The sequence below is a fragment of the Endozoicomonas sp. 8E genome (assembly GCF_032883915.1).
Classification (GTDB): Bacteria; Pseudomonadota; Gammaproteobacteria; order Pseudomonadales; family Endozoicomonadaceae; genus Endozoicomonas_A.
Window position 1 is genome coordinate 2,816,104 of record NZ_CP120717.1, and the last position, 57,671, is coordinate 2,873,774.

The window sequence follows — 57,671 nt, forward strand, 5'->3', positions numbered from 1 at the left end:
GGATCGCCTGAGGCCTGGATAACCGCTGTCGCTAAAAATCTGGCTGACTTCAGGCTGGCCAGCAGCCTCTCCCCTTCAGGGCTGTCACTGTCAGCAAGCAGTGCGGCGAACACCGGCATATCCAGATTCTCAAAGGGAAACCTCAGGATGATTCCGGTGTCTGCCCCGCCGGTGGTTTTTGTCCAGTCAATGGACTGCCCTTCAGGGTTCCCATAAAAGTCGGCTTCCAGAGCAAGCCTGTGGGTGTCCAGGTCATCCAGAGACAGCGGGGCCGATAGCCATTGCAATCCCGGGTGACCTTCGGCACCAAGCCATTTCAGAGTCGTCAAAGGTGAACCCTTGATCTTTGTCGGGCTCTGGCGCACCGTGCTGTCCGATCCGGCAGGTCTGGAAACAGTGTCGGTTATTTTTTCAAGGATTATCCGGCCAGATGCGCTGTCTTTTATCACCGTCCCGGTGTCGGTAAGCTGCACCAGGGGAGCTGGCCCCGTTTGCGGGCGAACCTTGCTGTTACTGTCTTGCTGGTCTGGCAAAGCGGCCAGTGTCAGTCCTTTGGCCAGGCCATAACTGCGGCCAGTGATGATTGCCGATAACCCCCAGGTCGCCCGCAATTCTTTTTGGGCCTGCTTGAGCGCTGCGACATCGGGATGGTTTAACAGGGCTACTGCAAAAAGCTTTCCTATGGAAACAGCGTTACGGTGTTCTGGCACCGTGTCTTTTGTACCCACTGTCAGGGTCAGCGGATTGTTACTCAGGCGACTCTGACAGGAGTGCCATTGGGAGTTAAAGACAATCGTTATTTCCTGAAACACACGACTCAGAGAGATTCCGTACCCGGACAGTATCTCTGCCGATTTAAGCACCGGTATGATAAAACCTTTACCTTCATCAGCAGAAAACAAGTCCAGGATTGTATAAAACTCAATGGGCAGATAAAGCTCTGCCACCTGTTTCAAGCGGGCAAGACTGTTAGTGGTTGCTAAAGGAAGCCGTTGATTCCCGCTTGCCCGCTGAACATCCTCGGACAGTATTTTTTGCAACTGCGCCAGAGTGTCCCAGGCTGATCCTGACGGCCCGCCGGTTATTGCCCTTAGATTGGCAGTCAGCAGCAACCGGGCCAATCTGTCCTGTTGGATTGTGTCCTGTTGGATTGTGTCCTGTTGGATTGTGTCCTGTTGGATTGTGTCCTGTTGGATTGTGTCCTGGCTTTCCTGCAGACGGTTGACGAAGGAACGGATTACGTGCTTGAGCCTGACGTGGCTGAGTTGACCCAGACGGTCGAGGATGGACTGCTTCATCCAGCGCTGGTAATGCGAAATTTCGGTTTCAGGGCTGACCAGGGATTGGGCTTTTTTTAAAAAAATCCTGTCAACGTCCGGGTCTGCTCCCAGTGACCCCGGGTTTTGAACGGACTTTATAATCGAAATCGTGTAAGGCTCGGGAGGGGAAAAAGCCATATTTTCGAGATTGGGCCAGAGTTTTCGAACCTCTATTGTACCGAGGAAATGGTTTTGACCCTCGTCATCGACATAATAAGTGACATCATGTCTTGAGAGTGGACTTATGACATCTATGTAACCTTGCTTCGGTGCTTTGTTCTCGCCCTGGGGTAATTCGAAAAAATTTGAGAGATCACCAGAGGGGATAACCATCTTCCCATGTTCGACACGATGATCCAACAGGTCGGTGAACAGCAATTTTAACCTGACTTGCAATCGCTGTTTGGGAACCTTCCACGCCCTGCCAAGCCCTTCAGCCTCAGATCCCACCCTGGCCAGTTCATTGACCGTTTCCTGCAGCAACGAAGTAAAGGCCTGCCAGCTGTAATCCTGGATGGCTGACTTAAGTTGGGCGGCCTCCGAATCAGAGATGACAGTCATTAAAAAATCAGCGGTACCTAGTCTCAATAATCCTCTGATTTTATTGATAGGGGTACCTGGAAGATTCATTTTCCCCCTCATAAAATTATCGGTTGAACTGTCTAATGCCTGCTTGTACAAATGCAGGGTAAACATGGATTTCAGCAAGTCAGAATTCAGATTCAGTGTTTCTGAAATGACAGAGGCCTTATACTGGCACCAATGAAAAACTTTCCTTAATATGTCTTTTGTATTCGAGACAAAAAGATCGGGAATATAGGAGGTTATATCCCCAATCAAACTAAGATCGACCCCAATATTGACATGAATACGATAAGGGGGTATCTGTGCTTCTGCCGCTATTGCTGCCTCCATCTGGTCAGGCAACAATGAAACTTGACTGTTTCTATATTCATCAAGGTTAAACAACTTGAAGTCTTCTAAATGACCTTTGGGGTTATTGCCAAGTAGCTCGTCATTATAAGCCTTAACTAAATCGGCTACGGTATAACCACCGTCAGGTATTTTTGCTAAAACAGAGACCATCGCCCTGGTCGCATGAAATAAAGCTGAGGATTCACTGAGATAAGCCGAGAGCGGTTTGGGTCCGGTAATGATTTCAATGATAGAGCGACCCTCATGGATATCAGTAGACAGGAGCATACCAGGATAATCAGGGTTAATAAGCTCATTAGCATTTGATTGACTGCGTGCAAGCAATACCCTCTGGTCAGCATCCACTATTGTGATGAGATTCTCTATTTCAAGACCGATCTGTCCTCCATAATCGTCCCGACGGATCTTTGAAGTTTTGCTATTTTTTTGTAATCCCTTAATGTCAGGTTCAGGCAGAATTCTTTTTCGAATTCTTTTTCGAATAGTTTCAAAATCGCTGCTGACACCTTCCAGCCGATTCGATGCAACAATATAAGCGGCTATCAGGCTTGATCTTGAGAAAGTGTGATATTCTCCAACCCGCATTGTGTCTTCGGTGAAATACTGGCTCGGATCCACTTTCAGGACACAACCGGTATTATCAACCAGAACCGGTTGTGGCGTTTCTGTAGCGGATGAATCGGGAGGGGTAATGACCAGTAATAGCCGGACAGAGTCGGGTATTTTGACCTGGTCGAAGCCTGTCCCGACAGAACCATCAATAACGCCCTGATTCACCAGAGCCCCCAGATCACCAAAGACCTGGCTCCGATCCTCTGCCAGGGTGTCGGAAAAATCCTTGAAATCAGAGGTGGTTCTGAGCAATCGAAGGGTTTTAATAATATCATTGCGTAATGAAAACAGCTGTTTGGAAGGACTATTGTTTTCAAGAACATTGTTTTCAAGAACATTGTTTTCGAGAACATGTTTGATAAACCGGGCAGAGAACAAGATCGCGATCTTCGACGCCGAACCCGTATCGCCATAGGAGTGCGGTGTCACTTCGCTAATAATTCCGGGGCTGTTCTCCTTTATTTCACTGCTATAGAGGTCCGTGTCATGGGAATACGTTTTGCCTGACGACTTTTCAAACTTAGCCAGATCTGCAAATAACCTTTTCTTGTTTCTGGCGGCTAAATCGGATCTGGCTATTCGTTGTTTTATCACCTGGTAGTCCGGCTCCTGCAACTGCAGTGCAGACCTCAGTTGTGAATCCCGCATCTGTTTCCAGAACTCTGCGTGTACTTTAAACAGACCTTCTAAAAAAGTAGAAACAGAGACCACCGGGGCTTTTGCAAGGTGACGAATAACGTTTCTGACCGAACGGGAGAGATTTCCTTCATCAAACAATACCTCCAGTGCCTGCCGGAAATCATCTACAGTACCCTCGGCAAACTTGAGCTCATGGTCATCGCTATCAAGGACCAGTGCACGATAAAGCGGATCGCAGGGATCCGGTAACTGCCGCATTGTCATACTGTTGTCAAAGCCGTACTCACCAAGAGGATCACTATAGAATGGTGTTTGCCATATCTCCGCAGCACTGTTGAGAATGTATGGGTTTGCACCATTTGCCCGCAGTTGCAGGAATAGAGCCATCCCGTAGAATTGGGTCAACACCCGGGCCTGGTTGGCTTCAGACGAATGTTGCTCTACATCCCTCACTCCAATCTGGAGGAAAGGCCCAGCTAATTCCCAATCCTGAACACTTACCCGACTGTCCGCGAGCAACCGGTCTCGTTCCGGGCGAACACTAATGGGCACCCATCTTGTTACAAAACCAGTCTCTATCTCCCATTTGCGCCAGGCCAAAAGGGCATCGACGAATTCATTAGGTTTGCTGAAAGTACGAAGCAAAGGCTTCAGCCTATTCGGGGTTCCATCCAGTTTCGACAGCTCACGCAGCTGAGAGCGATAGGCTCTGTGCTGGATGGTCGAGAAAAAAAAGGGTGAACGAGCCCCCATAGTGGTTTGCGCGGTAAAACGCTGGTGCTCGTCGACAGACATCAAATCGTCGAGAAAAACCTTGCGATGACGGCTTCCTGAAGGTGGGAGCTTGACGATGAAGACCCTTTCGTCGGGGGCCAGGGCGAGTAATTCTGCGATCAGTAACCTCTCCTGTTGATCGGGTTTCTGATCAGTGTCCAGGGCTTTTTCTGCGCTGGTCACCAGGCGCAGCAACAGTCTTCGTATCAGGCTTCGGAGAGCATCAGGCTCCGAGTCCATGTTAATGACTTCGTTGGCCAGTGTGACTACATCAACCAACGACAGTTGGTCTATTTTTTCATCAAGCTGCTGTCCTGTCAGGGAGTCTGAGTGTTGGGTATAGGCTGACTCAATGGTATTGATCAGTGTCTGGGCATCACGCGACCCAAGCGGACCAGAGGACTGAAGCATAGACAGGATATTGCGCAGATTATCTGGAAAAGCCACGCTCTTACTCTCTGGCACGTCCACCAGAACATAAGTTTCACCCGAAAGGTCGGTGACAACAGGCAGGTACTTGTTGTGTTTGTCTCTATCAAAAGCCTCGCCACTAGCCAGAGACACAGGATCAGTAAAACTGAAAGCGCCATCAGGATCGTGCTTCAGCCTTTTGTTAATCCCAAGGGAAAGGCTTGCTTGCAGCGACTTTCTCTGTTCGCTCCTTTGTCTGGCGTTCAGTCTCGGTACTTTTTTGTCTGCTTTGTCCGTCAGATAGTGACCCAGCAAATTTTTCAGAGACTGGATATACCAATCGCTCAAGTCGGAAAAGTTAGTTTGTGACCGTTGCACCGAGAGGGCAAGCAGGTCATCTTTTTCGAATACAGAAGCTATCAGGTCAGGGCTGGAGATCCGGAACGGGTCTATGTCATTGCCACCAGGTGCGACAATGTCCTGCAAAGACCCAAGCAACAGGCGAGTAAACAACGCTGTCATCGCACTGGATGGCGGGTTTGCGACTTTCCAGGCCAGCTGATACCCCGCCTGCTGGGTCCGGAAAAAATTCTCCCGGGCAAAGGGATCGCCGTAGGCCACCAGACCCACCCCGGAAAACGGGTCACCGATTGATTCTGCGCGGACAAAGGCGCTCATCTGACGTTTTTCTTCCGGCTGAAGCTCTTCTTCTGGCTGAAGCTCTTTTGAAGCCCCGGCCCGGGCAACAGGGAGTTCGACATCGGCAGTCGGCAAAGGCATCAACCGGTAAGGAGAAAGGTTATCACCGGTGTTTTGATAGAGTCGACGGTTGTAATCCTCAATCAGATCGGAGAGTTTCTGCCTGCCATTGTTTTCGATAATCGTTTCAATCAGTAAACGTTTGGCCTGTTGGAAATCAGGGTCACTCTCTTTACCCAGACGAACATAATCCCTGCCGGGGGGCAAAGCGGGCAAATCCCGGAGTTTTTTCACCAACCCTTCTTCAACCGGGAGCTGGCGAGTTGTTAACTGCCCCCGCCCGTCTTTCCCAAGCACCAGTTTGACGCGATGGTCTGACTGTGACCACAGCAGATCGCCGTTGGCGGGCAGCATACCCGTCCATTTGCGCCCCAACTCATCCACTGCTATCAGGGCATTACGAACCGTGATTCGTTCTGTCCGGATTTCATCAAACAGTGCTCTGGCGAAAGCCTCCACAGGGTAATGCTCCCCGCTGGCATCAGCGCCACAACCCACCAGACTGACAGCCCTGACAAAGCGCCCGCCGGTTATGCGCTCAAGCACTTTGGCCAGTTGCGCAGCCGTCTTCCCGCCCAGAAGAAACTTTTCGGAACCGGCCTTATACCCCTGAAACTGTCTGCCGTGGCCAACTACAATAATGCGGGTGTCGTCTTTAAGAAAATCAGTTTGCAATGCCTCAAGCTTAATGTCCTGGCCTGTATTTGGGTCGTACAGTGAACCATAAGAATCCAGAACTATATGGCGGCTGAAATCGGGCTGGTATTTGTTTGCCAGATATAAGCTGGCTCTGGTTTCATTGTCACTGTCGTTTAGCTGAAGAATGACCTGATTTTTATAACGACTGTCTTGCTCAGCAGTCAGGGCATAACGTTCGGTTTTATCCGTTCTGGGTCTCCAGCTACTGGGGCTTTCATCAGTATCGTAACTGACTAAATCAATCTGTGCTAATGGGTTGATCTGCGTGAAAGATAATTTTACTTCTTGACCAACAAGGTCTTTTCTTGAAAAAAAATCAGACAAATAATCCCGGGAGACTTCTATAAATGCTTGGGACCCTGATATGAAAACCGCCGATCTGGCTTGGTGCAATATTCCATCTTTGCGATAATCAAAAAAACTGTAGGCGGTTTTCTGATCAACATTCAATTCCCTGGCGATTAATTTTGCAGTTTTGTCTATATCTGTATTAGAAGCTTTTAATGGCTTATCGATATTTAAACGTTCAATCAATTGATAACGTCTTATAATTCGTTTCTTAACTGCCTCAAGAACCTCACTGTCAGCTGGCGCGATAATTAAGTTATTGTTGAAATTTAACGTTTTTTCATAGGTTAATTTTATTTCCACTGAACCAGGAATAACCCTGAGCGAATCTTGAAAGACAAACAGGGGTTTTTCGCCGTGGTTGGCTATGGCTTCTTCAATGGCCTTAATAAGATCAGGGTATTCTCTCTTTATGCTGTCATAGTATTTCTCTTGTTCTGGATCCGGTGTCCGGTCAAAAAACAGCTGTTCCGGCCCTTTCTGGCCAAAATACTTAATGATTGCATGGTTAACGGGGTAATCCGGATCGATCCGACCGCCTTCATAGGAATAAAAATCCGGAAATTTAATATGTTTAAACAATTCCTTGTTAAAAGCAGGTAGTATATCAACATCCAGATAGACACCCCCTCCTTCCTTATCTCTGGCATCTCTGGCAAGTACTGCCATTCTTACCAAATCTGCTGCAGCGGCGAAAATCCACCTTAGTCCAAGTTCTTTGATGTACCCTTCTTTCAGGCTGGCTTCATTGCCTGTCGGCCAGAGTTTATTGATGTCTGCCAGCCTGAACTCACCGGATTCAGGATTGCTCCTGATCTTGGCCAGCTCGTCGCTGAACGCCTTCATTTGCTTCAGACTTTCTGTTCGTTGTTTTTCTAGTTCGCTTTGATCCATACCCAAATGCTTGACTAAAAACGTCTTTGCCATGTCGTCAAAGGATTTACCTTGGGCGATGCCTTTTTTTATAGTGCTATAAGCCAGGTCTTGCAGTTGATTTAAACGTTTCACAAATTCATCCCTGGCATTTTCTTTTTTCAGGAATGATTCGGGTATTTTCTCAGCGGCAACAGACTCACGGATTTCCCGGGCCAATATAGGCGCTAAAAACGCTTGTGGATCGTACCAGAGCGTCATCGACCAGGCGGGAACCTGTGAAACCCAGATCTTGAGACAGTCTTCAACACCTTTTTTGAGAGGACCAATCCAGATAGTGTGAAGCTCTTTCGGTACCTCGACCAAAGCGTCCAGCAGGTACTGCTTTATTGTGGCAACCAGCAGGGAGATGACTGCTTCACCCATAAACGGTTTGGGCAGGTTTTCCTGCATCCGATAGACAAGGGCGTATTTTTGAAGGGCCGTTCCCTTCAGGCGAAGTTGGTCAAATTGGGCAATTTTTTTCTCCAGCGAGGCTAAATTATCCGAACCAAGAGCAGCCAGATGGGGCTTCAGGCTGCGCTTGAACATCGCCAGAGTCGGCATGGCATCATCGGGATTGACGGGCCCCAGCAACCCGCTGTTGGGCGACAACACAGAAGACAACTGCCGCATTCCAGCGGCACTTTCAGCCAACAGGTTTTTTTCAGACAAGCGTTCGACTTTGGTGTCCCCGTCACCCATGCGAAGTGCTTTCAGCTTGTCAGACCTGTCGGCCAGTGACCAGGTCACCAGACCTGTGTCTGCAAACAGGCCAACCCACAAACGCCCCCAGATATCCACTCTCAAAAGACCGTCACGGGCAGTCATTGTCTGGGTTTTTGTTGCTTGCAGGGTCTTTTTCAGGTATTTGCTGACAAGCCCGTCGTGATCAATGCCTGAGCCAACCAGGTTAACGGTTTTAACCGGGGTATCAGCAATCAATTCATTGATTTTTTTTGACAGGTCTGACGCGGTTTGCCCGCTCAGGGTAAATTCCCCGTCGCTGGATTGACCCAGGCCGACCACATGAATCCGGCTATCAGCGTCCAGAAATTTGCGGATATCGGCATTATTAATCCTTGCGCCTGTCTCTCCATCTGACCAATAATCGCCCTCATTGACCAGCCAACGGATTGAGTTATAACTCACTCTCGTTTCTTCGCGGTTTTTATATTTGTCAAACAGGTAATGGCTGGCCTTACTGATCGGGTTAGCATCGCCAGACTCCATCTGGATAACCAGTTGTTGGCTGTATTGGCTGCGCTTTTGCGGATCCGTGACCAGATAGCGCCTGATATCGTTTTCCTGATCCCGGACAGCTGCCGCTGCGCTGGAAATGGTAAACTGTTCTTTGGCTGAAAATTGAAGAACCTCCAGTAAAGCTTCATAGCCTGCCGTCCAACTCATGGCAAACTTGCTTTCCCTCAATGCCTCATCGCCATTCAGGATTTGATGGCCTTTCCCAAACTGCTGTATCCCTCTGAATCGGTAATAAGCCAATGGCGCAGCAGCATCCTTTGTATTGGTTAAAATCGCTTCTTTTTGTTTGGCATCATTCCAATTTGTCAAACTGGACAATTCCAGTCGACTAATCTCTTCGTGTTGTGATATGAGCGTGTTTTGAGCAAACTCAATGGTTGGGTTGCCTGGTGTCGCCGCGAAAAATAAACCCGGATTTTTTTCTGATGGCACATAGGCCTGATAGGGCATGACTTTAATTTTTTCCAAAGGCTTAAACAGTTGCGAGGGATCAGCACTCTCCACACGCTGTACAATGTTGCTCTTCAACCAGGGGTATTTTTCACCGAACCAGGCAATATCGTCTGCAACCTTCTGTTCAATGGCAGGAGCCTGATCGTCAGGAAGGAATTCTTTGCCAAGCCGCTGGATGACCAGCTGTGTCTGTACCGCCCTTACCCTGTCCCAATCTGTTTTGCTGACGCCTGAATAATCAACCCCCTTGAAAAGATCCTCATTCAATTCAGGCGAAAGCGAGGTATCAGAATAAACACCACCGCGGGTGGCCATCACCCTCATTTTCACCAGTGCCTTAGCCGCAGGCTGATGACCACGCAACCCCAGTTCCCTGTAATAGTCCTTTTCAGTCACCTTACCATCTTTCCCGTAGGCACCGGTCCAGACCTCATTAAGGTCGATGAGGGAAAACTTCGCCTCTGGATAAGAAGACTTTATCTGCCGTGCAAATTCCCGCAAGGATTCCTGCATTCGGGATTTTTTTTTGTCAAGGTCCGCCTTGTATTTGAGGTGGCCTGTCAGAAAATCCTTCACCGCCTCATCAAACTGCTGGCCCCGTTCTATTTTTGGTTTTATGGCTTTCCAGGCCTCATCCTGTAACTTCATCAGATCTTTCAGTAAACCTGATTCAAAATCAGAGGGATTACCGGGATTGGTTTGACCGGCCAATTTACGGGTCATTGATTCTTTAAGGGCTTCGGCAAGCACACCGGCAAGCATTGCATTCGGGTCATACCAAAGATTTATTCTTAAGCCGGACTCTGAATTGGCCAAAATCCATGACCGGATACGCTTCAGTTCGTCATCGGTTGGGTTAACGCTCACAAAATGCAGCCGTGGAGGGACTGACTTCAGACGACTTTCCAACCAGCGCTGGATGTTGGTAGCCAGTTCCGCAAATTTTACGCCGGTTTCCTGCGGGTGATTCCCGGTCAGGTCGGTGAGTTTTTTGTAGACTTTTAACGCCGAAGCAAAGGTTGATGGTGCATTCACATGGCGATAGCGATCAAACTCCATAAAAGATGAGAGCAGGTCTTCAAAACGTGCGTTCAAGTCTGCGTTCAAGATCCGCTGATTCTGTAATAACGGCTCAAATTCCACATGGAATGCCTTGGCGTCAGGAATCAGTTGGTCAATTAATTTTAAGTCTGAACCTGCCACAGGATCACGATCGGAACGGCGAACCCTGTGCACTGTTGCCGGTTTGGTAACTGCGGGATAGCGGTGCCTCAGGGAAGGTAGCAGAAGATCGTCATCTGCGGTCATAGTGCCAATGGAAGCCAGTTGCAGACGATAGCTGCCATTCCCGTCAGGCTCTGCTGTCAGTTCCAGATGACGCCCCAGGGAGCCGCGCCCGGTCACCGCCAGGCGCACAGATGTGCGGCTTTCTGTCACTGTCGTTTGATTAAACCTTACCTCTACGGGCAGGGTTTCTTTAACCATCATCTGACGGGGGTTCACTACCGGTAACGGCAGTCTGTCCTGTTCGAGATAGTACCGTGGCAAACCAAGCTCAGTACGAATCCGGTTTTTGATGGCATTGGTATCTTCTTCTGGCGCCAGCCCGAGCGCCAGCCGCAATGCCTCCCCCAGCTGGTAAAAGAACGAAAGATGGCCTGACAGCCACCCGGAACCGTAAGGCAAATCGCCCACATCCGGATCAAAAGCGATGAGAGTAAAGGTGCCGTTATTGACTGTCTGGTTAACCGGCACAAGATCATGGACAGTGTCATTTTTCGAACCAGGCTCGGTGGGCAGATAGGTTAGCAGGCTGGACTTACCGCCGGGGAACGCAACATTGCGACCGGGAACAATCAAACTGACATACTCTCCGGGAATCATCCTGTTGCGCTCATCGGGGGAAACTTTCAGTAATCCATGGTCGTGTATGTCGCCAAGAGTGTCAGGTCTTATCGGGGTTGTTACATTGCCCGACAGCATTCGCAACGCTTCGGTATTGTTCAACCGGTGTCTGAACATATCGCTGGCATCCACCAGTTGCCGCAGGTCACTGGCGAGGGTCTGGTTACTGGAACTGGCCAGGTAGTCCGGCGTCAGGTAAATCCCTATCCAGTCACCCAGGGCCTTGAGGGTCAGAAATCTGCCCCGAACGCTGCTGGTGGTGTTTAACAGCGGCGCCTGCTCTGGCTCGGCCAGACCGTCGTATTCATCCTGTTGTGCCTCATCATTTTTCTTCAGTCGCTGAAGGTTTGTCAGGGCCGGATTGCCGGGATCTCTGGCGCTCAGCCAGTTCAGGCTGTCATCAAGCGCCCTGCGGAAAAACCATTGTTCACTGCGCAGTGGTTGTTCGTCGTAAACTGTGACAATGGCCCTGAGCAAATCCGCTATTTCCGCGGCTGAGCGGTTGCTCTCCGTTAACGGTTGCCAGTCCTCCATAACACCGGCAAGTGCTGGCGCCAGCCCGTCACCCTGATAAAGTTCCCGGACCGCATCAACAAAGTCTTCCGCAGTGCCACCCCGTTTCCTGAGGTTGTGGCGCTGGCCTGACACCAGTCGCTGGTAAAGATCACCCGACTGTGGTGGCCATTGCCGGGCCTGATAACGTTCATCAAGCCCATAGTGCGGTTGCAGTGCTTCCAGCCTGTTGCCAGTGATCCCCCAGAGCTGTTCAATACCGGCTACAGCCGCGGTATTGTCGGTCAGGGTTTTTCGCCATGCAGGCACCAGCAGCGATGACAGTCCGTGCCCGAGAGCCTCGCCAGAATGCCGGGAAAGATCGGCGGCTCCCAGACGAACCAGTGGCCGACTGTCGTTTGTGAAAGTTGCGTCACTGTCAATAAATAATCGGTCGGACTCTGCCCTGATAAGAGGGACCTTGTGATCCGGTTCTGTCGGCCCCACCGGATTATTGGCAATCTGAAGTCCGTAAAGAAAGGTCAGCAACTGCTGGTTAAAACCACCGTACAGAAACAGTCCTGCCAGTTTCTCAAGGTCAAAAACCAGCCGCTGGAGCGCTTGTGTTGAATCTTTGTAACCAATGGAACGATAGCCTTCCACGTCAAAGGTAATGTCGACCAGCCGCAGTGGCGGAGCGGCATCGCCCTGGGGGTATACCCTGATGCCTATTTCCGTTCCGTTAATCTGGGTGCGGTAACCCTTGCCAAAGGCGGGACAGGTTATTGTCTCGTCGATACGCAAAAGGGGCGCAACGGGCGTGAAGGAATCAGGCACGGGTCTGGTAACATTGCCTGTTGAAGGGCTCTCCTCGTTCCTGAGCCTGGCAAGTGTTTGACCAAGGTCGTTTTTAGAATGCCAGTGCCTGGCTTGCAATTCGGTACTTAGAGGGGTTGGCGGCTTCTCAAGGTTTTTTGGGGCATGGAACAGATCGGGAAGCAAAGACTCCAGCCAATGGAGTGAGGCCGGTGATACTTTCTGGTTCAACCATTTGGCAGCCAGCGTTTCAGAGATAAAGTCGAGCTGTGTTTGAGTGGCTATAGCGGAAACCGCATCATCCGTCTGGCTGACGGGAGACGGGATTAAAACGCCACCATTTTCTGCGGAACCATGCTGGCGCGCCTGAAATTCTGACCAGAAGTTATTGGGATCACAGGCTTCATAAACGACCATTGCCATGTTGTTCAGCAAGCTGGCAACGAGCCGGTCAGTTCCGATCGATTGCCCGATTAAAAATGTAACACCATCGTCGTCATAATAGATATTCTGACCCGGCAAGTCAGAGTCAGACAGGATAATGCTGATATTCCGATGTATGTGGTGCGGGAAAAAACCGGACTGCTCGATTAACCAGAAGGCTCTGTCAATGGCTGTCCTGACAGTACTGATGTACGCTGGTGTGGCAAAAACCGACCCCGGGCTGGCCTGATCTGTTGACAGTCTGATGGTAAAAGTATCTGTGTTAACAATGGCTGAGTAAAACCAGTCATTGCTGGTCTTGAGCCACTGGCGCCGGGGGGTAGGATTGAGAGGGTTTGTATCAGTGACATTGGTAGGCATTTGGGAAGTTCTCTGGAACTGTAATGGCTTTTTACCAAAATACGAGAGTGGTCAAGACCCGTTGTAGAAATACAACAGGTGTTGCTTATCAGTAATATCGCTGTATTAATGATTTCTGAGTTGCTCAGGCCTGAACCATCTTAGTCGAAGGTTGTTGTGTCGTCAGGTTTTGTGTCATTCCCTGGTTTGCCGATGGCTCAAACGACGGGCTCTCGCCACTGCGATTGTCGGGCAGGGCGTTGATCTCCTGAACCAGACGCTGGTAGTGTTGGCTCAGTTCTGTGTCATTCAGGCTTGCCATCACAGATCGTTCACTCCGGGCTACACCGTCAACGTCGTCTTTATCAACTTCAGCCAGACTGCTCAGGTAATTCACCAGCCGTTTCCCTCCGCGAATGACCCCGTTCAGAAAGGTCAGGGCTCCATTGTCTTCACTGTCACCCACGGCCAGTGCATTATCTGTGATGTTCTCATTCAGCGAACGCCTGCCACGTGACCGGGCGGTGTCCGAAGGCAACTGTGTCTGCGGCACAGATGTCTCAGGCTCTTGCGCCCGGGTTGAGTTAACCGGTGCTTCGGTGGTGACCGTTACGCGCACTTTCGCAAGCACCTCGCTCATATTGAGCACCTTGTTATTGACGATCAGGCGCTCAACGGTCTCGCCTTCCTTGCTGAAAAAATGTTGCACACGAAGGCTCTGGGGGGCATTGATCGGCTTTGTGCTATTGTCACCGTTCTTCAGCAGGCTACTATTCGGCAAAACAGTCAGGATAAGATCCTCTTCTGCTTTTTGATACTGCAATTTCTGGCAGTGGTGGGTATTAATCTCGAGCTGGTCAGCCGTGCCCGTGGCGTTTGCCAGAAGCCATTGGTTGTTCTCCGTGTCATCACCAGAGAAACGGTAAATAGAGCTTTTTTCATCAATTACATACTGATGGCCGGAGATGGTTTGCTCTGAAAGTGAATAACCAGACTCGAGTCGTTGACCGATCATTTCCTTGCCATCCAGAATGCCGTCATCCAGTTCCAGACTGTCTGGCCAGCCATTGGCGTAGATACCGTCAGGGTCCTGCCAAGTGCCTATTCTCACCAGGGGATCGGCACCGGTCGCCATCATTTCTATCCCTTCAGGCGACGGGAGACGATGGTTGATGATGAGTTTGTCAGCGGCATAACAGTTCAATGTGCGAATTTTTCTTGTTGGCTTGAAGGCCTGGGTTGCCAGAGCAACCCGGCCATCCCGGTAGATGTTTAGAAAACCACTGTCATTTATTGTCATGACCAGGTGCAGGCGGGGGGAGGTTAAAAATGGCCTGACCTTACTATGAAAAACCCTGGCACCCTCCGTTAGCCTGATCTCCAGCTCCCCGGGGTTCAGGCTCAGGCTAATGGCATCAGAGCCGTCAGCCCCGGCAAAATAAATCAGCGTGCTCTCGGCCCATGTTTCCCTGCCAAGGGGTAAGTCCCGGCGAGTCCAGGCCGCCAGGATAAAGCTGCCGCCGGTGACCGGAGGCGGCATCAGGCGAGACAAACCGGCTGGACAGGAAGTCTGGTCACCACTGTCAGTGGCGTTGCGCTGATCCAGCGAACGCCAGCTTGCTGCCTGCACATCCGCAAGGCTGACACCCTCCATACGAACCCGGTTAAACGAAGAGGGGGCAAAGAATAGCTTTACCGAGCCATTTTTCTCTGCATTTTCCAGCGCCAGACTGACAAGGTTATTGCCGGGACCGGGGTGGACACTGGCACCGCTGCTTTTGAGGTGGAAAATATCATTGCCCGAATCGCCGAACAGCCCGGCCCCCGGCTTGACAGTACCCGAGATGAAGAACACGTCATCACCTGGCCCGCCATGTACCGGTGCTGTGATATTGCCAAGCCGGTAAGTGCCATCCAGTCGTTTATCAACCGTCAACCTGGAGTAATAGTAATTTCGAAGTTTTTTGCCGCTAAGCAGCCTGGTTCCGTTGTTGCCCGGAGCAATCGTTGTCAGGCGCCAGATATGCCGTTCCAGACTGTTGATAAAGTGCCCGGTGACCAGGCTGCCATCCTTGCGCTCACAATGGGGAACGTGCTGTAAATGGATGCTGAAAAATAAGTGTCCGGCGTCGTTCACATCCAGACGGGTATAATTTCCGGTCAGTCGCCATTCCAGCTTTTCAGGCTGCACCCCGTGCAATACCAGGGTATTCCCGTTGTCCCGGTCAACGATTTGGGTGCCATTGGCCTGCGGGTAAATAACGTAAATATCCGGCCCCAGGTCGCCAGAAAGCAGGTCAGGCCCCAGGTTCGCCACCATTCGGTCAGCTTTCGGGCTGCCATAATGTCGGTTGTATCCAGCCCCCCCAACCGTGGTGGTGATTGAGCTGTTGCCCTTGATGCGGGGAGAGGAAATCCTGAAAATATCATCACCCCCTCCGCCATCGACGGCAAGCCCAGCGAGGGCCGGAATGCTGAAGATATCGCTGCTATCGGGGCCTTTGAAAACCTCAAAGTTGCTGACACTTAACGACCATGTGTTACGGATGCTCCTCGATCCCGGTCGCCTGAGCGTATAAAACAGACGAGCCTGGATGTTTATCTCCTCAGAACAGGGCCGCGAATCCTTTGCAGGGCAAGAGCGCCTCACTGAGCCTGGCACCACAGACAGGTGGAGCCGGACAAATTCCGGGGCAAGGATTGCCCGGCTCAAGTCCAGCGTGTCTTTACCCGGACCACCGTTAAAATGGAAGGGCGTCGGCAGCTTCAGAAGTAAAAGGGTGTCATCACCCCCTCTGCCATGAAACCTGCGCAGCGAACCTCTGGACATATAAACGTTATCTTTATCATCACCGAAAAAGTTGATGCTTCCCTTCCCGGTGTCCTCCAGGATAAAGTTCCGGACCGTTAAACTATTTTTCAGGCCGACAGTCACAGCACGGCTGACGGGCAAGTTAAAGAGCAGCGTATTGGCACCACTTCCTCCGTCCAGGGAGGTGCCTCTCTGCCAGGGCGCATTGACGATGAGCCGGTCATCTCCATCCCCCATGTCCACCTTGTCGAAACCACCTCCGGTGCTGAAAATATCCGTACCATTGGAGCCAAAGTAGGTATCATTTCCCGAAGTCCCCGCCATCTGGTCGATCCCACTGAATACTGTCTGGTGATAACGCCAGTGGCCGGTTCCATCGGTATTCTGCCATCGGGTCTGGGCGATCCCTTCCGTCACATTGACGTCTATCCCATCCAGTTGATAGGTTGAGGTGATAACCTTGACGCCAAGACTTCTGGAGCGTTTCTGCAGAAGCCGGGTACCGTAAATAACAGAAAGACGCTCGTCGTGTACTAACTGATTGTATCCCTCCTTCCCGGCAATAACGGTCGTATTGCCCATGCCGACAATAAACTGGTTATTGCCTCCCATATCCTTTAAACGATCATGACCTCCCATGCCAATTAATACGTTATCCGTAGACGGGTTGCCCGTCAGCTGATCATTACCCGGACTACCCAGTATGATGGGGATGCCAGAGTATGAGTCTGAAGACAAGTCAAGATGAACCGCCGGCAAAATCAGAGAACTGTTGTATGAGGGAGAGGCACGGCATTGGTCACGAAAATAAGTATCAAAACCATAATTCAGCTCCAGCATGGCCAGGGTTTTCGCCATTGGCTGGCCGGGGAACAGGTCGCTCCATTGCTCCGACTCAGTCCATTTTGACATCTGTTTCATGGCCAATGATGTCTGGCGGCCCTGTTGTTTCCTGCGACCGTCCGCATGGGTTTTAACCAGTTTTAAACCCAGTGTGTGCCTTGGCCTTAGAAGGCTCACACCATGCTTCTTAATGGAGGGAGCTGCACCTTCAAAAAGCAGCTGCTGTTGGCCAAGCCCCAGGGTCAGTTTGCGTAGAGAACCATTCTGTGGGGTACAACGGCCAGAGACGAAACCAAACTCAATCACCAGATTGATATGATGACTTTCCTGGCTGCCAATCCGATGCAGACCAGCGCCCAGTTTTTCCCCCTCATTGGCAAGGCGCTGCAGCCTGGTCTTTTTACGCCATTGCTGCCGGGGAAATTCACCTAAAGGTTTTTCCGGGTAACGGTTTAATAATGCCAACATCGCCTCTGTAGAAAAGCGATAGTCATCCACTCGCTTTCTGACCCAGCAATTGGCTTTGTCTAAACGAACAAAACCCCAGAGGGTGGTGTTCCTCAGGCTGGTCAGGGTCTCAGTCATTGACAGGGAAGCATTTTTGCCCGTCACTTCCTCCCAGTAAATACTGGTATTGGCATGTACCTCAAGGCCGGATAAACCGGGAGTGTGAAAATCAAGCTTCATATGCTTATGTGGCATTGAAGGGTCAACAGCCAGGTTCAGGCTCTCGTCAAAGGGATTGATCGTCAGGCTGGCTATCTGATGGTCGCTGCACCCGTGATCAAAAAATCCCCAGCGAATGACCAGCACTGGCCATTTCCCGGTCGGGGGCACCTGACATTTATGGACGTGAATTCGGTGGTGACCTAGATGGCTGCCAGGACGCAGCATGATGGTGTCTGTGTGAGTGCCCGTGTAAACCTCGTGGCTACCCTGAACCTTACCGTCACCCAGCACCACTGTGTTAAAACCGCTGCGTAACCGGATAGAAGTGCTTCCGCCGATGGCCACCACCGTGTCGTTGCCACCCCTCAGATCCACGGTATTGGTACCGTTGGTGACAATGAAAAGGTTATTACCGTGGTCTCCCCAGAGTACGTCATTGCCAGGGGACCCCTGGATGACCTCTACCTCTATCAGCTGCTCCCCCTCCGACTTAAACCGGTTGGCGAGATCCAGCTTAAGACCTTTTTTTCTGCCAAGGTAAGAAACGGTGTCCGTGCCGGGACCTCCATGCACCCGGTTCAAACCATTACCCAGCAGCGCCTGATCATTACCCGGGCCCAGGGCTATCCAGTTAGTCCCGTTGCCATTGCTGGCACTGACAAAGTCATTGCCGCCCCCGGTATGAACCTCATTTTTACCACCCCACAGGTAAATATTGTTGGGCTGGGCCGTCCCTGTCACGGATACACCTTGCGTCGACCCTACTACATTTTCAACATTGGCAATCGACCCTCCGGTTGCCAGCAGCTGTATCACCGTCGCGTAAAAGATGCTGGGGTCATTGGGCCTGGGCCTTTCTCCGCGCTCTCTCAGTCCGGTCTTGCTGAAATAGTAAAGATCCCCATGGGTTTGCAACAGGTAAGCACCCCGTTCCGAAATATACATATGACCCAGTTTTGTAGGGCCAATGTTTATTTTTTCATGCTCGTAATGGACGTGTTTGGACTTGACTCTGCCAACGTAAAAGTAAGTCTGAAGGCCGTAGTGATCAGAAATTCGTTCTACTTTTGTACGCTTTGCGTCATACCCCGTCAGCAAATATTCGGAGGGTAATTGTTTATCTCGGGTGGCACGATGGTAATCCGCTTTTATCGATGACAGTTCGGCAATGTACATTCTGCCCGGGCGCAGGTTTTGTTCCATGCCATCTCGCGGGTTAGCAGAAAAACCGGACTGATAGCCATCGAGGCCGAAGCGGCCTGAAAGGGATGATTCATCCCCTATTTCCTTACCATCCGGCGCGTCGCGGTTAACTCCATGTTTTTTCAGATATTCAGGAAAAAGGTTACCCCAGTGCCAGGTTTGCAGGTTAACCTCGAATAATGTGTCAGATTTCGTCCAGTTAAGGCGATAGTAATGCGTTTTCGGTTTTATGGAGTAGAATAGAGAGTGCCTTAAGTAAGGAATCTTGATCTCGCTTGGCAAAATCAGGGTGTCATTGCCAGGTCCCCCATAAAGAATCCCCTTGCCCAAACCCGGTTCAAGCCGGTCATTTCCTGAACCACCAAACTGCTTTATGTAGCCAAGGTCGTCTATAAGATAGTCATCATCGGGACCTCCGTACTGAATCCTGCCGTTGATAATGGTGTCTCTACCCGGTCCGCCGTAGCCGAGCCCGTCGTTATATGGCAAACGGAGGATGTCGTTACCTCTGCCCCCATAAGCTACCCCTGACTCACCAATCCAGATATCGTCATCACCAGAGTCCCCAAACGCCGTCCCTGATTTTATGATCCGGATAACATCGTTGCCGTCGCCCCCTTCCGCCAGGCCTTTCTCAAGCGTCAACCGGTCATTGCCTGACCCGCCGTACAGCTCCCCCTCGTCGATGATCAGGGTGTCATCGCCACCCAAACCATAAAATATCTTGTAGCCTTTCTCGCCACGCATGTAATCTTCCAGGTTCGACCCCATCTTTGTACGGCGCCGGTTGACCCGGTCGGTAAAGGCAAGGCCTTTTGTGGTACCAGCCAGTGATCTTTTTTGGGTTACCGACAATTCTTCCAGGTTATCCTCATACTGGCTCTGGTGAAGAAACTCCGTGGCATCGGTATGGTACTCAAACCTTGAAAACCCTTTTTTCTCGAAGTCTTTCGCCATGTTGTCCATGTATCGTGCAAAGCCATCGCCTTGCACTATTGCGTCGAACTCCTGCCGGGCATTGTTGGGCGGCATGAATGCCGCGATAACGGTCTGTATGACAGTGAGCAGCTGGCCGACCAGGTCGGCAATCACACCAAACGGTGGAAAAAAGTCCAGCACCATGCCGACAAGATCCAGGGCAATCGAAATCGCATCCAGGGCGATCATCATTTCGTAATAAGTCGCCTGGGCATCGTTGCCAGACGCTCTTGCATCTCTGGCGGACATCTCATTAGAGGTGATGGAAACAACGGCACCTGCAATACCAATGAAACTGCCTCCCACCGGCACCATCCTGGTCACGACCCTTGAGGCTTTTGCCGCCCTGGTGGTGGTCTTCAAGGTCTTGAGACCAGAGCCTGCGGCATCGCTCCCCTTGATCAGACGCTTGCCACTGCTCACCAGCCAGTGGCTGGTCATCGCCAGGCCATAGACAGAGTTGCCAATCTCCAGGCCGGCCCCGGCATAGGCCAGGTTCCGGGTTTCATCAGGCAGTATGTGGCCGTATTTCTTCAGATTCTCAATGGCCTGGATACCACTGGCAAGCCCTACAATGGATTGCCCCGCGCCAACACCGACTTTGATACGCCCGTATGTTTTGCTTCTGTCCAGCTTATCGAGCATGCGGGTAACTTTTCCGGGCCGCTTCTTCGACCCGCCCCCCGGACCGTTGGCATCAAAGCCACTCCCTCCGGGATGATCTTTGCGGGTCTTCAAGCCCTCCATGAACGCCTGGTTTTTAAGCAGCTGCTCTTTTACATACCGGGTATCGTCAGCACTGTAGCCCGAGTCATTGAGCGAACTGACAACACGGTCAATCACCTGCTCTGGCGTCAGCCCCTGCTGCTCTGTCAGTGTTTGCCGGAATAGATCAAGGAACTTCTTGCGAAACACCGGGCTGTCCTGAATATCCTCGGTGGCCACCGCTGCAAAACGCCCTTGTTCCAGCAGCAGGAAGGCGTCTGCCAGTAACCCCTTGTCACCGGCAGTCTGCCTGATATGGTTGAAACGATCACTGACCTCAATGGCATCCAGGTGCCCGCTGATCCGGTCCATCAGGTCCATCGCCGTCCTGACCGGTCCGGAGCCGTTGCACAGCACGCAGTCTGCATCGGGCAGCCGTGTTGCCTGACCGGCTGGCAAACCCGCCTTGTCCAGTTTCTGCAGGGCCTGCCGGAAATGAGATTCGGTCATATCAACGATGCCGGCCATCTGGCCAAAATCAATATCGCTCCTGAGTGCTGTCAGGCTGTCGGCCACATTCTGGCGAATCTCCCCGGCCAGAAGGCGGGATTCAGAGGAGCCCTCCCGGTTCAGCCTGTGGGCCATCCCGATAAAGCTGGTCAGACGTTCCACCAGCCCGGAAAGCGTCAGCTTGCCCTCTTTAACCGTGAACTCGCTGACCAACGACTCAGGCGACAGCTTGTCCATGCCCTCTGGCAATTTGATCCGCTTCTGTTGCAGGGCCAGGAATGTTTTTGTCTGATCCTCCGGTTTCTGTGCCTGGACGGCTTGCAGCAGAGCCAGTGCTGCCGCGGCGGTCAGCGGACTGTCAGCAGCGCCATTGCCCAGCACCAGCGTGCGTTGCGCTGGCATCAGGTAGGAGGCATCGGCGGTGATTGAAGGGTCGGTCAGCACCCGCATCGTCAGGTTGCCAGAGGTCAGTGAAAACGTCCTTTTCCCGGTCAGGTTCAGCAGTCCATTAAGCCGCTGATAAAGCCCGGTAGAGATCTTTTCAGGCAGGGAACCCAGCGCGCTGATCTCTGCTACAAGTAACTTCCCAGCGATGGTTTCGGCCAGACCTGCCGGAATGGCTGACTGCCGGGCATAGTGCAGAAAATAGTGCAGGAAACTGTCTGCAAACCGCTGGCGGGTGACATCGTCCATCTTGTCAATAACGGCATTGACCTGGCCAGTCATGTCAATGTCTTTCAGTTCCCTGAAAGTCTCATAATGGCGTGCCAGCTGTGACAGGTAAGCCTCAGTGGTTGCAGCGTTTTCACCCGGTTTCAGGGGCTGGCGCAACAGCCTCTTCAGGCCATCCTGTGACTGGGGGGACATCAGTGGGAAAGGATTGCCCGGGCCCGCCGGGGTGATTTTCAGATAGCGCCTGTCACCGTCTGCCATCACCCCATGTCGGGGACTGCTGGCGATGGTTTCAATGGTCTCAGGCTGCCACGGTAAAGCCTGCACAGACCTCTGGACGTCCTGCTGCGGGTGAACAGGCAACTGGAACGGCCTTCCGACCTGCTGTCGCAGTTTTACCGCCTCCTGGAATACGGTGTGTACATCTTCATTCATATTGGCCAGCAGGCCAGTGTCAAAACGCTCCCAGCCCAGCCCCCGGGCAACAAAAGCGCAGGCTTTTTCCAATGCGGCGACCATGGATGCCGCCGATCCAATGGGAGGCAAATTAAGATTGTTGATAACTTTGATATCGCTGTTAGGCAATATGGCCGTTACCGCATCGGTCACTCCCAGGTGTATCTGGCTGGCTGGCTGCCCGTTGCTCCCCAGAACCTGATCCATCTTCCGGTAGATAAAATGAACCACCAGCGACTTCAGGTAATCGCTGATAACGAGCCTTAGCCCGTAATCTTCGTAAATCACCTTTGCCCGATAGGACAGGAAGTTTTCCGCTGCCGCCCGACTTAACCCGAGCAGGTTAGGGTCGAGCAGGGATTCCATGCCGGAGCCGACAGTCCAGAAGGCCCGGTAATCAGCGTCGACCTGCCTGGAGGTGGAGGGCGGGGGTCTATACGAGGCGATGTTATTATCAAGGCCGGGATCTGGAATCAGGGGAGCTGAGGATTGTTTCTCATTGACGACCTTGTTGAAAAGAGTGCGCTCACTGTCACTGACTTTAATTTCTCCTTTAGAAAGGCTGTCCTTTATTGCCTGAATCCTGGCTTTATCATGAAGCTCCAAATACGCCACTGCCCGGCGGTAATCGGCTTCAGTACCTTCAGCTAACAGCAGGTTATGATGGCCTTCGACCAGTTGCCGATAGAGGCTTGTGCCTGAAGGCTTGTCAGCCACCGGGGTCAGTGCGTATTCGCGAGTCAGTCCCAGGGGGCGCGGCTCATCGTCAGGCAGTGTCGCGGTATTGATCCCGAACTGCTGCCGCACCTGCTGGCGCAAGGCTGATAGCGGTCCATCACCGTTCTCAAGAGCCTTCAAGAAACTGGCACCCACCAGGTTCGTCAGGGTTTCCTGGAAAATGAACGGCCTGTTCTTGTCCTTTGTGCCCAGCAATAACAGGACCTGGGCACTGTTTTCCTCATTCACACTGACACGGCTGTCCACCAACGGCCAGTCAGGCCGGGGGCTGATTCTTATTTTAAAAGGGCTGGCATCGGCAATGCCCGCGTCTCTGACGGGTTGCACCAGCGCCTGAAGAAGGTTCGATAAACGTGACTCACCCATCCCCCGGGCAATGAGCTGAATGTCGTTCTGTAATTGCTCTCTGTCAATACGGCCCTGCCGTTCCAGCCTGCGATAAGGCTCCATATGGACAATCAGCCTGATCTGCAAAAGACGGTCTGGCCAGCGATCTGGAAGCTCAACGCGAAAGACCTTGCGGTGATCTTCGCTGTGGATCAGGGCGTAGCCGGGACCCTGGTCAGCAAAAGCCAGATCATCGCGGCGCCCCAGTGTGAAGGTCTTTTGCCCATTGGTGGTCTGAACCCGGGCCTGGTGCCGCCCCATCCCGGTATCGGGAATGAAAGCCATGACCTCCCGGCCCGGGCCTGATGGCAGTGGCTGATTTTTTTGCAGCAGATCAAACCACTCATTGGCTTTCAGGGCATTCATCCGCAACCCGACCGGGTCTGGGGTTTCCAGACCCTTAAGCCGTTTGTGGAAAAAATACTCCGCCAGCAGTGCCTCACCATCAGACGGGGATGACTGGCTGAGCAACCCGAGAAGCGTTTTATCCAGTTGGCTCACCTGCTTCGGGGATAAAGGCGACAAAGTTCGCTCGATCGCATCCCGGTAATAATCCGGGTCAGCCGCTGCGGGGACCCACTGCAGCTGCGTCCGCAAAGCCGCCACTGCCTGCGGGCTGTCAGGCGACTCCTGTCTTAACCGCGACAGCAAACCGGTCAATTCATCCCCTGCCGGGGCGGACAGGGGGCCTTTCTGGCTTTCAATGGCGATAAGAGGCTGATCACCCAGCCGGGTAACCGGTTGCCGCCGGGCGCTGGTCAGGGCGAGGGTTTTGCGGCTGCCATCGGTGACCGGCACATTGTGGCGGGAATCCTCGCCAAGAGGCAGCTGTCCGGGGGCACCCCATTCAGTGCGCACCGCTTGTGCGTCCGTTAAAGCCTTTTCTACACGGCTTAACCAGGTGGACACACCTCGTTGTTCTGCCTCCGTGAAGGCGATGCCCCGCCGGTCTTTCAGGGCATCGGTGAGCACCGCTTCAAGATGCCCGGCCAGGTTATCAATCCCCGCCAGCGCCTTCAGCTCGGTGTCATCGAGTATTGACACGACCACATCCACCGGATCAGCCAGAAGCGCCGGCTGCGCAGCCACCATCCCCCGGCTGACCAGCCCGCTCCAGGCCACCTGCGTTAACAGTGAGCGGAGGTTTCCCAGCCCCGAACGACCAGCGTCGGATAACCGCTCAACCCGTTGGTTGCAATAATACTGAACCCGCTGGAACAGTAGACGGGTTTCCCTATCCCCTACCAGCCGACCAAAGCCGGACAGGGGGTCAGCAATGGCTTTATAAGCAATTCGGACCTGCTGGCGGTTGTTCACAGTCGTTATCTCGCCCGCCGCAGTGACCTTCTGAACAGGGGTATGAGCTGAGGCTGTGGCCTGGACGAGCGACAGGTCGAACCGCTCCCGAAGCTGGTTTTCCAGTTGCAGCAGCGTCCGGGCACGGGTGATTTTGGCCCCCTGCAACCAGCTCATGGCGATGGCTGGCGAGTTCGCCTGATCAGTACTGGCCAGCGCTGCCCGACAGAAATCCTTCAGGACAGAGGCCAATGCCCCCAGGTAATGACTGGTGGAGTGGCGTTGCCCGGCCAGTACCGCCGGGTCAACTTGCAGCACCACGAGTCGGTTGCCACGGGTGTCCCCGCTGCCCCCGGGGCGATAGGGTATCACCCGGTCAGCAGGCGTTTTTTTGTCAAGCCTGACCACCAGCCTGAGAGGGGCAGGGGGCTTCATACCAGGCAGTAGCTGGCTGTCCAGTTCAGTCAAAGTGGCGGGTTTGATGAAGCTGTCGGGGAATCCCAGGGCATTGACCAGACGCTGTCCCGCAGAGGTGGCAATAAAGACTCTCAGCTCTGACAAGAGCCGTTCGGCCTGATTCGCCAGTGGCTGGCCTGGGCGGTAGTCGGCAGGAAGGATCACGGCTATCCTGTCATCCGTGCCCGTCAGCATCCGTAACTCAGAACTGTCCGCTAGCAGCCGGTGGTTTTTCCGGCGGGCGGCAACCAGTTGGTCCTCCAGCGGTTCCGCCAGGTTGAGTTTGAACAGCCCGTTTGCATCTGACGCTGCGTTGTCCAGTTTCAAGCCATACACTGTCTGGCCACGGTCTTTTTTTTCCAGCACCGGGATCAAGGTGTCCCCTTTGCTGTCGTCAGTGCGCGGGTGGGTTCCGCAGCCATCGACCCCACGTCGGCAGCGTTTCTGGTCTGGCGCATCCGGACCCTTGATGACAACCTTTAACTTGCTGCCGCTGCCAGACTCAACCAGCTGGTAGGTCGATGGACCAAACCCGGCTGCATCGATTACCCGGGCCTGCGAATCGGTCGTTGTTTTAAATGTGTCTATGTAGCCAATCAGTTCCCACTGGCCAGAGGCCTGGTGAGTCAGGGCATCCTTCAGAAATTCGATCTGCTGAGGAGTGAAAGCCTTCCTGAACAGGGCTCTGTCACCATCAGGCAGGTTGCGGTCAAACTCATACAGAGCCCTGGCAAAGGTTTGAATACCCGGGTTATCCCGATCCCCCTGAATCCGGTCAAAGAGCTCTTCAAGGCCCAATGAGATTGATTCAGGCTTCTGATTGAACAGCCATGTTATCGTCTGTTTCATGTCATCCTGACTGGCGGATGATCCAGCGGGGCCAGGAGGAAGTGCAGGTGAATCCCGGTTCAGTGCCACAGGCAGGGAATCCCATTGGTAGGCAGTGTCAAAACCAATGGTGTCGCCCAATCGTGCCAGTTTTCCAGCCTCATCAGGCCAGCCTGACTGGAACAGTCCGGCATCAACAGCCTCAACACTCTTGGCCAGCCCCATGACGTAGAACCGACTGACGATGTCGTTAAAGAACCCGTAACTTAGCGAAAGGCTATCCTTCATCCCAAGCTCAATAGTTACAGCGGCATCCCCGACCTGCAACCGGGATTCCTGCAGGGGAATGTGGGGATTTAGTTGCCAGTGGACAGGCCGACCCGCACTCAGGTCGAGCGAGTGCTCCTGCTGGAATTTTTGGCGATAGCTTTCTGGTCCAACGTCATCGAAAGCTTTAATAAACCGCTTGACATCATATTGGTAACGGTTGGGATCCGGCTGCCCGTCCTTCGTGGCTTGCCGGTACAGGCTGTCGTTGTGGCCCGTATCCAGAAACGACCCTGGAAACTGGCTGCTGTGTAACCCGGCGGGCAGTAGCATCCGTTGCAGATTCGGCTCGAGTAATGGCTGTCGAGTCACCGGCTCCAGGGGGTCGGCCAGCATCAATATGCTCCCCTCGTCGGTCTCCAGCCTGAAGCCATGGCTTCCATCTGTGAACGATTTCACACTCCTGATGCGAAAAGCCGACGGTGCCCCAGCCTGATCATCCTGACTGATCTGCCTGTTCACTTCAGCCAGCTGGACTTGGGCAAGGGCACGGGCCAGCGGCTTGATATCTTCCTCCGGATGCTGTGAGCGATATTGGCCCAGTGCTTCCACCACTTTGACACGCTGTAATTCCGGCAATGAGGAAAAGTGCTCCGAAAACTGCGGCCAGTCGACTTTATCCACCCGGGACATTGCCAATTCAAGAAACGCACGGGTAATCTCTGGATCACTGCCCAGCCGGTCCGGTTTCAACGCCAGGCTGAGGCGGCTCTGGAGGTTATCGGGGGTTATCGGGTTTCCGGGCAACAGGCGTTTGACAATGCCGCTTTGACCCGGCAGAGCCAGGTCCAGAAGATAATGGCCATCGGCGTTTCTGGAGACAGGCCAGGCTACGCTGTCCTCTGACATCCGGCCGGTCCAGAGTTCCCGGTATTCCCGGTTATCCGTCAGGGGCAGCGAGTAGTAATCCGGCAGCGTACCGGGCAACAGTCTGGCGCCGTTGGCAAGGCGGTAATCCAGAGCCATCCCCAGCAGGTCTTTGATCCTGACACCCGCTTGCAGGTCCGGGGCACCCGGCTGTGCAAGAACAGTGAGCTTCGCTTCCAGTTCCTTAGTGACCTGTTGCAGGCCAACACGGCTAATGTAGTTACTGAGTGAAGCAACAGCACTGTCGGAAAGGCAGGTATGGATATAATCTGCCAGCCTGACCCCCGGAAACAGGGATTTCCCCCGGGGATCGTCCCCCGAGAGCCGGAACAATAACAGGGTAAATAACGACCTTAACTGAGCATGGATTGCCTTGTTATCGCCTGAGGCCGGATCGCCTGAGACCGAATCGCCTGAGGCCGAAATAACCGCTGTCGCGAAACCTTTGCCAGCCTTCAGGCTGGCCAGCAGCCTCTCCCCTTCAGGGCTGTCACTGTCAGCAAACAGTGCAGCGAACACCGGCTTGCCCAGGTCCTCAAAGGGAAACCTCAGGATGATTCCGGTGTCTGCCCCGCCGGTGGTTTTTGTCCAGTCAATGGACTGCCCTTCAGGGTCTGGCCGATCTGTAAAATATGTCTTGTAGAGCTCGTTGTAATCCTTGTCATTGTCCGGGTGAGTCAGCGTCGAGATTATTTTATCCAGTGCATAAAAATCGGCTTCCAGAGCAAGCCTGTGAGTGTCCAGCTCCTCCAGGGACAGCGGGGGCGTTACCAATTGCAACTTAGGCTGACCGTCGGCAATCAGCCATCTCAGCGTCGTCAACGGTGAACCATTGACGTCTGTCGGACTCTGGCGCTCCGTGCTGTCCGAACCGGCAGTTCGGGAGACAGCGTCGGTTATTCTTTCAAGGATTATCCGGCCAGATGCGCTGTCCCTGGTTACCGTCGCTGTGTCGGCAAGCTGCACCAGGGGAGCCAGCTCCATTTGCTGGCGAACCCTTCTTTCAATATCTTTAACGTCCGGGGGGGCAGGCTGACTGCGATCGTCCAGGTCGTAGCCAGATTTAACCAGGGCAGTAAACACTGGAATCAGGCTGGACAAATGGATCTTTTGACTGGCATTGGGATCAATAATTACCTTTTTGCCGGTCAGTGTTAACGAAACAACGATTTGCTGCTTGCCATCGCTTGCTGTTGGGGCATCAAAAACCAGGTACTGATAATGACCCGGTGTGAAAGCCTCTTCGAATTTTTTCAGATAATCTTTGCCCAGAGGCGTTGCCAGGAAGTTCCTGATGGCATCGGGTAATAAAGGATAATTCGCCCCGGCATAACGAAAGTATTCAGGGGTCACCTTTAACATTATCCCCCTGCTAAGAGTGACACCAGGAAGTCGCTGTTTTAAATCGCGGCCACTATAAAGCGCGTCAAGACGTCTGGCATCTATTATTGCATCCAGTCCATTAATTAATGGTGCGCTCCTCTCCTTCAGATTTTTTTTCAAAAAAGTGCAGCCGTCACTCCCGATGGCCTGGCGCAGAGTCAACGCTGCCCGGTCACCCGGCAGGTTCCTGTGTGTTTTCACCAGTGCTGAGGCAAAGGAGTCCAGGTCTGCTCCGGTGTTTTGACGGTGGTAGTCACGAATCCGTTGAAAAGCCTCTGTCAGCCCGTCCTGATCATACCGGGCAGACAACCCGTACAGAACCCGGGCGAAATCCTCGACGGCTCCGGAAGCAAACTGCCAGTTGTGGTCGGTGCTGCCGATGCCATCCACAAACTGTGTGTACAGGGCGTCTTGTTTGTCTGGAAAAACGGCCAGTGTCAATCCTCTGGTCAGGCCGTAGCTACGGCCAGTGGTGATTGACGGCAATCCCCAGATCGCCCGCAAGTCGTTTTGAGCCTGATTGAGAGCGGCTACATCGGGATGGTTTAACAGGGCTATTGCGAAAAGCTTTCCTATGGAGATCGCTTTACGGTTATCAAACGTCGTGTCTTTTATACCCACTGTCAGGGTCAGCGGATGGTTATTCAGGTGACTCTGATACGGGTGCCACTGGGAGTTAAAGACAACCGTTATTTCCTGACACACACGACCGAGAGACATTCCGTACCCGGACAGTATCTCTGCTGATTTAAGCACCGGTTTAACAAAACCCTTACCTTCATCAGCAGGAAACAGGCCCAGAACTGTATAGAGCTCAACGGGCAGATTAAGCTCTGCCAGCTGTTGCCAGCGGGCATTTGCCAAAGGACGCTGTTGATCCCCGCTGTTTGTCCGCTGAATATCCACGGGCACTATTTTTGGCAACTGCATTTTTGGCAACTGCATTTTTGGCAACTGCATTTTTTGCAACCGCGCCAGAGTATCCCAGGCTGACCCTGACTGCCCGCCGGTTATGGCCCTGAGACTCGCAGTCAGCAGCAACCGGGCCAGTCCGTCCTGCCCGACTGTGTCCAGTGCTTTTTGCGGTCGGTTGACGAAGGAGTGGGTTACATGCTCGAGCTTTGCACGGCTGAGTTGACTCAGACGCTCGAGGATGGAGTGCTGCACCCAGCCCTGATAATGGGAGGTTCCGGTTTTAGCAGTGATCAGGGATTGAGCTCTTTCAAAAAAGATGCTGTCAATGTCCGGGTTTGCTCCCAGTAACCCCGGGTTCTGAACGGATTTTATTATAGAAATCGTGGAAAGGTCGGGGGGGGCAAAACCCATCCTTTTGAGATCAGGCCAGGGCTCTCGAACCTCTATTGTGCCGAGGTAATGGGCTTGACCCTCTTCATCGAAAAAAAAGGAGACACCTTGTTTTGACCCTGAGTTTGAGATATCAACGTAGCCCAGCTTCGGCTCTTTGTTTTTGCCTTGCGGTAATTCGAAAAAATCTCTGCTGTAGTCGGAGGGAATAATCATTAGCCCATGTTCGATACGGTGATCCAACACATTGATAAACAGCAATTTTAACCTGGCTTCCAGTTCCTGTTTGGGAACCTTCCACTCTCTGCCAATGCCTTCCGCCTCAGATCCTATTGTGGCCAGCTCATTGACCGTTTCCTGCATCAGCGAAGCAAAAGCCTGCCAGCTGTAATCCTGGATGGCTGACTTAAGTTGGGTGGCCTCCACATCAGAGATGACTGTCATTAAAAAGTCAGCGGTACCCAGTCTCAGTAGTCCTTCAAGTTGAGTGATCGCTGTGCCTTCAACGCCCAGTTTAAACCTACTGAAACGTTCGGTTGAACTGTCTAATGCCTGCTTGTACAAATGGATGGTAAACATGGATTTCAGTAAATCAGAATTCAGGCTCAGTCTTTCTGAAATAACAGAGGCCTTATACTGGCTCCACTGAAAAACTTGCCTTAAAAAGTCATTTTCATTTGGGGTAATAAGAATGGGAATATGGGAGGTTATATCCCCAATCCCGACAAGATCGACCCCAATATTGACCTGAATATGATAAGGTAATGACCCTGCCCCTATGGCCTCAGGCAGCAATGAAATTTTATTGTTTTCAGATCCATCAATGCTGGATAGCCTGAAATTTTGTAAGCTACCTTTTGGATTATCTCCAAGTAGCTCCTGATTATAAGCCTCAACTAAATCACCTACGGTAGAACCACCCTCAGGTATTTTTGCTATAACAGAGACCAACGTATTGATAGCACGACATACATCTGAAGATTCACTGAGATAATCCGAGAGCGGTTTGGGTCCGGTAATGATTTCAATGATAGAGCGACCATCACTGTCATCAGTAGACAGGAGCAAGCCAGGATAACCAGGGCTAACAACCTCATCAGGACTTAATGGAGTGCGTGCCAGCTTTTCTCTCGTTTCAGCATCCACACCTGCGACATCGCACTCTATTTCAAGGCCGATCCGTCCTTTGCGACTTTCTACAGGGATTACATGGACATCTACAAATTTTTTCTTCTCTTGTAATGCCTGAATGCGAAATCTACGCAGCATTCTTTTCCGAATGGTTTCATAATCCCTGCTGTCTCCTTTTAGCAGATTTGATGCAACAACATAACGAGCCATCAGGCTTGATAAATTGTGATGTTTTTCAGCCGTTATTTCTCCTTCGATGAAATACCGACCCGGATCCACTTTCAGGACACAACCGGCATTATCAAACAGAACCGGCTCCGGCGTTTCTGCAGCGGATGAACCGGGAGGAGTAATGACCAGTAACAGCCGGACAGAGTCGGGTATTTTGACCTGGTCGAAGCCGGTACCGGCAGAACCATCAATAAAACCCCGATTTACCAGCGTCTGGAGGTCGCCAAAGACCTGGCTCCGATCTTTCGCCAGGGTATCGGAAAAACGCTTGAACTCTGGTGAGCGTTTGAGCCATCGAAGGGTTTGGATAATTTCAGTGTGTAATGAAAACAGATGTTCGGAAGGAACATTATTTTCCAGAACATGTTTAATAAACCGGGCAGAGAACAAGATCGCGACCTTCGCCTGCGAACCCTTATCGCCATAGGAACCCGGTGTCACTTTACTAATAATTCCGGGACTGTTCTCCTTTATTCCTTTGCTATAGACGTCCATGTAATGAGAAGGAATTCTGTCAGTGTACAGAGTATCGTCTTGCGGGTTTTCTATATCACCCAGACCCGACAATAACCTGCTCCTCCTCTTGGGGGGTAAATCGGAGCGGGTTAATCGTTGTTTCAACATCTGGTAATCCGATCCCTGCAACTGCAGCGCAGACCGCAGTCGTGAATCCAGCATCTGTTTCCACAAATCTGCGTGTAGCTCAACCAGCCCCTCTACAAAATTATCAACAGAGGTCGCCGACTCCATTGCAAGGTGACGAATAACGTTTTTGACCGAATGGGTGAGTTTCCCTTCCTCAAGCAATACTCCCAGAGCCTGCTGGAAATCATCTGCAGAAGAACCCTCGGCAAACTTAAGCCCACGGTCATTACTGTCAAGGATCAGTATCTGGTAAAGCGGATCGACAGTTTCCGGTAAATGCAGTAGTGTCAGATCATTGTCAAAACCGTACTCACCCTCAGCTTTCTCATGGTAACCCGCTTGCCATATTTCCGTAGCCCTGATTAGATCACGTGGGGTTGCATGGGTTGCTCGCAGTCGCAGGAACAGGGCTACCCCGTAGGATCGGGCCATCACCTGGGCCAGGCGGGCGTCAGACCCATCTTCTTGTAGATCCTTCACTCCAGCCTGAATAATGATCGGACTATTTAATCGCCACAGCCGGACAGTTACCCGACTGTCGGCGATCAATCGGTTGTGTTCCAGGCGAATATCAAGGTTTAGCTTTTTGGCCTCAACACCCGTCTCTATCTCCCATTTGCGCCAGGCTAAAAGGCTATCGACGAATTCATTAGGTTTGTCAAAATGACGAAGCACCCCCTTCAGCTTTGCAGGCAGTCCATCCAGTTTCGTCAGCTCACGCAGTTGAGAGCGATAGGTACTGTGCTGAGCGGTCGCGAGAAAACGTGGCGAACGAACTCCCAGATGGATTTGCAAGGGAAGAAAATGATCTTTGTCGAAGGCCAGCAAAGGGTCCAGGTAAACCATGCGCTGGAGTTTTCCCGAAGGCGGGATCTTGACGAGAATGTGGCTTTCTTCGGGGAGCCGGGTGGACAATTCTGCGATCAGGAACTTCTGCTCAATTTCTGGGTTGTTACCGTTGAATATAGTGGCCACTACGCTTTCCACCAGACGGTACAACAGTTGTCGCATCAGGCTCCGGGTCGCCTGATAGTCTGCGTTGATCTTATGTATTTCATCGGCCAGTGTGACCACTTCAGCTATCGTGAGCCGGGCAATTTTTTCATAGAGCTGATCCTCCGTCAGGGAGTCTGAGTGCCGGGAATAGGCGGACTCAATGGTCTTGATCAGCGTCCGGGCATTACGTGGCTCCAGCGGGCCTGAGGACTGAAGCATAAACAGGATATTACGCAGATTATCCGGAAAAACCGCGCTGTTAGTTTCTGGCACGTCCACCAGGACATAAGTTTCGCCTGAAGGGTCGGTGACAACAGGCAGGTATTGGTTAACCGGGGACACAGGAGCGGTAAAAATGAAAGTGCCATCGGTATCCTGCCTCAGCTTTTTGTCAATCCCAAGGGCAAGGCTTGTTTGAAGTGACGCTCTCTGTTCATTCCTTTCCCTGGCGTTCAGTCTCGGTACTTTTGCGTCTGCTTTGTCCGCCAGAAAGTGACCCAATAAGTCTTCCAGAGACTTGATATACCGCTGGCCCAAGTCGGAAAAGTTATTTTGTATCCGTTGGATATGAAGAGCATAGAGGTCATTTTTTCCCAATACAGAAGCCACCAGGTCAACGCTGGCAATCCGGAACGGATCTATGTCATTGGCATCGGGTGCCACAATGTCCTGCAAAGACCTAAGCAACAGGCGAGTAAAGACTGCTGCCATCGCATCGGATGGCGGGTTTGCGAGTTGCCGGGCCAGGTCATACCCCGCCTGCTGGGTCCGGAAAAAATTCTCTTGCGCAAAGGCATCGCCATAGAGCAGCAGGCCAACCCCGGAAAACGGGTCACCGATTGAGCCTGAGCGGACAAAGGCGCTTATCTGACGTTTTTCTTCAGACACCCCGGCCCGGGGAACGGGGAGTTCGACATCGGCAGTCGGCAAAGGCATCAACCGGTAGGGAGAAAGGTCATCACCGGTGTCTTGATACAGTCGATGGTTGTAATCCTCAATCAGGTCGGAAAGTCTCTGCCTGCCATTGTTTTCGATAATCGTTTTAAGCAGTAAGCGTCTGGCCTGATCGAAATGACGGTCATTCTTGCCCAGGTAGGCATAATCCCTGGGGGGTGGCAAAGCGGGTAAATTCCGGAATTTTTTCACCAGCCCCTCTGTAACCGGAAGATGGCGGGCCATTAACTGTCCCTGTTTGTCTTTCTGCAGCACCAACTTGACGCGATGGTCTGACTGAGACCACAGCACATCGCCATCAGCCGGCAGGGTGCCGGTCCATTTGCGCCCCAAAGCATCCACCGCCACCAGGGCGTTACGAACCGTGATTCGTTCTGTCCGGATTTCACCAAACAGAGTTCTGGCGAAAGCCTCCACAGGGTAATGCTTCCCACTGGCATCCGCACCACAGCCCACCAGACTGACCGTTCTGACAAAGCGCCCGCCAGTTATGCGCTTGAGCACTTCGGCCAGTTGCTCAACCGTCTTCCCGCCCATGAGAAACTTTTCGGGACCGGCCAGGTTAAAAAGCCAGCTGAAACCGGTCTTTTCATCCTCAACCTTAGTACCATGACCAACAACAATAATACGTGTGTCGTCTGTAAGAAAACCGACTTGCAACACCCCGGGTTCAATGACACTATCTGTCTTCGGATCAACCAGGGTGTCATCAGGCTCCAGTCGTATAAGATGGCTGAAATCGGGCCGGTATTTATCTCTCAGGTATAAGCTGGCCCTGGCTTCATTGTCGCTGTTACCCAGCTGGAGAATGATCTGGTTTATATAACGGCTGTCTGCCGCAGCGATCAGGCCATCACGCACAGTTTTATCAATTTTACTAACCCAGCTACTGGACTTTTCATCCGTATCAAAACTCACTAAATCAATCCTTGCCAGTGGGTTGATTTGCGTGAAATAGGATGTTGATTTGAAATCAAAAAAATTACCTTCTGAAAGAGAATAAGCTAAATAGTTCCTGATGACGTTAACAATCAAAAGCGGCCCGGATAGCAGCAACGTGGATACAGATCCAGAAAGTATTCCATCACTCCGATATTTAACTAAATAATTGACATATGGTCTGGCGATTCTAAATTCACTCGCAATTGATTGTCTCATTTGTTCGCTATCGGAATCAGCCAATTTAGCTGGATCGTCTATATGCAGACGCTCAACCAACTGCTGACGCCTTATCATTTCTTTCTTAACTGCTTTGAGAACATCACTGTCTGGCGGCGCGATAATAAAGTTGTTATTAGGAAAGATTATTTCTTTAAATTCTAACGTCATTTCCAGTGAACCAGGAACAGCCCTGATTGAGTCTGGAAAACTGAAAAGAGGCACATTCTTATGATTAACTATGGCTTCTCTAACCTCTTTAAAAAAAACCGGGTATTCTTCCTTTTTGCTTCTACATTCTTTCTGTATTTCTGTATCAGCTGCTCTGCCAAAAAACAGTTGTTCCTCCCCTGGCTCACTCAAATATTCCATAATCATATAGTTAATTAAATAAGCCAGCCTTCCTTTGTATGCAATATCATCCGGAATATCAATATGTTTAAACAACTCCTTATTATAAGCAGGCAGTGTGTCGACATCTAAATAGACACCTCCCTTTTTCTTAATAAGCAGTTCCACTCTTGTGTAATCAGCGGCTGGGGCTAAAAGCCCCCTCAGCGCAAGTTCTTTCACGTACGGCTCTTTCAGGCTGGTTTCATCCCCTGACTGCCAGAGTAGATTGATATCTGCCAGCGTGAATCCCCCGGACCCGGCGTTGCCCCGGAACCCGGCCAGTTCATTGGCGAAATCCGTGAATTCACTCAGGCTTTGCCTTTGTATTTGTGCTAACTCTCCTCGATCCATACCCAAGTGGTTGACTAAAAATGTCTTTACCATGTCGTCAAAGGTTTTGCCCTGGGCGATGCCTTTTTTTATAGTGCTGTAGGCCAGGTCCTGTAGATGATACAAACGTGTCAAAAAATCATCTTTGGCTGCTTCATGTTTCAATGATTCAGGTATTTTCTCAGCCGTAACAAACCTGCGTATTTCCCGGGTAAGCACGGGTGCCAGAAACGCCTGTGGATCGTACCAGAGCGTTTGCGACCAGGAGGGAGCCATCTTGACCCAGACCCTGATATGAGCTTTAACCGCTTCGTTGAGACGACCAATCCAGATAAAGTTAAGCTCTTTAGGAACCTCCACCAACGCATCCACCAGGTACTGGTTTATTGCCGCGGCCAGATAGGAAGCCGCTGGCTCCCCACTCAAAATTCCTGACAGGTGTTTCTGCATCCGATAGACAAGCGTGTACTTTTGCAGGGTACTTCTACTTTCCACCAGGCAAAGCAGGTCAAATTCTGAGATTTTCCTCTCCAGTGCTTTTAAATCATTCGATCTGAGAACATTCAGCAGATGGGGCTTCAAATTGCGCCTGAACATCTTCACAGTCGGCATTATGTCATCGGGATTGACGGGGCCCAACAACCCGCTCTCCTGTGATAACACAGAGGAGAGTTTCCGAAGCCCAATGGCCCCTTCAGCCAGTGTCTCTTTTTCAGACAAGCGTTCGACGGTGATTTCATCGTCACTCTTACGAAGCGCTTTCAGCTTGTCAGATTTGTCGGTGAGTGACCAGGACACCAGACCAGCGTCGGAGAGCTGGCCAACCCATAGTCGCCCCCAGATATCGACTCTCAAAAGACCGTCACGGGCAGTCACTGCTGAGGTTTTTGTTAATTTCAGGGTTTCTTTCAGGTAGTCGCTGACAAGCCCATTATTATCAATGCCTGAGCCAATCAGGTTAATGGATTTAACCGGGGTATCACCGGTCAATTCATTGATTTTTTTTGACAGTTCTGACGCGGTTTGACTGCTCAGGGTAAATATCCCGATCCCGGAGTCACCCAGACCTACTACATGAATTCGGCTTTCACTGTCCAGAAATCTGCGAATATCGACCTTGTTGACCTTTGCGCCTGTTTCTCCATCTGACCAATCATTGTTATCAATGACCAGCCAACGGATCGAAGGATAACGACCTCCTGCCTGCTCACGATTGTTGTATTTGCGAAACAGGTAACGGCTGGCCCTGGCAATCGGGTTATCATCGCCAGGCTCCATCTGGATAACCAATTGCTGGCTGTATTGGCTTCTGCCCTTTGGATCGGTGTTGGTATTGGCTGCGATATCGATTTCGTGGCTCCAGAGAGCCAGTGCTTCGCTTGAAACCGTGTAGTCTTCTCTGGAAGACAATCGAAAAATATCCAGCGAATCTCTATAGTCTCCAGTCCACCCCATTTTACTATTGCTTTCCAACAGTGCGTCGTGACTACTCAGTATCTGATAGCTTTGTGCAAACTTTGATATACCCCCAAGTCGATAAAAAGCCAATAACGGGGAATCTGTCTCTTTTTCAGTGATAAACGTTTTTTTATCCTGGATCGTTTTCCAATCGGTTACCTCGGACAACTTATATCGATCAATCGTCTGATAAACGGATAAAAGGCTTTTTTGGACCATCTGCATGGTCGGGCTGCCCCGTGATGCCGCGAAGAATGTACTGGGGTTATCTTTCGATGCCAGATAGATCTCACCGGGAATGACTTTAACGTCTCCCAGGGGCTCAAATAGTTGCGAGGGATCAGTGCTCGCCAGGCGCTGCTTAATATCGGCTTCCAACCTGGGGTATGTTTCACCGAACCAGGCGAGATCGTCTGAAACCTTCTGTGCTACGGCAGGATCCTGACCATCAGGAAAGAATTCCTTTTCGAACTGTTGAATGACAAGCTGTATCTGTACATTCGTCACCCTGTCCCGATCTATTCTGCTAACGTCTGAATAATCAATATCACTGAAAAGACCCTCGTTAATAGCAGGTGAAAGGAGTGTGTCAGAATAAACGCCACCGAGAGTGCCAATCACCCTGGTTTTCGCCAGTGTACAGGCTGCTGACAGATGGCCACGCAACCCCAGCTCCCTGCGATAGAAATTTTCGGCCTCCTTTCCGTCTTCTCCGTAAGTATCGGTCCAAACCTCATTAATATCTCCGTAGGAAAACTTCACCCCGGGATAAGAAGACTCTATCTTCTGTTTAAATAGCCGGTAGGAATTCTCCATTTCGGCTTTTTTCCCATCAATGTCCGATGATTTACGGTTGAGGTGGTCTACCAGAAAATTCTTCACCGCCAGATCAAATTCCCGGCCCTGCTTCATCTCTGACTCTATGGATTTCCAGGCCTGACCTTGCAGCTTCAGGAATGCTTTCATTAAATCCGATTCAAAATTAGCCGGATCACCGGGACCAGATTTACGGGTTAATTTAATGGTCACTGCTTTTTTGAGGGCCTCAGAAAGCACAGTGGTGAGCATTGCCTGTGGGTCACGCCAGAGGGTTATCTGCAAACCGGACTTTGAATTGGCCGCAATCCATAATTGAATATTGTTCAGCTCCCCGACGGTTGGGGCAATGCTGACAAAATGCAGCTTTTCAGGGACTGGCTTAATGGTGGTTTCTAACCAGCGATAGAAGTCTGCAGTCAGTCTCGCAAACTTTTCACCGGCTTTCCCTTTCATCGGGTAATCCCCGACCAGGTCGATGAGTTTTTCGTAGACGTTTACTGCTGAAGAAAAGGTTAATAGAGAATTTATACGACGATAACTGTCTAATAGCCTGAAAGCAATGACCAGATCTTCAAAACGTGCGTTAAAGTCTGCGTTCGCCGAGCGTTGATCGCTTACTAACGGCGCAAATTCATTAGAGAACGTGTCAGCGTCAGGAATCAGTTGCTTAATTAATTCGAAGTCTGAACCTGCGACAGGAGCCGGTTCAGAATCAGAATCAGAATCAGAATCAGAACGGCGAACCCTGCGCCCTGTCGCCGGTCTGGTGAGTGCAGGATAGCGGGGCCAAAGGGAAGATGGCAAAAGACCGTCATCTGCGGTCATTGTGCCAATGGCAGCCAGTTGCAGACGATAGCCGCCATTCCCGTCAGGCTCCGCCGTCAGTTCCAGGTGACGCCCCAAAGAGCCGTGTCCGGTCACCGCCAGACGCACGGATTTTCTGGTATCTGTCGCTGTCGTTTGATTAAACCTTACCTGTACAGGCAGGGTTTCTTTGAGCATCACCTGCCGAGGGTTGATTATGGGTAACGGTTGTCTGTCCTGTCCGGGGTAGTCCTGCCCGGAGTAGTCCTGCACGGAGTAGTGCCGTGGCAAACCAAGCTCAATACGAATCCGGTTTTTGACCGCATTGGTATCTTTTTCTGGCGCCAGCCCGAGCGCCAGCCGCAATGCCTCCCGCAGCTGGTAAAAGAACGAAAGATGGCCTGAAAGCCATCCGGAACCGTAGGGCAGGTACCCCTCGTCCGGATCAAAAGGGATGAGCGTGAAGGTGCCGTTATTGATTGTCTGGTTAACGGATGCAAGGTCTGTCCCGTTATTCGGAAGGTCGTGGACGGTGTCATTTACCGCACTATGACGGATGGGCTGGTAGGTCAGCGGGCCGGACTCACTGCCGGGGAAGGCACTATTGCGACCGGGAATGATCAAACTGACATACTCCCCGGGAATTGTCCTGTTGCGCTCATCGGGGGAAACTTTCAGTAATCCATGGTCGTGTATATCACCAAGAGTGTCAGGTCTTATCGGGGTTGTTACATTGCCCGACAGCATTCGCAACGCTTCGGTATTGTTCAATTGGTGTCTGAACAGGTCGCTGGCATCCACCAGTTGCCGCAGGTCACTGACGAGGGTCTGGTTACTGGAACTGGCCAGGTAGTCTGGCGTCAGGTAAACCCCTATCCAGTCACCCAGGGCCTTGAGGGTCAGAAATCTGCCCCGAACGCTGCTGCTGGTGTTGTTTAACAGCGGCGCCTGCTCTGGCTCGCCCAGACCGTCGTATTCATCCTGTTGTGCCTCATCATTTTTCTTCAGTCGCTGAAGGTTTGTCAGGGCTGGATTGCCGGGATCTCTGGCGCTCAGCCAGTTCAGGCTGTCATCAAGCGCCCTGCGGAAAAACCATTGTTCACTGCGCAGCGGTTGTTCGTCATAAACGGTTTCGATGGCCCTGAGCAAATCCGCCATTTCCCCCGCTGTGCGGTTGCTCTCCGTTAACGGTTGCCAGTCCTCCATAACACCGGCAAGTGCTGGCGCCAGCCCGTCACCCTGATAAAGTTCCCGGACCGCATCAACAAAGTCTTCCGCAGTGCCACCCCGTTTCCTGAGGTTGTGGCGCTGGCCTGACACCAGTCGCTGGTAAAGATCACCCGACTGTGGTGGCCATTGCCGGGCCTGATAACGTTCATCAAGCCCATAGTGCGGTTGCAGTGCTTCCAGCCCGTTGCCAGTGATCCCCCAGAGCTGTTCAATACCGGCTACAGCCGCGGTATTGTCGGTCAGGGTTTTTCGCCATGCAGGCACCAGCAGGGCTGTCAGTCCGTACCCAAGAGCCTCGCCAGAGTGCCGGGAAAGATCGGCGGCTCCCAGTCGAATCAGTGGCTGACTGTCGTTTATGAAGGTTGCGTCACTGTCAATAAACAATCGGTCGGACTCTGCCCTGATAAGAGGGGTTTTGTGATCCGGCTCTGGGCCACTGGTAACCTGAAGTCCGTGAAGAAAGGCCAGCAACTGTCTGTTAAAACCACCGTATAGAAACAGTCCTGCCAATTTCTCAAGGTCAAAAACCAGTCGCCGGAGCGTTTGTGCCGGATCCTTGTAACCGAGGGAATGATAGCTTTCCACATCAAGGGTTATGTCGACCAGCTGCAGTGGCGGAGCTGCGTCGCCCTGGGGGTATACCCTGATGCCTATTTCCGTTCCGTTAACGTGGGTGCGGTAACCCTTGCCAAAGGCGGGACAGGTTATTGTTTCATCGATACGCAAAAGGGGCGCGACGGGCGTGAAGGCAAAATAACTGTAAAGCACTGGTCTGGTAACATTGCCTGTTGAAGGGATCTCCTCGCTCCTGAGCCAGGCAAGTGTTTGATCAAGGTCGTTTTTAGAATGCCAGTGCCTGGCTTGTAATTCGGTACTTAGAGGGGTTGGCGGCTTCTCAAGGTTTTTTGGGGCATGGAACAGATCGGGAAGCAAAGACTCCAGCCGATAGAGTGAAGCCGGTGATACTTTCTGGTTCAACCATTTGGCAGCCAGCGTTTCAGAGATAAAGTCGAGCTGTGTTTGAGTGGCTATAGCGGAAGCCGCATCATCCGTCTGGCTGACGGGAGACGGGATTAGAACGCCACCATTTTCTGTAGAACCATATTGGCGCACCTGAAATTCTGACCAGAAGTTATTGGGGTCACAGGCTTCATAAACGACCATTGCCATGTTGTTCAGCAAGCTGGCAACGAGCCGGTCAGTTTCGATCGACTGCCCGATTAAAAATGTAACACCATCGTCGTCATAATAGATATTCTGACCCGGCAAGTCAGAGTCAGACAGGATAATGCTGATAGTGCGATGTATATAGTGAGGAAAAAAACCGGACTGCTCGATTAACCAGAAGGCTCTGTCAATGGCTGTCCTGACAGTATTGATGCCCTCTGGCGTGGCAAAGGCCGATCCCGGGCTGGCCTGATCCGTTGACAGTCTGATGCTAAAAATATCGGTATTAATAATGGCCGGGTAAAACCAGCCATCGCTGGTCTTGAGCCAATGTCTTTTGGGAGCAGGATTGAGAGGATTTGTATCAGTTAGATTAGCGGGCATGCAGGAAGCTCTCCGGAACTGTAATGACTTTCTAACGAAGTACAACAGTGGACAAGACCGACTGGGTTTCTGAGTTTTTCAACCCTGACCCATCGTAGTCGAAGGTAGCGGAGTCGTCAGGTTTTGTATCATTCCCTGGCTTGCCGATGGAACAAACGACGGGCTCTCGCCACCGCGATTGCCTGACAGGGCACTGAGGTCCTGAATCAGTCGCTGGTAGTGCTGGTACAGTTCCGTATCATTCAGGCTTGCCATCACTGGCCGCTTAGTTTCCGCTACACCCATTTCAACGTCGCCTTTCTCACCTGCGACCAGGCTGCACAGGTAATTAACCAGCCGTTGCCCCCTGACAATGATACTGTTCAGGTAAGCCAGGGCTCCGTCCTCTCCCTCGTCACTGTCGCCCACGGCTAAGGTACTCTCATTACTGTTGATCACAGCCATGGGGTTCAGGCTGACCTGTCCGCCTTTAAAGTACAGACTGGCCAGCACGTCCGGTTTCACAAGTGCCAGCGTCTGGTTAGTGGCGGTATTGATGATCCTGAGGGTCTGGCTCTCCGATGGAAGAGAGTAGTTGCTGCGGGTGAGGTTGCTCTGCGCCTGCGGGTCACAGTGACTGAACGCCACCTGTTCTGCGGTCAGGTCGGTAAAGAATAGTGCGGTGCTTTTATCACCAGACAACTGTCTTAAATCTGCCTTCGATCCGGACGAAAGAAGGATATAATGCTTGCCATGGTTGTCTATTGTGCGGGCCGGTTTGCAAGCCCGCAGGTCATAGACATCATTGCCAACACCACCGGCCAGGGGACGAGTCCAGTCCAGGATGGCTTGCCACAGGCTGTTATTACCGGGTGCATTCAGTTTTCGGTTGTCACAACGATCGTTCAGGCTCGCCAGCACTTCTGGCCGCGCAGCGGTTTTTCCCGAGGCCCCAAGCAGCAGCAGGTCATGACCGCCTCGCCCCTGGAGTGACCACTGTCGGGCATCGGCGCCAAGGTACAAGACGTTATTTCGGCTATTGCCCCAGAGCCTCGCTGTCCCGTTGCCCACGGTGGACGAGCTGATAACGGCAGGTATAAACGACCATGAATGGTAACCACTGCGGGGTTCTGGCCCGCTCACCTGTATACTGCCCGGCTCCCAGCCCCACTGCCCTGTGCCGGTAATAAACACATGACGTCTGATATAGGCGGTATCCAAGGGTTGCAGTATCAGTCTGATCCCGTCCATCGCCTGATGCGTGACGATTTTCACTGACTGATCTCGTTGGATGTGCAGGGGGTTGCTGGCTGTAGCCTTGATGAATCGAAGGCGCTCCTCCCCGGCAAGAAGACTGCTCACCGTTAATGGAAACACCATCCCCTGGCCAGAGCCCATTACCCGTTCCGCCAGGTCGGATAACGGCAGCTCAAGGTCACTGAACACCAGTATCGTGGGCTGCAGGAGCCGGTCGTTTTGTTTGGCCCAGACCTCCCGAATCTCGATCTCGGCGTCGCCGGTGCTAAACCGGTTCACCAGCCTCAGGTCCTGACCCCGGCGCTCGGCAATGAAGAGGAAGGCCGGTGCATTCAGCTCAATGCGAGTCTGTGTCTGGTCGTCAACGGCGGTTTTTTCTCCAGCAAGGTTTTCTTCAGCCAGGCCGGGGTGAATAATGATTCTGGCGAAAAACGACAAGTCGGGCTCATCCAGTTCAATCACGTCTGACCCGCCCTGGCCCTCCACCAGAACCCCGAACCGCTGTCGGGTACCGTTCTTGACGAAGGCTACCTGGTGCTCGCGGTAGTAAGTGTCCAGCCGCAACGCTTCCAGGCTGATCTGGTCGGCTCCGGGGGTTCCTGACAGCAGCAGGCCCCCAGCCAACACAGCGACCCTGTTAAAGGTTCCCAGAGACTGGTAACCCCTGGGGGTGATCCGGTACAGCGTTTTCTGATCCTGACTGTAAACGACTGTAGCCGGTGACCGAAGGAACCAGAAAGTCTTTTTACTGCCGCCCACGGCGTGCCCGATCAGTTGCTGAACACTGTGCTCCCTGTCAGGCAGGCCGAACATCAGTCTCTGTTGACTGGAATGCCGGCCCCGGTAATCTATCCAGGCTGTCTGGGTTGGGGCATAGCCAGGGCGCAGCCTGAGGGCGATCAGTCCAGCGTCGATCCGCACTTTAATGTCCCCTGGCAGGGATCTCACGGCTCTGTTGAAATCCTGCCGGGTCAAAAAGATTCGGTCGTTGGAGGCTTCCCTGGACCCCATCCAACTGAAATCGAGAGCCACCAGGGTCACATGCTGCCGGTTGGCCAGGTACTGGGCCTCCGGTGTCTGGATGCGCCATGCCCGGGCACCGGGTTCCCACTGGTAGCTGCCCCGAAGCCTGACACCAGGCAGGGTGTAACGGCAGGGAGTGGAGATCAGGTCATCGAACACGCTGGGCACTCCGGTCAGCGGAATGCTGTCTGCTTCCCCACAAAAGGGGTGGCCTTTGGCGCCCTGGTCAGGCCGGAGGAAAAACTCGAAAGCTTCCTGTTTGCGGGTGTCCGACAGGGCGAGCAGCTGGCCGTCGTCGTTCACCATGACCTCAAACCGGTCGCGGGTGTTGGCCGCCAGCAGGGTTTCGCCGTCCGGGAAGTACCAGAAGTCCAGTTGCCTGAAAGGGTTCAACAGAGGGTGGTCAGTGATCGCGGTGATCGGTCTCAGCGGCACCAGTCCCACCCTGGCCGAGAACTGCTCCCGGGCCTGTTCCACCCGGCTGCGCAACCGCTGCTTCAGGGCACGGATGAAAAGCCCGGCACTGGCAGTGGTCCAGGTTGTGCCGGGATGTTCATAGGTCACTCTGGTGAAGACCAGGTTGACTATCCAGCCCAGGTTCAGGCTGTCCATCACCAGGCCAGATTGGGGGGGTGAACTGGTGCACACTCAGGGTATCGTTCGACTTGGCGACCATCTGCCCGGTGGCTTCGACCTGCCAGTGCTTAAAGGGTCCTGACTCCAGCGACAGGTTTTCGCTGACCACCCGGGTGTTGTCCCAGGCCTTGTCCGGTATCAACAGCCGGTAACCACTGAGGGTATCGGCCAGGAGGCTGCCGGAGTGCGCCTGCACACGGGTAAAGATGTGCTGGCCGGCGATCTCTGCCACCGTCCGGTTCTCACCTGCCGGGCGGATCAACTGGAAACCGGAACTCAGCCGCTGGACGCTGCCGGGGCGCTCCATGTCAGTGCTGAAGTGATGCAGGTTGCCGGAGTGCTTGCTGAACATAATGTAATAAACACTCTGACCCCGCACCACCTTATGAACCGGCAGGTGCTCTTCGCGCAGTACCCTCCGGACAGGCTCATTGATCGTTCGTAGACGACTACCATCGTCTGTATTGCTCGGCGCCTCGCCATCCAGCAGGCTGCTCAGGAAGGCAATATGAGTTCGGGTGTCATCGTCATAAAAACCGGTCTTCAGTAGCCGTCGATTGGCGTAGTCATCGACGACCCGAAAGGGAATCAGTCTCTGGTTGGATGGCGTTGTGTTGGATGCCGTTATTGATGGGGCAGGAGGGACGCTGAGCTGGTCATCCAGGGTTTCCGCCGCAATTACCTGATGAGTCAGCTGGCCGGATGGGCTGGCGGTCAACAGGTAATAATAAGGGGCATCAAACACCAGCAATTGGGAATCATCTTTGACCCGCACTGTCTTTGATACGCTGTTACCAAACCAGGTGCCATATTTGCTGGCGTCAAGTTCATGGAGGTGCTTGATTTCCCGGTTCAGGGCCCCGGCGGTCTGGAATAATACCCGGCCTTTGTCGCGGTCAAAAAAATAGTAGCCCGTAGCCGGGCTTCCCTGGACCGGTTGCAGATCACTAAGGGCAAGGAGCCGGATTTCCTCACCGTGAAGGGTATCGTACCAGAGCCGGATCCGGTCTAACTGACCCCATTGCGCCCTGGGCAGTCCCAACTTGTCAGGGAAGCAGCGGTAGGGTTTTTGAAGATACTCATTGACCTGTCGGTCACAGTCCTGCTTGCGTTGCAGCCAGGCCGGGTTCTGCTCGATCCGCGAGGGCCGATCGGGCCCCATGGGTGGTGGATCAAAGGCACTGTTCAACTTCCACGGCTGCGGTTTTTCAGGCGCCAACCAGATTTTCAGCCACTGCTCCGGCGCTCCGGCCATACAGCGTGCACGGATCTGAGGTGAAAAGTCACAGTCTTTTAGCTCCAGCCGGAGGAACCGGCTGGCCCTCCTGGTGTAACGGCTCATGATTCTGTTCAGTTTCGATGCCCTTGACGACTTGTCATTCAGTCCTCCAGTGTCGTACAAACGATGAATCACTTTGCCATCCCGCCGCCACTCAAACAGTCCGTTGACATCCTCGGCCATCACTCTATACGAAACGTCTGGCGTTGGGGCAGGAAACTGGAAACGGGTCTCACCCAGCGTAAGGGTCCAGGTTTTTTCGCTCTGGTTCAGTTCGGATGAACAGCGTACCGACAAGCCTTCCCACTGAGTAATGCAGATATAGGGGAGCTCTCCATCGTAGCTCAACATCCAGGTAGAGGCCGACCCACGTGGGTGAAGGCGGATGCGGTGGCCACCGTTGGACATGAGGACGTTGGTGTTATTGGCTCCTTTGGGGCTGTACAGGTCGTAATCCAACAGTTTGGAAAATTCATCATCGACCTCGCGAAAGAAGACGATGTGATTCTTGTTATTGAGATACAGGCTGGTGGTTGAATGACGGAACTTCAGGCCGTCCGTACCGGTGAGCATTTGTCCGAGGTATTTATAGAGATAGGAGATGGTAGATGAGCCATCGACCGTATGCTTGGTGAGCTGTTTTCTTGCCACTTTTTTCCGGTAAAACCGTTTCAGCTTGCTATCGCTAACGGCATCCAGAAGCTGCGCACCGGGAGAACTGCTGTCTGGAGAACTCCCCGGAAAGTCCTTCTCCTCGTCATAGGCAAAGGGCGTGTAGCGGAGCCTGGCCTCCCACTCGGGTACGGAAGGCATTAAAATGATGAGTTTATCGGTCATCTGCCCAAGGTTGTGGAACACGCCGTTTTCGCATTGGTACCCGGTTAAACGTGACTCCTTCTTACATAAGGTCGCCAGAGCATCGTCGATCAGGTTAAAGGGGACAGAAGAGTAGTCGATCCGGTTGACTTCGGTGGCGCATTTATGGGTAATTTTTACCATAGGGGGCACATTCTTGCACTTTTTCGAGTCCCAGTCTTTATTACTGCGGGCGACGAAGGTTGTCCGGTTTGAATAGCCGCCACCGTAGGTCAGGGTCTGGTTCACCAGATTGATCGACTTGATGTTCAGGATCAGGGGATTCTTGTCATCCCCGCTGATCAAAGCATTGAGGGTCTGGTTGCTGGCCAGGAAACTTCCGGGATCCAGTTGAGCGTGCATCGGGTCAAAGACCTGTGCCGCCTTACCCGAGACTTCCCGTAACTTTTTATAGTTCAGCCTGTTTAACTTCCTTTGATAATGGCTATCAAAAATATTTCTGACAAAGTGCATGATCCCGTCAATCATGAACCCGAATGGCCCGGCAAAATCTGAGATGATGGAGACAGCCGCATCCACCGACTCAAAGATCACTCTGGATTTCAGTAGTTCCTTGACTTCCGGGTCCTCTTCGGTCTCATATTCGATCACGGTCAGGGTGAGACTGGTAGCCTGCACGCCGAAACCCGCTAAGGGTATAAAACGAGCAGCTTTTTTACCTGCTCCTTTGGCTTTTTTCAGTCCTCCGGGTAACTTGGATCCGCTATTTGCCGGTAACTTTGGCGCTGCCTTATTAGAAGGAAGTGATGGCAAGACAGCTGGGGCGATCACCTTGATCCCGCGTCGCCCGAGATCAATCATCTCAATCCCTTGTAATGCCATCGCCGTATAAAAAACCGTCTGACGCCCGATATAAATCTGCTGTTGGGTGTCCGTCATATTCCCGGGCGAGGAATTTTTATAATGATGTCCTATGGGGGCAATCCCTGTCATCAGGTCGTAAAGGCCTATAAAAGACCTGAGCCTTTCCAGACTGCCGGTGGAGGTTTTTTTCCCCTTGACTAACATCCCCTGGCGACCCTCTTTCTGGAGAAAGCCCCGGAAGCGGCCAAGGGCTCCGGACGTAAACCGAATGTTCTTTCGGGCCAGGGTGTCGGGCTCCATAAAGTCCATGCGCCAGCCACGGACATCCCGACGAAGGGTGTCCAGTTGGGGGACCATGCTGTCGGGGAGTGAGTGCCGGGCTTTAATGTCGCTCAGGGCGGAGCCAAACTCCAGCAGCCGCTGCCTGAATTCGCTCCGCTTACTGGCGACAATGGATAGACTATCCACTGTCGCTGATTGGAGCTTCGCTGGCACCAAAGTATGGCCAGACGCGCGGGGTGGCAAATACCGGAGAGCTTTTGAATCCGATGGCCGGGGTGGTATCAGCACAGTGGTTTCGCCGGGAAACAGCCGATATTCCGGCTGTCCGCTGGCCGGAGAGCGCAGCACAAGAGTGTCTATCGCCGGACGGTCCTTTGGCATCAGACGCTCGATATCCTTTACCATTCGCTTGAAGGTACGGATGCTTTGGCTCCTGGGTTCGATAATCAGCTCGCCCACCAGAGGTTTGCCGTTGGCGGGCGATTGAGTCATGAAGTTTTTCAGGGCATTCAGGGCTATGATTCCGCGGGGCTGGTCGCTGTTGGCAAGATTGCTGACGGTCAGGGTTGCGATGCGGCCACCCGGGGCGAAATCAGTGACCAGTGTCGTTAATGCACGGGTGATCAGTCTGGCTGGCCGACCAATGAGGGTGACGCGGTTGCCGTCACCCCCGGCGATGGCTGACTGAACCCGGCCATCGGGTTTAAGCAGCACATAACCGGCAGAGGGGGTGGCTCTGAGTAGCAGGGGCTGCCCATTCAAGGTCCCGGCCTTTATCCGCTTTTGGGCGCGGGTAAACGATGTATCGTCCATGGCAATGACAGAGTGCATGCCTCGGGTGTCTGCTAACGCGGCCTTGCCTTCCTGACGACGAAATCGGGTGAAAATCGCCTGCAGCCAGAGCTTCCCCTCGTCGGAGGTATTGAGCAGGGCGATATCGGTGTGGTCCTCCAGATTGAGTTGGGTGCTGGAGCCAGAAAGTAACCGAAGGGCATTCGCCAGCTCTTTACGCCGAGCGTGACAGCTGGCGCTATCGGCGGATCTTCGTTGCCTGCTACAAGACACCGATGACAGGTTTCTGAAAACACTGATGTTTTCAAAATCGTTTTTGAATAGCGCGTTAAGCGTGGCGACATCCCCTGCCTTTGTATGATCGAGAGGGTAGATGTCGTATGACCTTACCTCTACCCGTCTTTTGAGAGTTGCAAAGGCCCTTTTCTTTGCTTCTTCACTCTGGAAGCTGCTCATTGCCCGCTCAAGCTGGTGGACTTCGTAAGGCTCGGTGTGGAGACATGCGTAGAGAACAAACCATTCCTGATACGAGGAAGAAACCAGCGCCAGACGGAGTGTGTCTTCCATACGAACAGTTTGTCTCCTGTCCGGATTCGCGAAAACAACTTTTTCAGTCGCCGGTTGCTCCACTAATCCATGTAAGAGCGCTTCTTGAAAATCATCGTATAATGAGTATTGACTGGCATCTTTTCTGTTATCTTGAAGGGCGAAGTCGTTTGTGGGTCTGCGCACCTCATCTTCCGATCTATCAGAGTCAGACTCAGCTTCGATCGAACTATCTACTTCGATTACGGGCGCGCGAACCAGATTTTCCGTTGTGTCAGGGGCAGGCTTAGCTTCGAGCCAACTATCTGTTTCAAGTGCGCCATAGTCGGACTTATCTTCAACTGTGGCTGAGACCAAAGCTACCTTGAGTTTTGAATCCATAGACTTATGGTTGACTATGATTTCGACTAAATTCTCTTTGATTCTCTCATCAATAGGCTTGTTTGTGACTACGACTTTGATCAAATCCTTTTTGAGTCCGGTTTCGATAGACTCATGTTCGACTATGGTTTTGATCAAATTCTCTTTGGTTCCGGTAACGGTATGGCCAATTTCGAGTTCGGTATTGGTAAACTTAATTCGGGGCTTGAGGGAGGCCAACCCGAATCTGGCCTGGTATGTAACGATGTTGTCGTTATTCAGGGTAAAAACAATACGGTTGAGTTCAGAATAAGGTGCATCTTTAGAGGTTGACGGCCTATCAGGATCACCACCAGTCGTTTGCTGAGGAACGCCTGCTGAAAGGGGACCCCGAACCGCAACAGCTGTATTTGCACGGATACCTACTTTGGTTAACTCCCTCAGAACTTCAGGTATAACATAATCATTTTGGCTGGTATCCAATGTACCCTCAGAACCCGGAATGTCTTGTGCAGAGTTATCAAAAAAGAATGTTATGCTTTGAACAGTGGTACCCCTGGGGATCGCCATATTTAAAAGCCATGATAGCTCTTCCACTATTTTCTGTGAGTAGAAAGAGAGACTATTATTCGAAATAACAGGGAAGTAAAGACTTCCGGCTATGATGACTCTGGTGTCTTCGCCAATGTTATTGGGTGGTACTCCTTCTATTGTTTTAAGTTTTTTTCTTCTCTCTGGATGATTTTTAACAAAGTCGTACAAAACGCTTTCTTTTTCAGTTTGATACATTTTATAAAGATCATAAGACTTTGTTAAATATTCGCCTTTATTGTCCTCACTAAAACAAAAATTAAGTACTATTAATTTGTCGTATTCACGTTTACGTACTGTATGTAAATCGTCTATGTCAGGATCATAAGATTTCCTGTTATAGAAGGGGGTGTTCGCTAAGAAGTTATCAGTTGGATGGATTAAAGGTTTTGTAGATATTTGCAATTTTATTATTCTTTCAAAAGCGTCATAACATAATTGATTTATAATGTGGTAGTCAGCCTCCCTGGTATCATCTGAAAGGGCAACTAACATTGTTGCAATGTTATCAACGTCATTGCTGGAGGTAATGACTTTGTTTTCTCTGTAGAATTTTTCGATACTTTTTTTTGTGCCCGGTACGAGTTCTTCTGTGCTTATTGGTGATTTTCTCAAATTATCTGCAGTTTCTTGAAAAAAACGCATTTCATCGAGTAGTATTCTGAACATTGGATTTCTTGGGCGAGATGCCGCCACTATTGGCTGGATTGTAGCGGCAAGAGATCCGGCAACACTATTTTCTTCAGAATTTACTTTTGTACTTAAAAATACTTTATAATGGTTACTTGTGTTTAGGCTTTGCTCTTCCAGTTCATGGAATAGGTCACCAATGCTGGTGCTCTCTACGATGCCTTCGATCTGACTAATCACTTCTTTCGGTAGGGCTTTGTCGTATGCCTCAAAATAAGGAGCAGGGTCTTGAATAATTTTTTCTGAAAACATTTTCTCTAAAATAGCACGTATCTTAGCTCTTTCGAGCCGCTTTTTTCTCTCATTATCTACTGCTGTTCCCGATATAAGCTCGAGCAAATTGCTCCTTTTTAGAAAGGGTCTAATCTTCAGCTTTGGCAGTAGTCCTTTGTCAATATATACCCCTCCAATTTCGTATTCATGAAACAGTCCTATATATCTTTCGACTATCAAAGTATTAGTACGGCTTAAATTGTACCTGATATAATTAATGTTGATTTTTTCAAAATGACCAGTGTCTGTATGAACTTCAGCGTTGCCGATGGATTTTTTGATTTCATTTAAGAGATTATTGATTCTGGTTATTTGGATGTTAAACGCCTTCTTTACATTATCTGAAAAATCAGATTTCATTATATCCAGAGTTTCTATGTCAGCGCTTTCACCTATAAAACTATCAACTTTTGCCCAGATACTATCTCTCAACTGCTCAAGATCAGCAGGATAATCTTTCTCAATAGTTATTTTGTTTCTCTCAGAAAAAAGCAGCGAATATAGAATCTTTTGGTATATCAAACGTTCGGGGGCCCATACATGGATTGTATGCTGCGTGTTCACCCTGGCCCATATTTCCAGAAAACTCGACTCCCAGCCTGCTATAGGACCGACAAAACAAACATGAATATTCTTGGGTACTACGGAGTTTGGACGTGGCATGATAACACCTTATAGATTACCCCACATGGTTTCACGAAGGGTTTCGATAGTCACTTTATTCACCGGTGTGTGGTTGTAGGGCTTTAAATACGAAAAAATTGCACCATGCAGTGTAGTTCGAAATTGAGATGCTGACTTTCTTGTCAGTTTTATATAATAAAAATGTCGTATTAATTTTTAATGGTAGGATTTATTAATTTTTTTATTAATTGCCCATCGTCGCTAATGTTTTCGGCGTTGTCAGGTTCTGCATTGTTCTACCGCTTTCCGGCGGCACATACGACAGGCTCTCGCCACTGCGATTGCCCTTCAGGGCGTTGATCTCCTGAGCCAGACGCTGGTAGTGTTGGTTCAGTTCTGTGTCATTCAGGATCGCCAATACTGGTTGCCCACTGTCTTCTTCACCCGTGTTAACGTCGTCTTTCTCACCTCCGGCCAGACTACACAGGTATTTCATCAGCTGTTGCCCTCTGCGAATGATCTTGTTCAGAAAGGTCAGGGCACCGTCGTCTCCACTATCACTGTCACTGGCGGCCAATGCGCCGCTCTCATTCAGTGAGCGCCTGCCGCGTGGTCGGGCGTTTTCTGAAGGCCACTGTGCCTGCGGTACAGAAGTCCCGGGCTCTTGCCCCCGGGTTGAGTTATCCGGTGCTTCGGTGGTGAACGTCATACTCACTTGCGCAAGCACCTCGCCCATGCTGAGCACCCGGTTATTGACGATCAGGCGTTCAACGGTCTCGCCTTCCCTGCTGAAAAAATTCTCTACTCGAAGGCTCTGGGTGGAGTCAGGCTCAGGGCTATTTTCGCTGTTTTTCAGCAGGCTATCATTCGGCAAGACAGTCAGAATAAGATCCCTGCCCGACTTTTGATATTGCAATGTCTGGCAGTCATGGGTATTAATTTCGAGCTGGTCAGCCGTGCCCGTGGCGTTTGCCAGAACCCATTGGTCAGAGTTAGAGAAGTCATCGCCAGAAAAGTAGTAAGTGACGCTCTCTTTATCTATCAGGTACTGATGTCGGAGGATTTTTTTCTGTAACAGTGAATAGCCAGACTCCAGCCGTTGACCGATGAACTGCCTGTCATCCAGAATCCCGTCATCCAGCTCCAGGCTGTCTGGCCAATCATTGGCATAGACGAGGTAAGGGTGCCGCCAAGTGCCTATCCTCACCAGATGTTTGACACCGGATGCCATCATTTTTATGCCGTCAGGCGAGGGGAGATGCTGACTGATGACCAGTTTCTCAACGGCATAACAGTTCAGCGCCCGAATTTTTCTGATTGGCTTGAAGGCCTGGGTTGCCAAAGCAATCTGGCCATTCCGGTAGATGGTTAGAAAACCACTGTCATTTATTGTCATGGCCAGGTGCTGACGTGGGGAGCTGAAAAATTGCCTGACCCTTCTGTGAAAGACCCTGAAACCCTCCGTTAGCCTGATTTCCAGTCCCCCGGATTTCAGGCTCAGGCTGATGGCATCAGAGCCGCCAGCATCAGCAAAATGAACCAGCGTACTCCCGGCCCGTGTTCCCCAGCCGAGAGGCAGGCCCCGGCGAATCCAGGCTGCCAGAAAAAAACGGCCGCCGGTGACCGGAGGCGGCATCAGGCGTGACAAACCGGCTGGACAAGGAACCTGCTCCTGGTCACTGCTGTCAGTGGCATTGCGCTGCTCCAGCGAACGCCAGCTTGCTGCCTGCACATCCGCAAGGCTGACACCAGCCATTCGAATACGGTTAAACGAAGAGGGGGCAAAGAACAGTTTCACGGCGCTATTTTCCCTGCCATTCTCCTTTGAATTCTCCAGCTCCAGACTGACAAGGTTATTGCCGGAGCCGGGGTGGACACTGGCACCGCTGCTTTTGAGGTGGAAAATATCATTGCCCGAATCGCCGAACAGCCCGGCCCCCGGCTTGACAGTACCCGAGATGAAGAACACGTCATCACCTGGCCCGCCATGTACCGGTGCTGTGATATTGCCAAGCCGGTAAGTGCCATCCAGTCGTTTATCAACCGTCAACCTGGAGTAATAGTAATTTCGAAGTTTTTTGCCGCTAAGCAGCCTGGTTCCGTTGTTGCCCGGAGCAATCGTTGTCAGGCGCCAGATATGCCGTTCCAGACTGTTGATAAAGTGCCCGGTGACCAGGCTGCCATCCTTGCGCTCACAATGGGGAACGTGCTGTAAATGGATGCTGAAAAATAAGTGTCCGGCGTCGTTCACATCCAGACGGGTATAATTTCCGGTCAGTCGCCATTCCAGCTTTTCAGGCTGCACCCCGTGCAATACCAGGGTATTCCCGTTGTCCCGGTCAACGATTTGGGTGCCATTGGCCTGCGGGTAAATAACGTAAATATCCGGCCCCAGGTCGCCAGAAAGCAGGTCAGGCCCCAGGTTCGCCACCATTCGGTCAGCTTTCGGGCTGCCATAATGTCGGTTGTATCCAGCCCCCCCAACCGTGGTGGTGATTGAGCTGTTGCCCTTGATGCGGGGAGAGGAAATCCTGAAAATATCATCACCCCCTCCGCCATCGACGGCAAGCCCAGCGAGGGCCGGAATGCTGAAGATATCGCTGCTATCGGGGCCTTTGAAAACCTCAAAGTTGCTGACACTTAACGACCATGTGTTACGGATGCTCCTCGATCCCGGTCGCCTGAGCGTATAAAACAGACGAGCCTGGATGTTTATCTCCTCAGAACAGGGCCGCGAATCCTTTGCAGGGCAAGAGCGCCTCACTGAGCCTGGCACCACAGACAGGTGGAGCCGGACAAATTCCGGGGCAAGGATTGCCCGGCTCAAGTCCAGCGTGTCTTTACCCGGACCACCGTTAAAATGGAAGGGCGTCGGCAGCTTCAGAAGTAAAAGGGTGTCATCACCCCCTCTGCCATGAAACCTGCGCAGCGAACCTCTGGACATATAAACGTTATCTTTATCATCACCGAAAAAGTTGATGCTTCCCTTCCCGGTGTCCTCCAGGATAAAGTTCCGGACCGTTAAACTATTTTTCAGGCCGACAGTCACAGCACGGCTGACGGGCAAGTTAAAGAGCAGCGTATTGGCACCACTTCCTCCGTCCAGGGAGGTGCCTCTCTGCCAGGGCGCATTGACGATGAGCCGGTCATCTCCATCCCCCATGTCCACCTTGTCGAAACCACCTCCGGTGCTGAAAATATCCGTACCATTGGAGCCAAAGTAGGTATCATTTCCCGAAGTCCCCGCCATCTGGTCGATCCCACTGAATACTGTCTGGTGATAACGCCAGTGGCCGGTTCCATCGGTATTCTGCCATCGGGTCTGGGCGATCCCTTCCGTCACATTGACGTCTATCCCATCCAGTTGATAGGTTGAGGTGATAACCTTGACGCCAAGACTTCTGGAGCGTTTCTGCAGAAGCCGGGTACCGTAAATAACAGAAAGACGCTCGTCGTGTACTAACTGATTGTATCCCTCCTTCCCGGCAATAACGGTCGTATTGCCCATGCCGACAATAAACTGGTTATTGCCTCCCATATCCTTTAAACGATCATGACCTCCCATGCCAATTAATACGTTATCCGTAGACGGGTTGCCCGTCAGCTGATCATTACCCGGACTACCCAGTATGATGGGGATGCCAGAGTATGAGTCTGAAGACAAGTCAAGATGAACCGCCGGCAAAATCAGAGAACTGTTGTATGAGGGAGAGGCACGGCATTGGTCACGAAAATAAGTATCAAAACCATAATTCAGCTCCAGCATGGCCAGGGTTTTCGCCATTGGCTGGCCGGGGAACAGGTCGCTCCATTGCTCCGACTCAGTCCATTTTGACATCTGTTTCATGGCCAATGATGTCTGGCGGCCCTGTTGTTTCCTGCGACCGTCCGCATGGGTTTTAACCAGTTTTAAACCCAGTGTGTGCCTTGGCCTTAGAAGGCTCACACCATGCTTCTTAATGGAGGGAGCTGCACCTTCAAAAAGCAGCTGCTGTTGGCCAAGCCCCAGGGTCAGTTTGCGTAGAGAACCATTCTGTGGGGTACAACGGCCAGAGACGAAACCAAACTCAATCACCAGATTGATATGATGACTTTCCTGGCTGCCAATCCGATGCAGACCAGCGCCCAGTTTTTCCCCCTCATTGGCAAGGCGCTGCAGCCTGGTCTTTTTACGCCATTGCTGCCGGGGAAATTCACCTAAAGGTTTTTCCGGGTAACGGTTTAATAATGCCAACATCGCCTCTGTAGAAAAGCGATAGTCATCCACTCGCTTTCTGACCCAGCAATTGGCTTTGTCTAAACGAACAAAACCCCAGAGGGTGGTGTTCCTCAGGCTGGTCAGGGTCTCAGTCATTGACAGGGAAGCATTTTTGCCCGTCACTTCCTCCCAGTAAATACTGGTATTGGCATGTACCTCAAGGCCGGATAAACCGGGAGTGTGAAAATCAAGCTTCATATGCTTATGTGGCATTGAAGGGTCAACAGCCAGGTTCAGGCTCTCGTCAAAGGGATTGATCGTCAGGCTGGCTATCTGATGGTCGCTGCACCCGTGATCAAAAAATCCCCAGCGAATGACCAGCACTGGCCATTTCCCGGTCGGGGGCACCTGACATTTATGGACGTGAATTCGGTGGTGACCTAGATGGCTGCCAGGACGCAGCATGATGGTGTCTGTGTGAGTGCCCGTGTAAACCTCGTGGCTACCCTGAACCTTACCGTCACCCAGCACCACTGTGTTAAAACCGCTGCGTAACCGGATAGAAGTGCTTCCGCCGATGGCCACCACCGTGTCGTTGCCACCCCTCAGATCCACGGTATTGGTACCGTTGGTGACAATGAAAAGGTTATTACCGTGGTCTCCCCAGAGTACGTCATTGCCAGGGGACCCCTGGATGACCTCTACCTCTATCAGCTGCTCCCCCTCCGACTTAAACCGGTTGGCGAGATCCAGCTTAAGACCTTTTTTTCTGCCAAGGTAAGAAACGGTGTCCGTGCCGGGACCTCCATGCACCCGGTTCAAACCATTACCCAGCAGCGCCTGATCATTACCCGGGCCCAGGGCTATCCAGTTAGTCCCGTTGCCATTGCTGGCACTGACAAAGTCATTGCCGCCCCCGGTATGAACCTCATTTTTACCACCCCACAGGTAAATATTGTTGGGCTGGGCCGTCCCTGTCACGGATACACCTTGCGTCGACCCTACTACATTTTCAACATTGGCAATCGACCCTCCGGTTGCCAGCAGCTGTATCACCGTCGCGTAAAAGATGCTGGGGTCATTGGGCCTGGGCCTTTCTCCGCGCTCTCTCAGTCCGGTCTTGCTGAAATAGTAAAGATCCCCATGGGTTTGCAACAGGTAAGCACCCCGTTCCGAAATATACATATGACCCAGTTTTGTAGGGCCAATGTTTATTTTTTCATGCTCGTAATGGACGTGTTTGGACTTGACTCTGCCAACGTAAAAGTAAGTCTGAAGGCCGTAGTGATCAGAAATTCGTTCTACTTTTGTACGCTTTGCGTCATACCCCGTCAGCAAATATTCGGAGGGTAATTGTTTATCTCGGGTGGCACGATGGTAATCCGCTTTTATCGATGACAGTTCGGCAATGTACATTCTGCCCGGGCGCAGGTTTTGTTCCATGCCATCTCGCGGGTTAGCAGAAAAACCGGACTGATAGCCATCGAGGCCGAAGCGGCCTGAAAGGGATGATTCATCCCCTATTTCCTTACCATCCGGCGCGTCGCGGTTAACTCCATGTTTTTTCAGATATTCAGGAAAAAGGTTACCCCAGTGCCAGGTTTGCAGGTTAACCTCGAATAATGTGTCAGATTTCGTCCAGTTAAGGCGATAGTAATGCGTTTTCGGTTTTATGGAGTAGAATAGAGAGTGCCTTAAGTAAGGAATCTTGATCTCGCTTGGCAAAATCAGGGTGTCATTGCCAGGTCCCCCATAAAGAATCCCCTTGCCCAAACCCGGTTCAAGCCGGTCATTTCCTGAACCACCAAACTGCTTTATGTAGCCAAGGTCGTCTATAAGATAGTCATCATCGGGACCTCCGTACTGAATCCTGCCGTTGATAATGGTGTCTCTACCCGGTCCGCCGTAGCCGAGCCCGTCGTTATATGGCAAACGGAGGATGTCGTTACCTCTGCCCCCATAAGCTACCCCTGACTCACCAATCCAGATATCGTCATCACCAGAGTCCCCAAACGCCGTCCCTGATTTTATGATCCGGATAACATCGTTGCCGTCGCCCCCTTCCGCCAGGCCTTTCTCAAGCGTCAACCGGTCATTGCCTGACCCGCCGTACAGCTCCCCCTCGTCGATGATCAGGGTGTCATCGCCACCCAAACCATAAAATATCTTGTAGCCTTTCTCGCCACGCATGTAATCTTCCAGGTT

Annotated in this window: 5 protein-coding genes (2 of these 5 only partly in view); all 5 read right to left on the reverse strand. The window is 51.8% G+C overall.

The genetic code is table 11. The features are described 5' to 3' along the window. Positions 1-13,142 carry the beginning of a TcdA/TcdB catalytic glycosyltransferase domain-containing protein gene (locus tag P6910_RS09155; protein WP_317145967.1) on the reverse strand. 14,335 nt of this gene lie to the left of the window's left edge, so the window shows 13,142 of its 27,477 coding nt (coding positions 1-13,142); it begins with the start codon at positions 13,140-13,142; its stop codon lies beyond the left edge, outside the window. A 124-nt stretch (positions 13,143-13,266) separates the two neighbouring features. Further along, the gene (locus P6910_RS09160) at positions 13,267-41,256 is read right to left on the reverse strand and encodes a TcdA/TcdB catalytic glycosyltransferase domain-containing protein (protein WP_317145968.1); all 27,990 of its coding nucleotides are present in this window, start codon (positions 41,254-41,256) and stop codon (positions 13,267-13,269) included. 78 nt (positions 41,257-41,334) lie between these two features. Further along, the gene (locus tag P6910_RS09165) at positions 41,335-44,127 is read right to left on the reverse strand and encodes a hypothetical protein (protein WP_317145969.1); all 2,793 of its coding nucleotides are present in this window, start codon (positions 44,125-44,127) and stop codon (positions 41,335-41,337) included. Beyond that, a complete protein-coding gene (locus P6910_RS09170; protein WP_317145970.1) occupies positions 44,069-49,852 on the reverse strand; it encodes a hypothetical protein in 5,784 nt (1,927 codons plus the stop codon). The genes P6910_RS09165 and P6910_RS09170 overlap by 59 nt, the downstream gene beginning before the upstream one ends. A gap of 1,660 nt (positions 49,853-51,512) precedes the next feature. Next, positions 51,513-57,671 carry the 3' end of a calcium-binding protein gene (locus tag P6910_RS09175; protein ID WP_317145971.1) on the reverse strand. Its footprint extends 12,177 nt past the window's final position, so only the last 6,159 of its 18,336 coding nucleotides appear in the window; the start codon falls outside the window, past its right edge — the gene reads right to left on this strand; its stop codon occupies positions 51,513-51,515.

What these genes read in the sequence shown, in the direction of transcription:
- P6910_RS09160 (WP_317145968.1), bottom strand. Translation starts at nt 41,256, where the DNA reads ATGCCCGCTAATCTAACTGATACAAATCCTCTCAATCCTGCTCCCAAA.
- P6910_RS09165 (WP_317145969.1), bottom strand. Translation starts at nt 44,127, where the DNA reads ATGGACAGCCTGAACCTGGGCTGGATAGTCAACCTGGTCTTCACCAGA.